The sequence below is a fragment of the Streptomyces sp. NPDC060184 genome (assembly GCF_042728795.1).
GTDB lineage: Bacteria > Actinomycetota > Actinomycetes > Streptomycetales > Streptomycetaceae > Streptomyces.
The window spans coordinates 1-45673 of record NZ_JBHWYX010000003.1 but is presented as its reverse complement, the minus strand read 5'-3'; the positions used below and the strand labels follow the sequence as shown (position 1 = coordinate 45673).

Here is a 45673-nt window from a genome sequence, read left to right as displayed (position 1 = left end):
CGCCGGGGGGGTGCGCTCGCTGGGGGGTGGGCCGCCCCTTTCTGGTTTGTTGGGGGTTGCCCCCCACCCCGCGGCGCGGGGGGGGGCGGGGGGGCCCACGGCCCGGCCGACGGAGGCAAGCGGCTGCCGCCCGTCACCCGGGCCCGGGCCCGGTCCGGCACCCGTACGCGGCGCGACCAGGGTGTCCCCGCTGCGCAGCACGCCCAGCATCTCGCGCAGCTCGGTCAGCGCCTGGCGCCCCATGTCGCCGACGAGCGCGGCGTTCCGTACCGCCTTCGCCGGGTCCTTCGGCGCGATGGCCTGGAGCGCCGCCGCGTGCACCACCATCAGGGACACCCGGTGCGCCACCACGTCGTGCATCTCGCGGGCGATCCGGGTCCGCTCCTCCGTACGCGCCCACTCCGCGCGCTCCTCGGCCCGGTCCGCGAGCAGCGACAGCTCCCGCTCCAGCGAGTCGGCCCGTTCGCGCAGGCTCTCCATCAGCCGGCGGCGCGCGCCGATGTAGAGGCCGAAGAGGAGCGGGGGCGCGGTCAGCCCCAGCGCCATGAAGAGGGAGACGACCGGGGCGTACCAGTCCCCCGGCACGGCGGCGGAGGTCGCCTGGTCGACGAGGTTCCGGCTCAGCCGCAGGTACGTGACGATGAAGCTGCCGACCAGCGACATCCCGGTCAGCACGACGGTGATCCTGCGCGGCACGTCGGAGGCGGCGAGCGAGTAGAGGCCGACGAGGCCCATCAGGAAGCCGACCTCGGCGGGCGTGGTCGCGATCGACACCAGGACCACGGCGATCGGCCACCGGCGCCGCAGCACCAGGACCGACCCGGCGAGCAGCCCGAAGAGCACGCCGACCGGCACCGGGAGCCGTGCCTCCTGGGCGAACTGGATCCCCTCCAGCCCGCACTCCAGCGCCGAGACCAGCGCCAGTCCCACGTCCAGGGCGACACCACGCCGCCGTTCCCACCACCAGTAGCCGCGGGTGGTCACTCCCGCCGCCTCCCGGTCTGCCCCCGTTGCGGTCATGCCATCCACCCTACGGGCGGGCGCATCCCATTTTCGGGTGACCGCAGCAGCACGACACGTGTTCGAGCGGGCCGCGAACCGCGGGTAATCCCTGGAAATGGCGATCCATCGGACACATGCCTGCACAGAGCACGCGATCGGGACGAGTATCGCCCTATGGCGGATACCACCCACGCCCGAGCGGACTTCGATGCTCTGCGCGCACAGGCGGTCGCCCTGCGCGGAGAGGGGCTGAGCCTCCGGCAGAGAGCTGCGCGATCCCGGCGTGATCACGTTCTGCTTGAGCCGGCTCAGGCTGCTCGGCGTCACGCCGGATCGCCTGCACCCCAGGGTCGGCGTCCACGCCTCGGCGGACGTATCCGGAGCCGAGCAGTTCTGGGCTCGCGCATCTACGTGATCAAGAGTGCGGAGCTCCGTCGTCGCGCGGAAGGGGCTTGGTACGGCATAGTGTTGGGTGCCGATCCGGCGAACTGACACGATGTCCGTTTAGCCGGAGTTATTCCCCCATGGTGTAATCAGGCAGCACTGCGGTTTTTGGTACCGTCTGTTCAGGTTCAAATCCTGATGGGGGAGCTCTTCGACGCGGGCCCCGACCTCACCGGTCGGGGCCCGCGCCCGTTTCCGGCAGGTGCACCCCCGGTATCCTGCGGGTGACCGCACCCGAAAGCCGAAGGGCACATCCGTGAGCGCCAGCAGCCCCGCAGCAGTCGTCGTCCTCGCAGCGGGTGGAGGCACCCGCATGAAGTCGAAGACGCCCAAGGTCCTCCACGAGGTCGCCGGGCGCTCGCTCGTCGGGCACGTCGTCGCCGCCGCCCGCGAACTCGGCCCCGAGCAGCTCGTCGTGGTGGTCGGGCACGCCGGTGAGCAGGTCGTCGCGCACCTCGAAGCGAGCGACGCCGGTGTACGCACCGCCTTCCAGGCCGAGCAGAACGGCACCGGCCACGCCACCCGCATCGGGCTCCAGGAGCTCGGCGGGGTCGAGGGCACCGTGATCGTCGTCTGCGGCGACACCCCGCTGCTCTCCGGCGAGACGCTCGGCGCACTCGCCGCCACCCACGCCGCGGACGGCAACGCCGTCACCGTGCTCACCGCCGAGGTGCCGGACTCCACCGGGTACGGCCGGATCGTGCGGGACCCGGTCAGCGGTGCGGTCACCGCGATCGTCGAGCACAAGGACGCGAGCCCGGCCCAGCACGCGATCCGGGAGATCAACTCCGGCGTCTTCGCCTTCGACGGGCGGCTGCTCGCGGACGCGCTCGGGAAGCTGCGCTCGGACAACAGCCAGGGCGAGGAGTACCTCACCGACGTGCTGTCGATCGTGCGCGAGGCGGGCCACCGGGTCGGCGCCTCGGTCGCGAAGGACCACCGGGAGATCCTCGGCATCAACAACCGGGTGCAGCTCGCCGAGGCCCGCCGGCTGCTGAACCAGCGGCTGCTGGAGCAGGCCATGCTGGCCGGTGTGACGATCGTGGACCCGGCGTCGACGCTGGTCGACGTGACGGTCACCTTCGGGCAGGACGCCGTGGTGCACCCCGGTACGCAGCTGCTCGGCGCCACCCATGTCGCGGAGGACGCCGAGGTCGGCCCGAACTCCCGGCTGAAGGACACCGTGGTCCACGAGGGCGCCCGGGTCGACAACACGGTCTCCGACGGCGCCGAGGTCGGCCCCGGTGCCACCGTGGGCCCGTACGCCTACCTGCGGCCGGGCACGAAGCTCGGCGCGAAGGCGAAGGCCGGTACGTACGTCGAGATGAAGAACGCCACGATCGGCGAGGGGACCAAGGTCCCCCACCTGAGTTACGTGGGCGACGCGACCATCGGCGACCACAGCAACATCGGCGCCGCCAGCGTCTTCGTGAACTACGACGGGGTGAACAAGCACCACACCACGATCGGCTCCCACTGCCGCACCGGCTCGGACAATATGTTTGTGGCACCGGTCACGGTCGGGGACGGGGTTTACACCGCCGCGGGCTCGGTCATCACCAAGGATGTACCGGCAGGCTCGTTGGCCGTGGCCCGGGGCCAGCAGCGGAATATCGAGGGTTGGGTCGCGCGCAAGCGGCCCGGAAGCGCCGCCGCTCAGGCCGCCTTGGCCGCCACGCAGGATTCCGAAGGCGAAAGCTGACCGGAAACACGCGCGCCGGAGTCGGCGTACCGTGATAGATGCTCACCCATTTCGGCTGGCACGTTGCACATCGGGACACATGCGTGCAACGGTCAGAAACACGTCTGAGGAGACTGTGCTGTGACCGGGATCAAGACGACCGGCGAGAAGAAACTGATGCTCTTCTCCGGCCGCGCCCACCCCGAGCTGGCCGAGGAGGTCGCACACCAGTTGGGTGTCGGCATCGTGCCGACGAAGGCCTTCGATTTCGCCAACGGTGAGATCTACGTCCGCTTCCAGGAGTCCGCGCGCGGAGCCGACTGCTTCCTGATCCAGAGCCACACGGCTCCGATCAACAAGTGGATCATGGAGCAGCTGATCATGCTGGACGCGCTGAAGCGCGCCTCGGCACGTTCGGTGACGGTGATCGTGCCGTTCTACGGCTACGCCCGCCAGGACAAGAAGCACCGCGGTCGCGAGCCGATCTCGGCGCGTCTGGTCGCGGACCTGATGAAGACGGCGGGTGCCGACCGCATCCTCACCGTCGACCTGCACACCGACCAGATCCAGGGCTTCTTCGACGGCCCGGTCGACCACCTCTTCGCGCTGCCGATCCTCGCCGACTACGTCGGTGCGAAGGTCGACCGCTCGAAGCTGACGATCGTCTCCCCGGACGCCGGCCGCGTGCGGGTCGCCGACCGCTGGTGCGACCGTCTGGACGCCCCGCTGGCGATCGTGCACAAGCGCCGCGACAAGGACGTTCCGAACCAGGTCAGCGTCCACGAGGTCGTCGGCAACGTCGAGGGCCGGGTCTGCGTCCTGGTCGACGACATGATCGACACCGGTGGCACGATCTGCGCCGCCGCCGACGCCCTGTTCGCGCACGGCGCCGAGGACGTCATAGTGACGGCCACCCACGGTGTCCTCTCCGGCCCGGCCGCGGACCGGCTGAAGAACTCCAAGGTCAGCGAGTTCGTCTTCACGGACACCCTGCCGACCCCGGGCGAGCTGGAGCTCGACAAGATCACGGTGCTCTCCATCGCCCCGACGATCGCGCGCGCGGTGCGCGAGGTCTTCGAGGACGGTTCGGTCACCAGCCTGTTCGAGAGCGACGAGCACTGACCGTCGCCACCCGTGCGAGCGGTCCGACCGCCGCACACCGTTCCGCCACGTTGCACGAGTAACCCGCAGGTCAGCGGGGTGCTGGCACGGGGCGGCACTGATCCACTTGGGGGACGGCCTCCCCGCCGGGTAGACTCACGGAGTTGCTCGGCGAGGGAGGCCGTACTCATGTACGGCGATCCGTTATCGACGCGCTCTTCGTAGCAGGCCGACAAGTCGTGGCCGGGTGACCAGTCCATTTTCGTCACCTCACGAGGAGTGCAGCCATGGCCGACCAGATCAAGCTCGCCGCCGAAGCCCGTACCGAGTTCGGCAAGGGTGCCGCCCGTCGCGCGCGTCGCGCCCACCAGGTTCCCGCGGTCGTCTACGGCCACGGTGCCGAGCCGGTCCACATCACCCTTCCGGGCCACGAGCTGCTGCTCGCGCTGCGTACCCCGAACGTCCTGATCGGTCTGGAGATCGACGGCAAGGACGCGCTGGTCATCCCGAAGGCCGTGCAGCGCAACCCGCTCAAGGGCGAGATCGAGCACGTCGACCTGCTGACCGTCAAGCGCGGCGAGAAGGTCAACGTCGAGATCGCCGTCGAGGCCGAGGGCGACCTGGCCCCGGGCGCGTTCCTGCTGGAGTTCGTCCAGAACACCCTGACCGTCGAGGCCGAGGCCACCCACATCCCCGAGTCCGTGTCGGTCTCCGTCGCCGGTCTGACCGCTGGTGACTCGATCCTCGCCAAGGACATCGCGCTGCCGAAGGGCTCCGTGCTCGCCGGTGACGAGGACGCCATCGTGCTCCAGGTCGTCGCCGCGCAGGCCGAGGAGCCGGCCGCCGACGCCGAGGAGACCGAGGGCGCCGAGGCCTGAGCCTCGACCTCGTTCGACCTGCTTGACTGACGGGGCGGCGGACTCCCTTACCGGGGGCCGCCGCCCCGTCGGGCTGTACGGGGGCACCCGCGGCCCGTACGCCCCGTCCACGCCCGCCCTCCGGCCCCCTCGCGGCCGGGGCCGCATCCGAGGAGACAGCGCGCAGATGTCCGACGTCACCGATCCCTGGCTCATCGTGGGCCTCGGCAACCCCGGCCCCGAGTACACCGCGAACCGGCACAACGTCGGCTTCATGGTCGCCGACCTGCTGGCGGAGCGGATCGGCGGGAAGTTCAAGCGGGCTCAGAAGGCGCAGGCGCAGGTGCTGGAGGGGCGCGTCGGCCCGCCCGGACCGGCGAACCGGCGCGTGGTCCTGGCGAAGCCGCAGTCGTACATGAACCTGTCGGGCGGCCCGGTGACGGCGCTGCGCGACTTCTACAAGGTGCCGACCGACCACGTCGTCGCGATCCACGACGAGCTGGACGTCGACTTCGGCGCACTGCGGCTGAAGCTGGGCGGCGGCGACAACGGGCACAACGGGCTGAAGTCGATGACCAAGTCGATGGGCCCGGAGTACCACCGGGTGCGCTTCGGCATCGGCCGCCCGCCGGGCCGGATGCAGGTCGCGGACTTCGTGCTGAAGGACTTCTCCTCCACCGAGCGCAAGGAGCTCGCCTACCTGGTGGACCGGGCGGCGGACGCGGTGGAGTCGCTGCTCGCGGACGGGCTGGAGCGGGCCCAGGGGACGTACAACTCCTGAGCGACCGGGGGGTGGTCGGGTCACGGGAGCGGCTGCTGCCCGGGTGCCCGGGTCAGGGCCAGAAGCAGACCGCCGCCGTCACGCACACCGGTATCACCCCCGTGAACCAGTACAGGGAGAAGGTGTTGAGCGGCACCTTGCGCCAGGGGTTCTGTTCCTGTTCCAGGATGTCGGCCCCGACCCGCTTCGCCACCGGGGCCAGCATGGCGACGACCATCAGCAGCAGCGAGCTGTAGATGTACAGGACGACCGGAACCGAGTAGCCCCTCACCGCGGCGTCGGGCAGCAGAACCACCCAGCAGACCACCGGAACCAGGAACATGCGCCGACGCGCCGTGCGTGTCGGCATGCACCGGTTCATCGCGGCCAGGTAGACGGCGGTCACACAGGCCGCGATGATCCACCAGGCACCGGTGGTCAGATGAGAAAGCATGATCGTGATTCCCCCCTGGGGTCGTTCACGATCGTAGGAAGCCGAACCTCCCGGGTGTACGGGAAGGTCCGGCAGCGGACCCCGGCCGGACCCTGCCGGTCTCCGGCAGCCCGCTCCCCCCGGCGCCCTCGGTCGGGGCAGCAGCGGCTCGACCCGGGCCGTGCGGACCGGGGCCGGGCGGCGGGCGCCCGGGGCGGGTTCACGCGGTGGGCACCTTGCGGACGGTGGTGTCGTCGGGGTCCAGCACCCGCCCGTCCGCCGCCCGGATCTCCAGGGGGCGCAGGCCCTGGCCGTGTTCGCGGTCGACGAGCCGCGAGTGGGGTTCGCCGGGGGCGAAGAAGTGCTGTTCCCCCCACTGCCGCAGGGCCACGACGACGGGGAAGAGGGCTCTGCCCTTCGGGGTCAGTACGTACTCGCGGTAGGCGCTGCCGTCCGAGGCGGGGACGGTTTCCAGGACCCCGCCCGCGACCAGGGCGCGCAGGCGCGCGGTGAGGATGTTCTTCGCCACCCCGAGGCTGCGCTGGAACTCCCCGAAGCGGCGGCTCCCGTCGAAGGCGTCGCGCACGATCAGCAGGGACCACCAGTCGCCGATGGCGTCCACGGACCGGGCGACGGGACAGTCGCTGTCGTCGAAGCGTGTTCTGGTCACCATGCCGTCCTCCACTCCCGACCGGTTGCATGATGCTACCAAACCCCGCTACGGTCGCCCCTGGTAGCAAGTTGAAACCAGATGTACGGGAAGCCACGTGCACGGAAGGGGTGCCGCGTGCTCGACGACAGGGAAGCCGCACCGCGGACCGCGGGCCGGAGCGGGGAAGGCGGCGCGCCCGCCCTGTCCCGGGGCGTCGTCGCCCTGTTCGCCGTCGCCTGCGGAGCCGCGGTCGCCAACGTCTACTTCGCCCAGCCGCTCCTGGTGACCATGGGCCACGACCTCTCCATGAGCCCCGCGCTGCTCGGCGCCGTCGTCACCCTCACCCAAGTCGGTTACGGTCTGGGCCTGTTCTTCCTCGTACCGCTGGGCGACATCACCGACCGCCGCCGACTCGTCGTGACCCAACTCCTCCTCATGGGCCTGGCGTTGGCCGCCGTCACCACCGCCCGCACGGCGGCGGCCCTCCTCGCGGGCATGGCCGGGGTGGGACTCCTCGCCGTCGTCACGCAGACGCTGGTGGCCTACGCGGCATCGCTCGCACCGCCCGACCGGCGCGGACGCGTCGTCGGTACGGTGACCAGCGGCGTAGTCCTCGGCATCCTGCTCGCCCGCACCGCCTCCGGTCTCCTGGCCGACCTCGCGGGCTGGCGCTCCGTCTACCTCGCCTCGGCCGCGCTCACCGCGCTGCTCGCCCTCGTCCTGTACCGCGTACTGCCGCGCCACACCAACACCCCGCCGGAGCGCCTGCGTTACGGACGGCTGCTGCGCTCCACGGTCACCCTGTTCGCCCGGGAGCGGCTGCTGCGCATCCGGGCCCTGCTGGGCCTGCTGATCTTCGCGGCCTTCAGCATCCTCTGGAGCAGCCTCGCGCTGCCGCTCAGCGAACCTCCGTACTCCCTCTCCCACACCGCGATCGGGGCCTGGGGGCTGGTCGGAGCCGCGGGCGCGCTGGCCGCGACGGCGGCGGGGCGCCTGAACGACCGCGGGCTCTCCGGGCGGACCACCGGCACCGCGCTGGCGCTGCTCGCCGTCTCGTGGGTGCCGTTGGCCTTCGCCCGCAGCTCCCTCTGGGCCCTGCTCGTCGGCGTGATCCTCCTCGACCTGGCCGTACAGGCCGTCCACGTCACCAACCAGACCCTGATCCACGCGCTGCACCCGGAAGCGGGCAGCAGGCTGATCGGCGGCTACATGGTCTTCTACTCGGCCGGCAGCGCCACCGGAGCCATCGCCGCGACCTCCCTCTACGCTGCGGCCGGCTGGGGGGCGGTCTGCGCACTGGGCGCCGCCGTCAGCGTCCTCGCGTTCGCACTCTGGGCCCTCACCCGGGGCAGCCTGCCGGACCACGCGACGAAGGTGGCGGCGGGGGCGGCGGGGGCGGCGGGGGCGGCGGACTGAGGCGTCACCTCTCGGGCCGAGCCCCAACCCCCCGATCCCCGACATTCCCACCGGTTCCCGACCGCTCATCCGTCCGTTTTCGGCCGCAAGTTGACCGAGAGCATCGTCCTGCCCAAAGATCTGCCCCCATGAAGCGGACCCCCTCCCAGCACGCGGCCCTGATCGGCCGTAACGGTGCGATGGCCCTGGTCACCCTGCTGCTGCTCGTCGCGGGTGCGTGGGCCTCGTGGGAGACCGCGCACCACATCATCCTGGCCAAGGGCCGCGAGCACGGCACGCTGACGGTGACCGGCTGCGGCGAGGAGACCTGCACCGGCACCTACACCCCCGACGCCCAGTCCCCGCCGCGCTCGGGCGTGATCGTCACGCGCTCCGTCGCCGCACAGCGCGGCGACGCGTTCCCGGTGGTCCTGAAGCCGGGCAGCGCCGAGGCCGTACGGACCGGGGTCCCCGGATTCCTGCACGCCTGGCTCCCGTTGGGCGGCTCACTGATCCTGGCCTCCCTGGTCCTGGGCGGCGGCCTGCGGCTGACCCGTACGGCATGGGCGGCGGGGGTCACGGGGGCGGCGCTGCTGGTGGCGACCTTCCTCGCGCTGTGAGGGGCTGATCGCGCGGGGGCGACTCGCCACCCGTCGCGGAGCGCCGTACGCCGTCAGGCGCATCCCCCTCTTCCCTTGTGCGCCAAGGGCGTTGGAGAATCCGTGCATGGATTCGCCTGCGCCCGACCCGACCGCCGACACGGCCACCACCTACCTCGCGGCACTCCAACGACGGCTCACGGCCGACGGCTGCACGGTGAGGTCGTCGGACTGGAACGGCCACCCCTCACTGACCGCCTACCGCGCCGATCGCAAGGCCCGCTGGTTCGGGACGAGGGTCGAGCTGTTCGTGTTCGCGGCAGCCGTCCCCGAGATCGACGTGGCCATCCTGAACGAGTTCACGGGGTGGGCCATGAGCTACGCGAAGGGCGCGCGCGGAGGCATACCCGGCGCCCGCAACGTGGCACAGGTACTCCCGGCCCTGGTGAGCGCCCGGGTGCGGCCCGAGGCGGCCCAGTGGGCCGCCCGGGACGCCCGCCTCCTCGGCACGACACTGATCAGCCGCCCCCTCACGGTCGAGGCTGCCCCCGGCGTCTCGCGAACCACGGCGTACCGGGGCGGGACCGGCTACGGCGGCTTGTTCACCCGCCACACACTGGACAAGCTCGCTCTCTACTTCCCGTGAGGGACGCCGCTCCGCACTCGGTCCGCCGTGCTTCTCCTCAGGAGCGAGTGAAGGCGCCACTCGCCGTGACGAACAATCGCAGCAGCCGGAGTGGTCCCGGCCGGACCTGGATGGCCGGCCCACGTGCGCGAACAGCGGATGCCCCCGCCCGGACGACGTGTCCGGACGGGGGCAGTCCGTTCAGCGAGCAGGTACCGCTGGGTCAGCCGGTGTTGCGCAGGCCCGCCGCCACACCGTTGACGGTGAGCAGGAGAGCGCGGGCGAGGAGCGGGTCGGCTTCCTCGCCGGCCGCGGCGGCGTCGCGCTGGCGCTTCAGCAGGGCGACCTGGAGGTAGGAGATCGGGTCCAGGTAGGCGTCGCGGATGGCGAAGGTCTGCTGGAGGACCGGGCTGGTGCCGAGGAGTTCGGTGTTGCCGGTGATCCGCAGGACTTCCTGGACGGTGAGCGCGTGCTCGGCCTCGATGACGTCGAAGACGTGCTTCAGCTCGTCGGGGACGAGGGTGTCGACGTAGTGACGGGCGATCCGCAGGTCCGTCTTGGCCAGCGTCATCTCGACGTTGGACAGGAAGTTCTGGAAGAAGTGCCACTGGTCGTGCATCTCGTCCAGGACGGTGTCGAGTCCCGCCTCGCGCAGGGCCTTGAGGCCGGAGCCGACGCCGAACCAGCCCGGGACGATCTGGCGGGACTGGGTCCAGCCGAACACCCACGGGATCGCCCGCAGCCCGTCCAGGCCGACGCCCGAGTCGGGACGCCGCGACGGCCGCGAGCCCAGGTGCAGCTCGGCGAGCTGGTCGACCGGGGTGGAGGAGAGGAAGTACGCGGGCAGGTCGGGGTCCTCGACCAGCTTGCGGTACGCGGCGTGGGCGGCGTCGGAGACGGTGTCCATCGCCGCGTCCCAGCGGGCCAGCGCCTCGTCGGACTGGCGCGGCGCGGTGTGCAGGGCGGAGGCCTGCAGGGTGGCCGCGACGGTCAGTTCCAGGTTCTCGCGGGCGAGCGCCGGGATGAGGTACTTGTCGGAGATGACCTCGCCCTGCTCGGTCACCTTGATCTCGCCCTCCAGGGTTCCCCAGGGCTGGGCGAGGATCGCGTCGTGCGAGGGGCCGCCACCGCGGCCGACGGTGCCGCCGCGGCCGTGGAAGAGGCGCAGCCGCACGCCGTAGCGGTGGGCGACGTCGCGCAGGCGGCGCTGGGCGCGGTGGATCTCCCACTGGGAGGTGGTGATGCCGCCGAACTTCGAGGAGTCCGAGTAGCCGAGCATGACCTCCTGGACGTCGCCGCGCAGCGAGACGAGGCGCCGGTAGGAGGGGTCGGCCAGCATCTCGTCGAGGATGACGTCGGCGGCGCGCAGCTCGTCGGTGGTCTCCAGGAGCGGCACGATGCCGATCTTCGCCCAGCCGGCGTGCAGGTCGAGGAGGCCCGCCTCGCGGGCGAGGACGGCGGCGGCGAACACGTCGTCGGCGCCCTGGCACATCGAGATGATGTAGGACTCGATGACCTCGGGGCCGAACCGCTCGAACGCTTCCTGGATGGTGTGGAAGACGCCGAGGGTCTTGGCGCCCGCCGCGTCCAGCGGAGCGGGGGTCGGGGCGAGCGGGCGGCGGGAGCGGAGCTCCTTGGCGAGGAGCTTCTGCCGGTAGTCGCGCGGCATGTCGGTGTAGCGCCAGGACTCCTCGCCGAGCCGGTCGAAGAGCTGACCGAGGGCGTGGTGGTGGGCGTCGGCGTGCTCGCGCACGTCCATGGTGGCGAGCTGGAGGCCGAAGGCGCCCAGCGTACGGATGGTGCGGTCCATCCGGCCGTCGGCGAAGAGGCCGCCGCGGTGCTCGCGCAGCGAGGTCTGGATGAGGGTGAGGTCCGCGAGGAGCTCGGAGGTGCCGAGGTAGTCGCAGCCGGGGCGGTGCGGGGTGCCCTTGGCGAGGCGCTCGCGGGTGTTGACGAGCTTCTGGCGGATGCAGGTGGCCTTGAGCCGGTACGGCTCCTCGGCGTTCAGCCGCTTGTAGCGCGGGCTGATCTCCGGGAGGCGTTCCAGGTCGGCCTGGAGGGATTCGAGCAGCTCTTCGGTGGCACCCGTGTAGCGGATGGAGTTGGAGAGCAGTCCGCGCAGGTGGTCGACGAGTTCGAGGGCGTCGGTGATGCCGTGCTCGTGCTGGAGGATCAGCACCTCCCAGGTGACGGCGGGCGTCACGTTGGGGTTGCCGTCGCGGTCGCCGCCGATCCAGGTGCCGAAGGTCAGCGGGCGGGTGCCCGCGGGCAGCGGGACGCCGACGCGCTCCAGTTCGGCGGAGAGGTCTTCGAGGACGTCGCCGACCGCTCCGGCGTGCAGCTCGTCCAGGTAGTAGATGGCGTTGCGGGCCTCGTCGGCCGGCTCCGGGCGGACGACGCGCAGCTCGTCGGTCTGCCAGATGAGGTCGATGTTCTCCGCGAGCCGCAGGTCGACGCGGCGGCGGTCGGCCTCGATGACCGGGGTCTCCAGCAGGGCCGCGATGCGGCGGAGCTTGTTGAGCACCGAGCGGCGGGCGGCCTCGGTGGGGTGGGCCGTGAAGACGGGCCGCACGTTGAGGTTCTTGACCGTCTCGCGCAGGTGCTCGGGGTCGGCGTCCTTGAGTCGGTCGGCGGTACGGGCGAGGAGCCCGCCCTCCGCGGCGCGCCGGTCGCGCATCTCGTGGGCGCGGTGCACCTGCTCGGTGACGTTGGCCAGGTGGAAGTAGGTGGAGAAGGCGCGAACGAGCTGCGCCGCGGTCTCCAGGTCCGTGTCGCCGAGGAGTTCGGCCGCCGCTTCGCCGTCCGTACGGGTGAGGGCGCGAACGCGTTCGACGAGTTCGAGGAGTTCCGGGCCCTCCTGGCGTACCAGGGTCTCGCCCAGCAGGTCGCCGAGGCGGCGGATGTCGGCCCGCAGTTCCGGGCTGCTGGCGGCAGGGGTCAGGTCGGCACTGCTCACAGTGTGCGGCTCCTTGCAGTGGTAGAGCACGAATCCGGGGCCAACGGCCGCAGCGTGCTGTTGCCGCCCCCGGGACGAGCGGGGTGCGGACCGCGCTGTCCGACCCTTCCAGGATATGTGGCACCGGCGTCGGCGCGTCCGGTGGCCTCACAGGGTGGGACGGGGCGGGGCATCCGACGGCGGGAGCCGTACAGGCTTTACCCGTACGGGGGCATGAGATACCACGAACGGCGGCCGGAACGTGGTCTGGTGGTGTGGGCCGCGTCACTACGGCACTTACGATCCCGTAGGTTACGGTCCCGTAACCACGGCCGATTCCGATTTGTTCTGTTCTCCTCACCCCCCGGGGGATCACATGACCATCAGCCCCGACCTGACCGACCAGCCGGACCCGCCGACGGGGACGGCTCCCGCTTCTCTCCCCTCCGCCACGCTGGGCGGCGACAACAAGCGGTCGATCGAGCAGATCGCGCTGCTGCTCTTCATCGTGGTGCCGTTCGCGGCCCTGGTGGCGGCGGTGCCGCTGACCTGGGGCCACGGCGTCAGCTGGCTCGATCTGGGGCTGCTGGTGGCGATGTACTACATCGGCTGCCACGGCGTCACGATCGGCTTCCACCGCTACTTCACGCACGGCTCCTTCAAGGCGAAGCGCCCGCTGCGCATCGCGCTCGCCGTCGCCGGCTCCCTGGCGGTGGAGGGCCCGCTGGTGCGGTGGGTCGCCGACCACCGCAAGCACCACCGGTTCTCCGACGCGGAGGGCGACCCCCACTCGCCGTGGCGCTTCGGCGAGACGCTGCCGGCCCTGGTCAAGGGGCTGTGGTGGGCGCACATCGGCTGGATGTTCAACGAGGAGCAGACCCCGCAGCAGAAGTACGCCCCCGACCTGGTCAAGGATCCGGCGATGCGGGCGGTCTCCCGCCACTTCCTCACCTTCACGATCATCTCGCTGGGTATCCCGCCGCTGGTCGGCGGCTTGGTGACCATGTCGTGGTGGGGTGCGGCGACGGCGTTCTTCTGGGGTTCGCTGGTCCGGGTGGCGCTGCTGCACCACGTCACCTGGGCGATCAACTCGATCTGCCACGCGGTGGGCAAGCGTCCCTTCAAGTCCCGCGACAGGTCGGGGAACGTGTGGTGGCTGGCCGTGCTCTCCTGCGGCGAGTCCTGGCACAACCTGCACCACGCCGACCCGACGAGCGCCCGGCACGGCGTGATGCGCGGCCAGATCGACTCCAGCGCCCGGCTGATCCGCTGGTTCGAACAGCTCGGCTGGGCGTACGACGTCCGCTGGCCGGACGCCGACCGCATCGAGTCGCGACGCAAGGAGTCCCGGCGCAAGGCCGTGTCCGCCGACGCGGCATGATGGGCACCGTGGCGACCGACGGCAGCACGAGCAGCAAGAGAAGCAGCCCTCCCCCCGCACGCCGGACCAGGCGGGTCCGGATGACCGGGAAGGAGCGGCGCGAACAGCTGCTGGACATCGGTCGCACCCTCTTCGCCGACAAGGGGTTCGAAGGGACCTCGGTCGAGGAGATCGCGGCACGCGCCGGGGTCTCCAAGCCGGTGGTGTACGAGCACTTCGGCGGCAAGGAGGGCCTGTACGCGGTCGTGGTCGACCGGGAGATGCGCCGGCTGCTGGACATGGTGACGGGCGCCCTCACCGCGGGGCACCCCCGTGAGCTGCTGGAACAGGCGGCGTTCGCCCTGCTCGACTACATCGAGACGTACACGGACGGCTTCCGCATCCTGGTCCGGGACTCCCCGGTCGCCCAGTCGACGGGCACCTTCGCCTCGCTGATCAGCGACATCGCCACGCAGGTGGAGGACATCCTGGGCATGGAGTTCAAGGCCAGGGGCTTCGAGCCGAAGCTGGCCCCCCTCTACGCGCAGGCCCTCGTCGGCATGGTGGCCCTCACCGGCCAGTGGTGGCTCGACGTCCGCAAGCCCCGCAAGGCGGAGGTGGCGGCGCACCTGGTGAACCTGGCCTGGCACGGCCTGGAGAACCTGGAGCCGAAGCCCCGGCTGATAGGGCACCGCAAGAGCTGACGGGCGGCACGGTGGGCGCACGTACGCGAAGGGGTCCCGCCACTCGGGTGGCGGGACCCCTTTCGCCGTACGGGAAGGCGTCACGGAAGCACGTACGGGGCGGCCGGCCGTGACACCCCCGTCGGGCGGTCGGCCGTGACACCCCCCGTCGGGCGGTCGGCCGTGACGTCCCCGGCTGAAGCGGCACGCGCGCTTCGGGGCCGGGACGGCCGCACGCGGGCCCCGCGCCGAAGCCCCCGTCAGCCGTGGTGCAGCCAGACGCGCAGCGGGCCCGTCGCGGTGAAGCCGTGGCGCAGGGCGGTGTCCAGGTCCTCGCCGTGTTCGTAGCCGACCACGGGCAGCGCGGGGAAGAGCCGGTGCGCCGCGTCGAGGGCCCCGGGCCAGGCGGCGCCGGCGCCGCCGTCCCGGGCGAAGACGTTGGAGAGGCCGAGCACGCCGCCGACACCGCTCCCGCCGGGGACGCCGTCACCGGGAGCGTCCCCGCTGCGGCTCGCCACCGCCCCCGCGGTGACCGCCCCGTCCCGCTCGCGGGCCGCGAGCAGGAAGGTGTCCGGGTCGTCGAGGAGGGCGGGCCGGAAGAGGTCCGCGTCGCCGTCGCCGCCGTCCCAGGCGTGTGCCCAGGCGCGCACCGCGTCCGGGTCCTCGACCACCTCCCAGGGGGTGCCGGAGAAGGCGGCGGGCGGACCGGCCGGGCGGTGGATCCACGCGGCCTCGAACAGCACCCGGAATCCGCGGGCCGTCAGGTCGAGGTCGGCGAAGCTGTCCTTGACGGTGGCGCCGGGCGCGGTGAGGTCGATGCCCCCGGCGACGCCGGCCGGATCGGCGCCGGGGACCAGCGTCACCGCGTCGGGGTAGTAGGGCGGCGTGCGGGCCGGTGCCGTCCAGGCCTGGGCCCCGAACCGGCCGGGGACCCCGTGGGTGCGGCTCATCACCGCGCACCATTCGGCGTTGTTCCGGGCGGATCCGCGGACCAGTCGGAGCTGATCGTGCTGCGTCGTCGTCACGCGTGCGGATCCTGCCCCGGGGAGCGCGGTCCGTCCAGGGGTTTTCGGGCGCGTGTCGAAAGTGGCGCCTGTCCGGCGACGCCCGGCACGCGGCTCGCCGCTCAGGCATCCCTCTTCCGGGCGACGGCGAAGATCCGGCGGAAGGGGAAGACCGTGCCGTGCGGGCCCTGCGGGTAGGCGGTGCGCAGCAGGTCGCGGTACTCGGCGAGGAAGGCGTCGAGAGCTTCGGGGTCATCGGCGAGGGCGGCGAGGACGGGGCGCAGGCCGGTGCCCTTGACCCAGTCGAGCACCGGGTCGTCGCCGTGCAGGACCTGGAGGTAGGTGGTCTCCCAGACGTCGGCCGTCGCGCATCCGGCCGCGAGGAGCCGGTCGTAGTAGGCGGCGGGCTCCAGGACGGCGTCCTCGTGGCGGAGGAGTCCGCCGAGGCGGACCCGCCAGCGGGGGGACTCGGCGAGCTCGCGCATCAGGACGTGGCTGGGGGCGCCGAAGTTGCTGGGCACCTGGAAGGCGAGGGTGCCGCCGGGGGCGAGGCCGTCCAGCCAGGCGGGGAAGCGGTCGGCGTGGCCGGGGACCCACTGGAGCAGGGCGTTGGAGGCGATCAGGCCGTACGGCTCCGCGGGGACCCACTCCGAGACGTCGGCCTCGGCGAAGTCGAGTGTGGCGGTGGCGTGGGTACGGGCCCGCTCCAGCATCTCCGGGGAGTTGTCGTAGCCGGTGATCCGGGCCCCCGGCCACCGGTCGGCGAGGAGGAGCGTGACGTTCCCCGGGCCGCAGCCGAGGTCGGCGACGCGGGGGCGGGCGCCGCCGGGGAGGTCGCCCACCCGGGCGAGGAGGTCGAGGAAGGGGCGCGTGCGGTGTTCCGCGTGGCGGAGATACTGGCCGGGGTCCCAGACGGATTCGCTCATGGCTCCACCATCCCCCCGACTTATCTTGACGTCAAGACACTTGAAACCAAGAGACTTCACATCGAGGGACCCTCTACACTGATCGACATGGAGGACGAGGTCGACCGTCTGGTCGCAGCATGGCGCCGCGAGCGCCCCGACCTCGACGTGGAACCACTAGAGGTCCTCAGCCGGGTGTCGCGCCTCGCGCGCCACCTCGACCGGGCCCGCCGCATCGCCTTCTCCGAGCACAACCTGGAGCCGTGGGAGTTCGACGTCCTCACGTCGCTGCGCCGGGCCGGCGCCCCCTACCAGCTCTCGCCCGGCCAGCTGCTGACGCAGACCCTGGTCACCTCGGGCACGATGACCAACCGCATCGACCGGCTGACCAAGAAGAACCTGGTGGAACGCCTCCCCGACCCCAACGACCGGCGCGGGGTACTGGTCCGGCTGACCGCCGAGGGACGCGACAAGGCCGACCAGTCGCTCGCCGGACTGCTCGACCAGGAACGCGCCATCCTCGGCGAGCTCTCCGCCCACCAGCGCGGCGAACTCGCCGACCTGCTCCGCCAGTTGACCGCCCCGTTCGACAACGTCCCTGGTTGAGCCGTGTCGTGCGGGCCCCGCCCGCCGGGCGGGCTGCGCGCACGGTCAGACACTCCCCAGCGGCACCGCTTCGACCGTCAGGTCGACCGGCCCCACGCCCGCCCTGCGGGCCAGCGCCACCGCCGCCAGCGTCGAGTGCACCCCGAGCTTGCCCAGGACGTTCTGCATGTGGGTACGGACCGTGTGCGGCGAGAGGTAGAGCCGCTCCGCCACCGCCTTGCGCCCCAGCCCCGCCACCATGCAGCGCAGCACCTCCCGCTCGCGCGGGGTGAGCGACTCCACCAGCAGCTCGCTCTCGGTGCGGTGCTTGCGCGCGGCCGTCAACTCCCGCAGGACGCCGGTGAGCAGGGCCGGCGGCAGATGCGTCTCGCCGCGCAGCACCCCCCGGATGACCGCCAGCAGGCGTTGCAGGGAACAGTCCTTGGCGACCCAGCCGGAGGCACCCGCCTGGAGCGCCGCCGCCGCCCGGCGGGGGTCGTCCCGCTCGGCGAGGACCACCGTGCGGACGCCCGGCCGCGCCTCGCGGACCCCCGCGACGAGGGAGATCCCGTCGACCGGGCCCCCCTGCTGCGGGACCCCGCCCGCCGCCGGGGCACCGCCCAGCTCCGCGTCGACCAGCATGACGTCGTAGGCGCGGCCCTCGGCGGCGGCACGGTCGAGGCAGCGCAGTGCGGCCGGGCCGCTGCCCGCGGCGGCCACGTCCACGTCCGGCTCGGCGGCGAGCGCCGCGGCGAGCGATTCGGCAAAAATACGATGGTCGTCGACCACGAGAACCCGGATACGGGCCACGTCTACCCCCCACTGGGACGGTCCCGGTCCGCCGTCCTGAGGCCGGACCCGGGTGGGAACACGTCGGGGCGGTCGTGGCGCCCGAGCTCCGCGACGGGAGAACCGTCCGCGCGGCCCCGCCGCGCGCACCGAGCCGCCACCGTCTGCGCCCGGGGTGCCGCACCGCCCGTCTCGGCCCCTGAACGGCACCGGCCCCCACCGGTGCTGCCCATCAGCGTACGGGCGTACGGGTGCCCGGGAAGCCGATTCGCGGAAGTGACCGTCCCCGGCGTTCAAGGGGTGCTTCCTGTCCCGTTCCGGGACGGAAGTGGACGAACGAGGCCACATTCTGTGCCCCCGCACCGGGACGGCCGCCGGCCGCCGGACACGGCAGAGCGCCGGGACCGGGCCGTGGGGCCCGGTCCCGGCGCTCGTGCACGCGGGTGTGGTGCGGGGCGGTCGTCAGACCAGGCGGCGCGCGCCCGCCGAGGGGACGGCGGCGAAGACGCCCGGGGTGGCGTGGCCGGCCGCCGCGAAGGCGTCGAGCACCGACTTGGTGACCGCCTCGGCGTCGGACTCCTCGACCAGCACGATCGCCGAGCCGCCGAAGCCGCCGCCGGTCATACGGGCGCCGAGCGCCCCGGCCGCGTTCGCGGTCGCCACGGCGAGGTCCAGCTCGTCGCAGGAGACCCGCAGGTCGTCGCGGAGCGAGGTGTGGCCCTGGGTGAGCACCGGGCCCGCCGCGCGGACGTCCCCGGCGTCGAGCAGCGCGATGACCTGCTCCACCCGGGCGTTGTCGCTGACCACGTGGCGTACGTAGCGGACGACGGACTCGTCCGCACCGGCCGCCTCCAGGCGGGCGAGGGCGTCGGGCAGGTCCTCGTGACCCAGCTCGCGCAGCTTGCCCAGCCCGAGCAGACGGGCGCCCTCCTCGCAGCCGGCCCGGCGCTCGGCGTAGGCACCGTCGCCCAGCGCGTGCTTGACGCGGGTGTCCACGACCAGCAGCCGCAGCCCGTGCGCCGCCAGGTCGAAGGGGACCTGGCGCACCGCGAGGTCGCGGGTGTCCAGGTGGAGGGCGTGGCCGTCGGTGCAGCAGGCGGACGCCATCTGGTCCATGACACCGCAGGGCACGCCGACGAAGTCGTTCTCGGCGGCCTGGCCGAGGACGGCCAGTTCGGCGGCGGTCAGGCCGAGGCCGAAGAGGTCGTTGAGCGCGAGCGCGACGACCACTTCGAGGGCGGCGGACGAGGAGAGCCCGGCGCCGGTCGGCACGGTGGAGGTGACCTGGATGTCCGCACCGGTGATCTCGTGCCCGGCGCGGCGCAGCGCCCAGACGACACCCGCCGGGTACGCGGCCCAGCCGTGGCCCTCGTTGGGGGTCAGGCCGTCGATCGCGAGCTGCACGATGCCGCCGGGCACGTCGGTGGAGTGCAGCCGCAGCTGGCCGTCGGTGCGCCGGGCGACGGCGGCACGGGCGGTGTGCGGCAGGGCGAGCGGCATGACGAAGCCGTCATTGAAGTCGGTGTACTCGCCTATGAGGTTGACGCGCCCGGGGGCGGCCCAGACCCCTTCGGGCTCGGTGCCGTAGAGCGCGCGGAAGGAGGCGGTGAACTCGTCCTGGCCCAGCGGTCCGGTGGTCGCGACGGCCTCGGCGGCGGTGTTCTCGGGTGTCTCGGTCATGATGCGGTGGTCTCCTCTCGGCGGGCGAACGCCCAGGCGTCCGCGACGATACCCGCCAGGTCGGGACGGCTCGGCGTCCAGCCCAGGCGCTCGCGGGCGGTGGCCGCGGAGGCGACGAGGACGGCCGGGTCGCCGGCGCGGCGCGGGGCGGCGGTCTCCGGGATCGGGTGGCCGGTGACCTCGCGGACCGTCTCGATGACCTGGCGGACCGAGAAGCCGTTGCCGTTGCCCAGGTTGCAGATGAGGTGCTCGCCGGAGGTGGCGGCGCCCAGCGCGAGGAGGTGCGCCTCGGCGAGGTCGGCGACGTGGATGTAGTCGCGGACGCAGGTGCCGTCGGGGGTGGCGTAGTCGTCGCCGTAGACGTTGATCGACTCGCGCTCGCCGGCGGCGACCTGGAGGACCAGCGGGATGAGGTGGGACTCGGGGTCGTGGCGCTCCCCGGCGTTCTTGTACGCGCCGGCCACGTTGAAGTAGCGGAGCGACACGGCGGCCAGCCCGTGGGCGGCGGCCTCACCGGTGATCATGTGGTCGACGGCGAGCTTGGTCGCGCCGTACGGGTTGGTGGGGGCGGTCGGGTCGGTCTCCGTGATGGGGCTGGAGACCGGCTCGCCGTAGGTGGCGGCGGTGGAGGAGAAGACGAGGGTGCGCACCCCGGCGTCACGCATCGCGGCGAGCAGCGCGGTGGTGCCGCCGACGTTGTTGAGCCAGTACTTCTCCGGGTTCACGACGGACTCGCCGACCTGGGAGAACGCGGCGAAGTGCAGGACGGCGTCGTAGGAGGGGTCGAGCCACTTCGCGGCGTCCTGGATGCGGCCCTCGATGAACTCGGCGCCCGCGGGGACGCCCTCGCGGAAGCCGGTGGAGAGGTCGTCGAGCACGGTGACGGCGTGCCCGGCCTCCAGCAGGTGGGTGGCGACGACGCTGCCCACATAACCCGCGCCGCCGGTGACCAGGTACTTCTTCGGGGTGGTGGTGCTCACTTGCTCGCTACCTCTCGCAGTCGCTCGGCCGCGGTCTCCGGCGGCACGTCGTTGATGAACGCTCCCATGCCGGACTCCGATCCGGCGAGGAACTTCAGCTTGCCGGGGGTGCGACGGATGGTGAAGAGCTCCAGGTGGAGGGCGAGCTCCTCACGCCCGGGGGCACGGAACGGCGCCTGGTGCCAGGCGGCGATGTAGGGGGTGGGGGGCGCGTCGGGGCCGAAGATCCGGTCGAAGCGCCGCAGGAGCTCCAGGTAGATCTGCGGGAACTCCGCGCGGGCGGCGTCGTCCAGCTCGCGGAAGTCGGCGACGCGGGTGCGCGGGTAGAGGTGGACCTCGTACGGCCAGTGCGCTGCGTACGGGACGAACGCCACCCAGTGCTCGCCGGTGAGGACGATCCGGTCGCCGTCGGCGATCTCGCGGGCGACGACGTCCTCGAAGAGGTTCCGTCCGGTCTCCGCGCGGTGGGCGACGGCCGACCGCACCATCAGTTCGGTTCGGGGCGTCACGAAGGGGTAGCCGTAGATCTGGCCATGGGGGTGACCGAGTGTCACACCGATCTCGGCACCGCGGTTCTCGAAGGGGAAGACCTGGGCGACCTGGTCGAGCTCGGAGAGGGCGGCCGTGCGGTCGGTCCAGGCGGCCAGGACCAGCGCGGCCTGGTCCTCGGTGAGGTCGGCGAAGGAGGAGTCGTGGTCGGAGGCGAAGCAGACGACCTCGCAGCGGCCGGAGTCCCCGGCGAGCGAGGGGAAGCGGTTCTCGAAGACGACGACGTCGTAGCCGTCGTCGGGGATCTCGCTGAGCCGTTCGCCCCGCGAGGGGCAGAGCGGGCACTCGTCGGCCGGCGGGTGGTAGGTGCGGCCCTGGCGGTGGGAGGCGATGGCGACGGAGTCGCCCAGGACCGGGTCGCGCCGGATCTCGGACGAGGTGGCTACGGAGTCGAGCGGCCTGCGGTCCACCGCGTCGCGTACGACGTCGTCGGCGGAGTCGTAATAGATCAGTTCCCGACCGTCGGCGAGGGTCGTAGCCGTCTTCTTCACCAGGTTCCTCCAAACATAACTAAACACAATTAATCACAACCGAACAGAGGCGTCAATGATGTAACTCTTTGTAGACAAGCTGTGCCCCTGTGTGCGATTTAGTGGAGACCTGGTTCTTTACATCGGGTCAATTCGCCCCCCTGCATCACGATCAAACAAAGAACACCAGCAACTTTGTTCAGTTATTGAATGCATGGGCGTAAGTTTCATCAGGTTCAGTTCGCGCAACGAAGCGAGTACCCCCCATGAACTATCTGGCTGAAGGGCTCCGGCTCCCCACGAACGGCCTCGATTACACAATCCTGGCCATCTACTTCGTCGTGGTCCTCGGCATCGGCTTCGCGGCCCGCGCCAGTGTGAAGACCAGCCTCGACTTCTTCCTCTCCGGCCGCTCCCTGCCCGCCTGGGTCACCGGTCTGGCCTTCGTGGCCGCCAACCTCGGCGCCACGGAGATCCTCGGCATGGCCGCGACCGGCGCGCAGTACGGCGTCTCGGTCGTCCACTGGTACTGGATCGGCGCCATCCCCGCCATGGTCTTCCTCGGCCTGGTGATGATGCCGTTCTACTACCGCTCGAAGGTCCGGTCCGTCCCGGAGTTCCTGCTCCAGCGGTTCGACAAGTCGGCCCACCTGCTGAGTTCCGCGCTGTTCGCGTTCGCCGCCATCCTGATAGCCGGCGTCAACCTCTACGCGCTCTCGATCGTCGTGGAGGCGCTGCTGGGGTGGCCGCAGTGGGTCGCGATCACCGTCGCGGGCATCTTCGTCCTGCTGTACATCACCATCGGCGGACTCTCCTCGGCGATCTACAACGAGGTGCTCCAGTTCTTCGTCATCCTCGCCGCGCTCATACCCCTGACCATCCTGGGTCTCAAGCGCGTCGGCGGCTGGGACGGCCTGTCCGACTCCCTGACGAAGAGCCACGGGTCGAAGTTCATGTCCGCCTGGAGCGGCACGGGCATCGGTGACAGCAACGCGCTCGGCGCCAACTGGCTGACGATCATCCTCGGCCTCGGCTTCGTCCTCTCCTTCGGCTACTGGACGACCAACTTCGCCGAGGTGCAGCGCGCCCTGTCCGCGAAGAACCTCTCGGCCGCGCAGCGCACCCCGCTCATCGCCGCGTTCCCGAAGATCTTCATCGTCTTCCTGGTGATGATCCCGGGCATGGTCGCCGCCGTCGTCGTCCCGAACATCGGCACCGACCGCTCGGACCTGACGTACAACGACGCGATCCCGCTGCTCATGCGCGACCTGCTCCCGAACGGTGTCCTCGGCATCGCGGTGACCGGTCTGCTCGCCGCGTTCATGGCCGGTATGGCCGCCAACGTCTCCTCGTTCAACACGGTGTTCACCACGGACATCTACGCGCGCTACATCCGCAAGGACGCGCCGGACGCGCACTACCTGCGCTTCGGCCGCGGCGTCACCGCCGTCGGCGTGCTCGCCTCGATCGGCACGGCGTTCATCGCGTCGAGCTTCTCGAACATCATGAGCTACCTGCAGACGCTCTTCTCGTTCTTCAACGTCCCGATGTTCGTCGTCTTCATCATCGGCATGTTCTGGAAGCGCGCGTCGATGAAGTCCGGCGTCTGGGGCCTGGTCGCGGGCACCACCGCCGCGATGGTCAACTACTTCGTCTTCTACAAGCAGGGGATCATCGACATCCCGACCGACCAGGGCGCGAACTTCGTCTCCGCCATCGTCGGCTTCGTCGCCGGTGCGGTCGTCATGGTCCTGGTCACCCTCTTCACGGCCCCCAAGCCGGAAGCCGAACTGGCCGGCCTGGTCTACGGCACCGAGTCCCCGGACGCCCCCGAGGTGCCCGAGGAGTCGGACTCCGCGTGGTACCGCAAGCCGGCCCTGCTGGGCTGGGGCGCCATCGTGATCGCCGCCGCCTGCTACGTCCCCTACTCGTTCTGATCGGAGGAACCACCATGTCCGAGCTGCACAAGGAAGTCTCCGACCTGGAGAGCAAGTCCGCCACGGCGGCACGCCTCTTCGACATCAGGCGGATCATCGGCGGTCTCTTCGTGGTCTACGGAGTCATCGTCACCATCGCGGGCATCAGCCCGTCCGACGCCGACCTCGACAAGGCCCAGGGCGTCAACATCAACCTGTGGACCGGCCTCGCGATGCTCGTCCTCGGGCTGCTGTTCCTGCTCTGGATGTGGCTGCGCCCGACGCAGGCCCCGGTCGAACCGATCGAGCCGGGCGGCCCCGCCGGTCACTGACCGGCCGCACCGCACCTTTCCCACGGCCACCGCAGGGGCCGGACCCACCCGCAGCTCAGGGTGCGTCCGGCCCCTGCGGCGTGTCGTACGCGGGCGCGCGCGGCGCGCCCGTCGCCGTGTGGACGACCGCCCGGTCCAGCAGCCCCGTACGGGCCGCGAGCGCCGCGGCCTCCAGCCGGGATCCGACGCCGAGCTTCATCAGGACCCGCTGGACGTGGGTACGGGCGGTGCTCGGCGCGATCCGCATACCGGCGGCGATCAGTCGGGTGCCCTCGCCCTCGGCGACGCGGACCAGCACCTCGGCCTCGCGGGGCGTCAGCAGCCGCAGCAGGCGCTGGCCCTCGTCGTCAGGCTTCTCCACGGGGTGCAGCAGCTCGGTGAAGGCGCCCCTGAGCAGGGCGGGCGCCACGGACGCCTCGCCGGCCCTGGCCTTCATCATGGCCCGCTCCACGCCCTCGATGCGTTCGTCGTGCCGGACGTATCCGGCCGCTCCGGCGGCGAAGGCCGCCGCGATCCCCCGGGGGCTGGGCACCGGGCCCAGCACCACCACCGCCACCTGCGGGCGCTCCCGGCCGATCCGCGTGATCGGGTCGAAGGCGCCCGGCGCGGCGGGCGAGGCCGTCCCGAAGAGGCAGACCTCCGGTGCCCTGGCTATGACCAGGTCCGCGGCGCCCGAGGTCGGCGCCGTGGCCGCGAGCACGCGGTGCCCACGGAGCTTGAGTGCCGAGGCGAGCGCCTCGGCCAGCAGGCGGTGGTCGTCGACCACCATGAGCCGCACGCTCATCGCGCAGATACCCCCAGTACCGCCGTGAACCGCCGTGCGCATGTGTGCCACGACCGTCGGCCCCCCGGCCTAGACCCGGCAAGCTACACGCTTGTTCGACGCCGTGGCGCCCATACGTGGCAGAAGCCCCCCAGAAGGCCGATTTCTTCTGCTTCGGACGTCACAGAGTTGACGGAAAACGATCGGCCCCGCCGGTCTTTCTTCCGACCGGCGGGGCCGTCCTGCGGGGTGCCCCGGGCGTGGGGCGGGCGGTGTCCGGCCGACCGGTGGAGGTCGGCCGGTGGAGGTCGGCCGGTGGAGGTCGGCCGGTGGCGGTCAGCCGGTGGTGAACGCCATCGCGAGGAGCCGGTCGTCGTCGTCCGCCCCGCTCGATTCGCTGAGCATGTTCGGGGACAGGAAGAGGCGGCCCTTCTCGTACAGGAACTCGCCCCGGTCGTAACCGAAGTACGTCTCGGCGTCCCGGGTCTTCTCGGTGCTGGGGTTCTCCATCAGCACCGTCTCCTTCAGGGTCGCGCCGTCGAGCGAGACGACCTGGCCGCCCTTGTCGTACGGGGGCACCTTGTACGCGATGACGTTGGTGCCGTCCATCCGGAGCGGGATCATGCTGTACCGCTCACCCGCGTCGGCGCGGGCGCCGAGCAGCTTGCCGGTGGTGAGGTCGAACGCGACGACCTCGTTGGTGTCGCCGTACTCGGACGTGCCCTCGTGGGACTCGGTGGGCACGTACAGGCGGTTGTTGCCGACCGTCATGCCGACGCACCGCTCCACCTCGGTGGAGCCGCACTCCCCCGCGTACCGCTCGGCGTCGGCGGAGATCCGGACGATCAGCTTGCCGGTCCCGGAGTCGATGGAGAAGTAGTCCGAGATGCTGGAGCCGTCACCGGCCGTGTCGCCGATGTCGGCCGCGACGACGAGCGGCTTGGTGGAGACGACCGCCGCGTACTCGACGCCGGGCGGCATGTCGTACGAGGAGACGGGGGCGCCGGTCTTCGCGTCCAGCGTCTGGATGGAGAGCTTCGGGTCGTCGTACGAACCGCACTTGCGGACGGTGACGAGCGCCTCGCCGCCGCCGTACCCGGTGTCGTAGCAGTCGTCGCTGGAGATCTTCGGAGCCCAGAGCTGGGCCCCGTTCGTGATGTCGAAGGCGGCGCCGCCCTCGGTGCCCGCCGCGGCGACCGTCGTCCCGCTGACCGTCACCTCGCTGAACCGCACCGGCTCGTCGCCGTTGGAGGCGGCGGTGACCGACTTCGACCAGATCATCTTGCCGGTGTTCAGGTCGAGCGCCCCGAGCTTGTTGCAGGAGGGGTACTTGTCCGCCGCGGTCGGCTTGGACTCCTCGAAGACGATCGCCGTCTTGTAGTCCTTCGTCATGTGCCGGGAGGCCGCGCAGAGCTGCCCGGCCGTCGGGATCGACCAGAGCTTGGTGCCCTTCTCCAGGTCGTAACCGGCGACCTCGTACACCCCGGTCTTCACGTACACCTTGTCGGTGACCCAGGAGCCGTAGACGGTGGTGACGTCGGAGACCTTCGGCTTCGGGATCTCGAAGGCGACGTGCGACTTGGTGGAGGCCGGCACCTTCTCGGTGCCTCCGCCGAGACCGCCGCCGTCCCCCTTGTCGCCGTCACCGCCGTCACCGGCGGTGGGCCCCGCGGTGGAGACCTCCGGGGCCCCGTCGTCACCGGACGACGAGTAGACGATCCCGGCGCCGACGATCAGCACGATGGCGAGCGCCGCCCCGATGATGATCTTCATCTGGGCGTTGAGCTTCCCGCCGCCGGAGCCCTGGGGCGGCTGCGGCTGCGCGTACTGCGGCTGCGTCGGGTAGCCGTATCCCGGCTGCCCGGGACCGGGCTGGCCGAAGTAGCCGGGCTGGCCGGGCTGCGAGGAGGTCGGCGTCTGCGGATAGCCGTATCCGGGCTGCGGCTGCGGCGGCCCCTGCGGATAGCCGTATCCGGGCTGCGGCTGCGGGTACCCGTACGCGGGCCCGGCCGGACCCTGCGGCGGCTGGGGCTGCGGCGGCTGGGGTGCCTGGGGCGGCTGGGCGTCCTGGGGCCGGGGAGCCTGCGGCGGCTCGGGGGCCTGCGGCTGCGGGGGCGGCGGGGGCTTTCCGTACGGGGAGGGCGGCGACGCGCCGAATCCGCCGGGCGGCGGGTCCTGCGGGGCGCCGAACCCGCCCTTCGGCGGTTCGCCGGGCTGCTGCGGGGGCGGGGGCGGCTGGGTCATCTCGTACGTACCTCGGGGGAAGGGTGGGCGGAAGGGGGGAGTCGTGGACGCGGCCCGGGGGCGGCGGTGTCACTTGCCGAACGCGATCATCGCCGTCTCGCGGTCGTCGCCCCGGTTGTTGGCCTCGGTGAGACGGTCGGTGACGATGATGGAACGGCCGTCCAGCCAGAGGAACGTGCCGTCGAAGATGTTCTCCTCGATGGGCGCCGTGGACGCCGGGTGCTGGAGCAGGATCTTGGGAGCTCCGCCGGTCGGCGCGAGGGAGGCGATGGCGCCGCCGTGGTCGTAGGTGACCTCCAGACGGACGATCAGGTCGGCGCCGTCCATCCGCATCGGCTCCATCACCCGCCCGGCCGGGGCTGCCGACTTCCACTTGGTCTTGCCGGAGTCGAGGTCGAAGGCGACCACCGCGTTGGTGCCGTCGGCGGACGTGGGTGCCTCGGTCGCCATGTAGAAGGTCTTCGCGTCCGCCACGACACCCGTGCAGTTGTCCAGGGACTTGCCGAAGATCTCCAGCGAACTGCCGCAGTCCGGGGCGAACTTGTCCGCCGCGTCACCCGTCAGCTGGGACCGCAGCGTGCCGTTGTCCTTGAGCGCGATGATGCCCCACGACTTCTTCTTCTCGTTGGTCAGCGCCACGACGAGCGGGTCGACCGAGTACACCCGGTCGACCTCCCAGCCGCGTTCCGGCTGGTACGTCCAACGGGCCTTGCCGGTGTCGGGGTCGAGCTGCTGGATCTGCTGCTGCGGGTTGTCCAGGTCGCCCGTGCTGCAGTCCAGCGCGGCTATGAGCTTCGGGCCGCCCGCGTAGGCGACGGGCCGGCAGTTGCCGGACGGCTCGCCGAACAGTTCCTTGCCGTCGCTGACCCGGAACGCGTCGGTGCCGCCGGAACGGCCGACCGTCACGGTGTCACCGCTGATCGCCAGGCCGATGTCGGACAGCAGGTCCCAGACGCCGTTCTGCTTGATCGTCGTCTTCCAAGCCGCCTTGCCGGTGGCGAGGTCGATCTGCTGCAGCTGGGCGCAGTTCGCCTGGTCACCGGTGCCGTCCATCAGCCCGAGGACGATCTTGCCGTTCGTGGTGGCGTTGACGGGAGCGGCGCAGACGTCGGTGGAGAACGTCACCGTCCACTTCTCCTCGCCGGTGGCGAGCGAGTAGCCGGAGACGCTCCGGTAGGCGGCCTTGGCCAGGATGTCGCCGACGACCCAGGGACCGTAGACCCGGGCACCGTTGCGCGGCAGCTTCAGGTCGTTGTCCTGCTTCCAGAGGACCTTCGCCTCGCCCTTCTGCCGTCCGGCGTTCAGGTCGTCGTCCGTGGCGCGGCCCTCGTCGTTCCCGTCGGCCGAACCCGACGCGCTGGGACCGGCGCCGCCCTTGTCGTCCGAGCTCTTCCCGGCGACCGGCTTCCCGCCGCCCTCGTCCCCGCCGACGGCCACGCCCACGCCGACCGCCGCCACGACGACCACCGCGACGGCCGCCGCGACGATCGCCCCGGTCCGGCCGCGGAGCCCGCGCCCGGAGGAGGGGGGCGGCGCGACGGGCGGGGGACCGGGCGGCGCGGGATGACCCGGGTAGCCCTGCGCCCCGTACGGACCCGGCTGCGGCGCACCGTAGGGACCCGGCGCCTGCTGGCCGTACGGACCGGACTGCGGCGCACCATAGGGACCCGGCACCTGCTGGCCGTACGGGCCAGGGGCCTGCCGGCCGTACGGACCGGGCGACTGCTGACCGTACGGGCCCGGCTGCTGGGCGCCGTAGGGTCCGGGGGCCTGCGGGTAGCCGTACCCGGGCGTGCCGGGGCCCGGGGGCTGCTGACCGTACGGTCCGGGCGCCTGCGGGTAGCCGTACGACGGGGCGCCGGGGGCCGGGGGCTGCGCGGGGGAGGCCGGCGGCGGGGGCGGCGACCCGGCGGGCGGGCGGGGAGACCCCTGCGGGGGCTCCGGCGGAGTCTCCGAGCCCCCCTGCGGCGGTTGCTGGCTGGGCGGCTGGGTCATCAGCACGTCCCCCTTCGTGCGGTTCCGGTGCCCGTACCGGCCTCCCCCGCGATCCCTCGGGGCACCGGACGCGTCGTGCGACGTACGTCCGGAACTCCTCCGGAATGGAGCGGAACGGGCATGGCTACCGCGGCGTCGCGACAGTCTGGCGGGGCTTCTTTGTACCACCCGCACCAGCGCGCACACCGATTCGGTCCGCCCCCTGTTCCCAAGGGAGAACCGGTCCGTGATGCCGCCGTTACGCGCCCGCGGAGAGCCGGTCCGCCCCTCCTGTCGACATCCCCGTCAATTCCGGGCACGCGGCGCCGCGTTCACCGGCAGCTCGGCCCTCCGGCCCGAATCCCCCGCTTCGCGCGGCTGGTTGCCCCGTACAGAACCGAACGGACCCGGGCGGACCGGCCGGTGTGCGGCCGGGCCCGCCCGGGTCCGTTCGGGGGCTGTACGGGCAGCGCCTACGCGTCCTCGGCCAGCTCCAGCCAGCGCATCTCCAACTCGTCGCGCTCGGTGACCAGTTCGCGCAGTTCGGCGTCGAGCTTGGCGACCTTCCCGAAGTCCGTGGCGTGCTCCGCGATCTGGGCGTGCAGCTTGGTCTCGCGGTCGGAGAGCTTGCCGAGCTGCCGCTCGACCTTCTGCAGCTCCTTCTTCGCCGCCCGCGACTCCTGCGCCGAGAGGGCGTTGGTCGCGGGCGCGGACTCCTTGGCCCCGGCGGCGGGGGCGGCGGACGGGGTGGCCGCCTCCTCCATCCGCTGACGGCGCTCGATGTACTCGTCGATGCCGCGCGGCAGCATCCGCAGCGCCCGGTCGCCGAGCAGCGCCATCACCTTGTCGGTGGTGCGCTCGATGAAGAACCGGTCGTGCGAGATCACGATCATGGAGCCGGGCCAGCCGTCGAGAAGGTCCTCCAGCTGCGTCAGGGTCTCGATGTCGAGGTCGTTGGTGGGCTCGTCGAGGAAGAGGACGTTCGGCTCGTCCATCAGCAGGCGCAGGATCTGGAGGCGGCGCCGCTCCCCACCGGAGAGGTCGCCGACCGGCGTCCACTGCTTCTCCTTGGTGAAGCCGAACTGCTCGCAGAGCTGCCCCGCCGTCATCTCGCGGCCCTTGCCGAGGTCCACCCGGTCGCGGACCTGCTGCACGGCCTCCAGCACCCGGAGGGTGGGCTTGAGCTCGTGCACCTCCTGGGAGAGGTAGGCGAGCCGGACGGTCTTGCCGACGACGATCTTCCCGCCGGCCGGCTGGACGTCGCCCTGGCTGCGGGCCGCCTCGGCGAGCGAGCGCAGCAGCGAGGTCTTGCCCGCGCCGTTCACGCCGACGAGGCCGACGCGGTCGCCGGGGCCGAGCTGCCAGGTGAGGTGCTCCAGCAGCGTCTTGGGACCGGCCTGGACGGTCACGTCCTCCAGGTCGAAGACGGTCTTGCCCAGGCGCGCGTTGGCGAACTTCATCAGCTCGCTGGTGTCGCGCGGCGGCGGCACGTCGGCGATCAGCTCGTTGGCCGCCTCGATGCGGTAGCGCGGCTTGGAGGTACGGGCGGGGGCGCCGCGCCGCAGCCAGGCCAGCTCCTTGCGCATGAGGTTCTGCCGCTTGGACTCCTCGGTCGCGGCGATCCGCTCACGCTCGGCGCGGGCGAAGACGTAGTCGCTGTAGCCGCCCTCGTACTCGTGGACGGTGCCGCGCTGGACGTCCCACATGCGGGTGCAGACCTGGTCGAGGAACCACCGGTCGTGGGTCACGCAGACGAGCGCCGAGCGGCGGGCCCGCAGGTGACCGGCGAGCCAGGAGATGCCCTCGACGTCGAGGTGGTTGGTGGGCTCGTCGAGGACGATCAGGTCCTGGTCCGCGATGAGCAGCTTGGCGAGCGCGATACGGCGGCGCTCACCACCGGAGAGCGGGGCGATGACGGTGTCCAGCCCGTGCTCGAAGCCCGGCAGCGCGAGACCGCCGAAGAGCCCGGTCAGCACGTCGCGGATCTTGGCGCTGCCCGCCCACTCGTGGTCGGCGAGGTCGCCGATGACCTCGTGCCGGATCGTCGCCTTCGGGTCGAGGGAGTCGTGCTGGGTGAGGACGCCCAGGCGCAGCCCGCCGTTGTGGGTGACGCGGCCGGTGTCCGCCTCCTCCAGCTTGGCGAGCATCCGGATGAGGGTCGTCTTGCCGTCGCCGTTGCGGCCGACGACACCGATCCGGTCCCCCTCCGAGACTCCGAGAGACACACCGTCGAGCAGCGCACGGGTGCCGTACACCTTGCTGACCTGCTCGACATTGACCAGATTGACGGCCATTTCACTCCTGCCCAGGGGATGGATCGGCTTCCCAGGGTAGTCGCCGCGCGGATGCGGTAGCGTGCGGCGATCTTCCGGGGTGACCTCCCGGGCAGGAACGTCTCCGGGGTGGGAACTTCATGGCAGGCATATCGGTACGGCGCGGACTGTCGGCGGCGGCAGCGGTGACCGCGGCGCTCTGCGCGCTGGCGGGCTGCGGCACCGGGGACGACGGCGGGGACACCGCCGCCGCCTCCTCGTCCACGACGTCCGGGTCTCCCTCGGCGACGGCGTCGGACACGGCGGTGGAGCCCGCCGCCAAGGGCGGCAGCGTCGGCGCTTCCGGCTCCGACTGCGAGCTCCCGGTCACCTTCGACCTGCCCGCGAAGTGGGAGCCCGACGCCGTGGACGTCGATCCCGACTCCGAGTTCGCCGCCCTCGCCCAGCAGGGCCCGCTGACTCTGGTCTGCGAGATCGACGCCAAACCGGCCGGGAGCATCGGCTTCCTGCGGGTCTGGCGGGGCGAGAAGTCCGCCGCCTCCCCGCGCGAGCTGCTGGAGGCCTTCGTGACGGCCGAGACGGGCGCCGCCGACGCCACCTACACGGACATCAAGGCCGGCACGGTCGCCGGAGCCGAGGCCGCCTACACCGTGACCAGCGAACTCCTGGACGGGCCGAACAAGGAGAGCGCCTTCCTCGTCCCCACCGCGCAGGGCCCCGTCCTCGTCCACCTCGGCGGCATGGACTCCGACGAGCACGACCAGATGCTCCCCGCGTACGAGCTGGCGAAGTCGAGCCTGCGGACCGGCTGAGTTCGTCGGCCGCCCTTCGGCCAGGCCTGTCGGCCTCGCCCTTCGACCAGGAGGAACCGCCATGCATGTCCTGTCGGCCATGACCGAGTCCCCTCCGACACCTGCCGCCGCGAAGGTGCTGTTGCTCGTCGTCGGCGCGGCGTTCACGGTGAACGGACTCTGTCTGACCTTCCGCACCGACCGGACCGTCGCCGCCTGGGCGAGGAGCTTCGTCCTCACATCGGGCGGGAAACGGAGCCTGAGCCGGGGGATGGCCAGGCTGCTGGGCATCGGCCACCTCCTGGGGGGCCTCGGCTGCCTGGTGGGCGGCGTCCTTCAGCTCTTCGGCACGCGTTGACCGCGACCGCGCGGTTCCCGGAGCGATCCGGCGCCCGGCGGGCTCACTTCTCCCGGGCCGACGCCCGGGAGAACAGCGACAGCGCGACGAACAGGGCCACGGGGTAGGTCGCCGCACTCCACGGCTGCGACAGGACCTTCGAAGCGGCGACCGCCGAAACCGCGAGCAGAACCCAGCTCGCTACGAGCCCGGGGTGCCTGCCCAGCGTCTCGGCCGTGCGAGCCCAGCGACTCCGGGAGCCGTGCCTCGTCGGTCCCGTGGTCAGACCCTGGAGCCGGTCCCCGGGGCTCTGGTCGGGCACCCCTCAGACCACCGTCGCGCCCGGCGCCGGGGAGACCGCGACCCGTGCCGTGCGGCAGGTGCCGGAGGCGGTGAGGGCGGCGGCCACCCGGTGGGCGGTGTCCGGGTCGGGGACCAGGAACGCGGTGGTCGGGCCGGAGCCGGAGACGAGTGCGGCGAGGGCCCCGGCGTCGGTGCCGGCGGCCAGGGTCGCGGCGAGCGAGGGGCGCAGCGAGAGGGCGGCGGCCTGGAGGTCGTTGCCCAGGGTCTTGGCCAGGGCGACCGGGTCGCCGGAGGCGAGGGCGTCGAGCAGGGCCGGGGCCGCGGTGGGCTCGGGGACGTCCGTACCGGCGGTGAGCCGGTCGAACTCGCCGAACACGACCGGGGTGGAGAGTCCGCCGTCGGCGACGGCGAAGACCCAGTGGAAGATGCCGCCGGTGGCGACCGGGGTGAGGAGTTCGCCGCGTCCGGTGCCGAGTGCGGCGCCGCCGATCAGGCTGAAGGGGACGTCGCTGCCGAGCTCGGCGCAGATCTCCAGGAGCTCGTCGCGGGAGGCGCCGGTGGCCCAGAGCGCGTCGCAGGCGAGGAGGGCGGCGGCGCCGTCGGCGCTGCCTCCGGCCATGCCGCCGGCGACGGGGATGTCCTTGGCGATGTGGAGGTGGACGGCGGGCTCGATGCCGTACCGCTCCGCGAGGGCGAGGGCGGCGCGGGCGGCGAGGTTGCCGCGGTCCAGCGGCACCTGGGCGGCGTCCGGGCCGGAGCAGGTGATCGTCAGCTCGTCGGCCGGGGTCGCGGTGACCTCGTCGTAGAGGCCGACGGCGAGGAAGACGTTGGCGAGGTCGTGGAAGCCGTCGGGGCGGGCGGCGCCCACGGCGAGCTGGACGTTGACCTTGGCCGGTACGCGGACGGTGACGGTGCCGGTCGTGCTCGGGCTCCCGGTCGCGGTGGTGCTGTGGGTCATGCGGGCAGCTCCGGCTTGTTCTCGGCGATGGCGGCGAACTCCTCGACCGTCAGCGACTCGCCCCGGGCCTGCGGGGAGACCCCGGCGGCGACCAGCGCGGCCTCGGCGGCCGGTGCGGAGCCCGCCCAGCCGGACAGTGCGGCGCGCAGCGTCTTGCGGCGCTGGGCGAAGGCGGCGTCGACGACGGCGAAGACCTCGGTGCGGCTCGCCGAGGTCTCGACCGGCTTCTCCCGCCGGACCAGGGAGACCAGGCCGGAGTCGACGTTGGGGGCGGGCCAGAAGACGGTGCGGCCGATGGCTCCGGCGCGCTTCACGTCGGCGTACCAGTTGGCCTTCACGGACGGCACGCCGTAGACCTTGTTGCCGGGGCGGGCGGCGAGCCGGTCGGCGACCTCGGACTGCACCATGACGAGGGTCCGCTCGATGCTCGGGAAGCGCTCCAGCATGGTGAGCAGTACGGGCACGGCGACGTTGTACGGGAGGTTGGCGACGAGCGCCGTGGGCGCGGGGCCCGGCAGCTCGGTGACCAGCATGGCGTCGGAGTGGACGAGGGCGAACCGGTCGGCGCGGCCGGGCATCCGGGCGGCGACGGTCGCGGGCAGGGCGGCGGCGAGGACGTCGTCGATCTCCACGGCCACGACCCGGTCGGCCGCCTCCAGCAGCGCGAGGGTCAGCGAGCCGAGCCCCGGCCCGACCTCGACGACGACGTCGTCGGGCCGCACCTCGGCGGTGCGCACGATCCTGCGGACCGTGTTGGCGTCGATGACGAAGTTCTGGCCGCGCTGCTTGGTGGGGCGTACGCCCAGCGTCGCCGCCAGTTCGCGGATGTCTGCGGGGCCCAGGAGGGCGTCGGACTCTGTGCTGCTCACCCACTAAGCGTACGGGCCCGGATCGCGATCGCAGGTGCGACCGCGGCCCCACCCCCGCTCAGTAGTCGAAGGCCCGTGCCGTATTGGCGTCGACGGTCGCGGCGAGGGTGTCCTCGTCGACGCCCTTGACCTCGGCCATCGCCCGGAGGGTGACGGGGATGAGGTAGGGGGCGTTGGGGCGGCCCCGGTAGGGCGCCGGGGTGAGGAAGGGGGCGTCGGTCTCGACCAGCACCAGTTCGGCGGGGGCGACGGCGAGGGCGTCCCGCAGCGGCTGGGCGTTCTTGAAGGTGACGTTCCCGGCGAAGGACATGAAGTAGCCGGCCCGCGCGCAGATCCGGGCCATCTCGGCGTCGCCGGAGTAGCAGTGGAAGACGGTGCGGTCCGGGGCGCCGGCCTCGGCGAGGATGCGCAGCACGTCGGCGTGGGCCTCGCGGTCGTGGATGACGAGGGCCTTGCCGTGCCGCTTGGCGATCTCGATGTGCGCCCGGAACGACTCCTCCTGGGCGGCGCGGCCCTCGGGCTCGGTACGGAAGTGGTCGAGGCCGGTCTCACCGACGCCGCGCACGTGGGCGAGGGCGGCGAGCGCGTCGATCTCGGCGAGCGCGTCGTCCAGCGCGGCCTTGCCGCCCGGCGCGCGGACCCCTTCGCGGGTGCGGCCCTCGGGGTCGCCGTGGACGATGCGCGGTGCCTCGTTGGGGTGGAGGGCGACCGAGGCGTGCACCTGGGGGTGGGCGGCGGCGGTGTCGGCGGCCCAGCGCGACCCGGCGAGGTCGCAGCCGACCTGGACGACGGTGGTGACGTTGACGGCGGCGGCCCGTGCGAGGGCCTCCTCCACGGTGCCGTCCTGCATGTCCAGGTGGGTGTGCGAATCGGCGACCGGAACCCGCAGGGGTTCGGGCAGCGGCGGCGCTTCGGTACGGCTCATGCCCTTGATCGTACGAGGAGTGCCGGGCGGGAGGAGCGCCCGCCCGGGGTCCGGGGACACGGGCGGGCGCTCTCGGCCGGGGGCCGGGTCAGCGGCGCTGGAAGGGATGGAACAGGTCCGACAGGTGCCAGTGGCGGGCGGCTCCGGCTCCCGCCGGTACGGCCACGGCGGCCACCCGTTCGTCGTCGTCCTCTCCGGAGGCGGTGCCCGCGAGGGCGCCCGGCTTCCGGCGCGGGGTGCCCTGGAGCAGCTGCTGCACGAGGGAGACCCGTCCCGAACGCATGATGCGGACCACGTGGCCGCCGCAGTTCGTGCAGGTCGGGGTCGACAGAGGAGAGGGGACGCGCTCTCCGTCGGCCTTGTAGACCACGAAGGCGTTGCCGTCCCGGTCGACGTGGTGCTCTATTGCGTAGGCCTGTTCCCAGCCGTGTCCACATCGCATGCAGGCGAAGGCATAGGCCTCATGGACCGTGGTCACCGCGATCTCACTCATACTTGCTCCTCTTGTCCGCAGGACAAGCCGCTCCCGAGTGTTTCCACCTCCCAGTGCACACCCGCCGAATGTGAATCGCACCGGCTCAGGGCCAGTGTTGATGCGTTCTTGGACTCCTTGGTGAGCCCTTGGCCCGCGCATGGTGCGAGGGCGCCCCGTACGAAACCAGCCGTTGGCGGCGCGCGGGCGTGCACCGCCTGTTCACACCCTCGGGGGGCGCGTTTTCCGGGGTCCGCACCTCCGAGCGCCGGGTGTCCTGACCGGGGCGAGGGGGCGGGAAGCCCCGAGAACAAAGGGCTGCACAGGGGCGCACAGGGGGCGCATTCATGAGGGGCGGAATGAATTGAGCATTCAATTGAATTCCGCACCTCACGAAAACAGCATGTCCGGTTTGCGCGGTTCGCTTATCTGGTTTTCACTCGACTCGTACGCAAGTACACGCAACCCCCGGCTTTTCCACAGAACAGAACGGGAACGCTCATGCACACCGAAATCACCCCCACCACCACGACCGACCTGGACAAGGACCTGGAGGCCGCGCTCAACCCGGGCGAGGTCGAGGGTCTCTACCGCGACTCGCGCGAGTGCGCGTTCCTCGCGCTGATCGCCGGCGGTGGGGCGCTCCTCCTTTCGCCGCCCACCCCGCGGCCGAAGAAGGGCTGACTTCCGGCCCATGAACCAGTCAAGCGCTTCGTCCCGGCTCTCGGACGCGGTGCACGACCTGGCGAACGAGGTGGTCCTCGCTCTTAGGAGCGGGGGCCACCTCGCCACGGTGTGCGGCGCGGCCGGAATCCACGAGGACGACAGAACGGGCATCGCCGCGGTACGGGTCATCGGAGCCGACCTGCTGCTGCCGAGCGTGCTGTACGGACAGAGCCCGCACCCCGGCGACGTGGCGGTCTTCCACCGCGCGGTACGGGAGTTCCCGCCGCGCCCCGACGCCTCCCCCTCCACCGCCTGGAGCCACTGGGCGATGCTCTCCACCCTGCACCGGGTGGCCCCCTCCCTCCCCACCGGGCTTCCGACGGGCCGCCCGCCCGCCCTGGACGAACCGGGCATCACCGGTCTGGACGAGGCGCCGTGGCAGGCGTTCTCGCACCAGGTCTCCCTCCTCGCGCCGCTCGCCGTCCCGGCAGCGGCGTCTTCCGTGGCGCGGGTGGCCCGGGGCCGGGTGACCGACCTCGCGCGCGGCTTCGTCCGCGCGGTGCGCCGCCGCGACTGGCTCCAGGCCTCGGGCACCGGCCGCTGGCTGGCCGCCCTCGGCGGGGAACCGCCGACCCTCGGCCTCGACCGGGGCCTCGACTTCGTCGAGCTGATGGGCGGCCAGGACCCCCGGGTGACGCTGAACGTCCGCGCGGCCCGGCTGATGATCGAGGAGCGCGGCAGGTGACCGCGGACCAGGCGACGGCGGACCAGGCGACGGCGGACCGGCCCGGAGCCGGGAGCGCGGCGGCGGAGCACCAGGCCACCGCCGCGCTCACCGGCCTCGTCCGCGAGGTGCGCGACCGCGCGCTGGCCTGGACCGAGGAGAATCTGGCCGGTTTCGTCCTCCCCGAGGACGTGCTGGAGCCGCACACCAAGGTCGACCACACCCTCAAGCCGCTCGGCGAGCTGGCCCAGCTGTGCAGCACGGCCCAGCGGGTCACCGCCCCCGGCGACCCGGCCCGCGCCACCGCCGACCGGCTGGTCGCCTTCGCCTGGGAGCAGACCCGCTCCGGCGATCTGATGCTGGAGCTGCTGCGCTCCGAGCCCTTCGCCGCGTACCCCTTCGAGATCTACGCGGCCTTCGCGGGTCACGGGCTGCGCCACGAGGGGTTCGAGCGGCTCGCCCGCCGGATCGCCGCCACCCGGGGCTGGGCCTTCACCGAACAGCACGCCAACCGGCAGCTGGGGCTGATCAACTCCGAGCGCCGCGTCGGCATCGCCCCGCACGCCGATGCCGAGGCGGTGCTGCGCCGCACCTGGCTGGGCGGGCTCTCCGAGCCCTGGATGCTGGAGCGCGCCTCCGGCTACTCGCTGACCCACGCGGCGTACCACGTCACCGACTGGGGCGTCGCCCCCGAGCGGATGCCCGCCGACCTGGACCGCTATCTGCGGGACTGGCTGCCGCCCTGGGTGGACGGCTGTCTGGAGAGCGACCAGTGGGACCTGACCGCCGAGCTGCTGGCGGTCGGCGCGGGCCTGCCTGGCGTCCCGCCGGTGGAGCTGTTCGCCGCCGCCTGGCCGGTGCTCGCCCGGGTGCAGCACCCGAGCGGTTGCCTGCCGGAGACCGGTCCGCCGGTCGGGCCCGGCGCCTCGGGAACGAGCGACGACGAGGAGCCGTACCCCTTCCTGGCCTGCTACCACTCCACGCTGGTGACGATCTTCGCCGCCTCGCTCACGGTCGCCCGGCTGGAGGGCCCCCGCACACCCACGACATCCGGAAGGAAACATTCCGCATGAGCGGTATCCAGCAGATCCACGAGGTGGGCGCGAAGGCCCTGAAGTGGCTGCACGCCCATCGGGAGGGCTTCCGGCTGGAGGACGACCCGTCGCCCGAGGCCGGGATGCTGGACCGGTTCAAGCCACTGGGCGAACTGGCACTCATCGGCAAGGTGATCTTCCGCGAGGGCGTCGCCGGATCCCAGCAGGCGTCCCTGGCCCGCTCCCTCCTGGACCACGCCTGGCACGAGCTGCTGGACTCCGGCCACCGCCTCCTGGAGGGCCAGCGCCGCGAACCGCTCTCGCCGGTGCCGATGGAGGTGTACGTACCGTTCAAGGAGCTCGGGTACCGGCACCAGGGCCTGGAAGCGGCCGTCCGCCTCAACCACCGCCTGGCCAGCTCGGGCCGGCTGGAGGTGCTGCCGGTCCGCCGCCTGGGCCTCTCCACCATCGAACGCCGCTTCGGACTGCCCGCGAGCCTCCCCGAGGACGAGGCGTTCCGGCGCACCTGGCTCGCCGCGCGGCCCGAGCCGTGGACCGTCGAGGGCCACATCGGCTACGACATCACCCACACCGTCTTCCACCTCACCGACTGGGGCGAGTCCCCCCGGGGGCTGCCGCCGGAGATCGCCGGGTACCTCGCGCTCTGGCTGCCCGTCTGGCTCGACGACTGGCTCGACCTGAAGCGCTGGGACCTCCTCGGCGAACTGCTGGTGGTCGACGCCTGCCTGCCCGAGCCGACGCTCGACCCGGCCGCCTGGCGCGGATTCGCCGCCGCGCAGGAGCCGGACGGGGCGATGCCGGTGTTCGAGGGGATGCCGGAGGGCGACGCGGAGTCGGTCTTCGACCTCGTCTACCACTCGACGCTGGTGGCGGCGTTCGCCTCGGCGCTCGCGGTCTCCCGCTCGCTGTCGGACCTCTCCTCGACGGCCTCCGCGTGAGTACGGGCCCCGCCGTCGCCCGTACCGCGCCCGCCGGCCCCGACGCCCACGACCGGGACGCCGGGGCCGACGCGCGCCTGCTGGCCAGGGCGGCCGAGGCGATCGGCCCGGTGCCCGGCCTGGTCCTCGCGCTCAGCCGCCACGGACACCGCACCCTGCACCTCACCGGCACCGCCCCGGAGCCGGAGGACCGGCCGCGCGACCGGCTCCGCTACGAGCTCGGCTCGGCGTCCAAGACCTTCACCGGGCTGCTGCTCGCCCGGCTGGTCGCCGCGGGCCGCCTCTCGTACGACGCCCCGGCCGCGGAGCTCCTGGCGCCCGGCCACCCGGTGCACCCGTCCGTGCGGGCGATCACCCTGCGCCATCTGATCACCCACACCTCGGGGCTGCCCGGTCTGCCCGCCGACTTCTACCCGCAGGCGGTACCGCGCTGGACCACCGCCCCGTACGCCGGCTACCCCGCCGACCGGGTCGTCCGCGCCTTCCTGCGGGCCCGCCCCCGGCACGCGCCCGGGACCCGCTGGCACTACTCGAACTTCGCCGTCGCGGTCCTGGCCCACACCCTCGCCGCCGCGACCGGCACCCCCTGGGACGTCCTGCTCCGCCGGGAGGTGCTCGCCCCGCTGCACCTGGACGCCACCGCACTCGGCCCGGGACGCCCGGGCGCCGACGCGACGGGCCACGGGCGCCGCGGGGCCCCGGTGCCGGTGCTCGACATCGGCGGGTTCGCCGGGGCGGGGGCCGTCCGGTCCACCCCGCACGACCTGCTCACCTTCCTGGAGGCGCACCTCGCGGCGAGCGGCGCGTACGCCGGGACCGGGGCGGCCGGGGTCACCCCGTTCGTACCGCCGCCGGACGCCTCCCTGGCCGCCGCGCTGGCGGGGATGCGGCGGCCGGTGCTGCGCCGGGGGCCCCGGCACAACCACACCCACACGCTGACGTGGTTCCAGCACGCGTCGCCGCACGGCCCGGTGAACTTCCACGCCGGGGCGACCCCCGGGCAGCAGGCGTACCTCGGTTACCGCCCGGACACCGGGACCGCGCTGGCCGCCGTCTGCACCCGGCGGGTGTCGCTCGGGGACCCGTTCGTGGCGACGGTCCACGGGGTGCTGACGGAGTAAGGGGCCGACGGAGCGAGGGGGCCGGCCGAGCAGGTGCTCAGACGGTGGGCGTGCCCGGGGTGCGGGCCGCGTTCTTCGCGGCGACCACCGCGTCGAACACCTCGCGCTTGGGCAGCCCGGCGTCGGCCGCGACGGCGGCGATGGCCTCCTTGCGGCGCTCCCCCGCCTCCTCGCGGACCTGGACCCGGCGCACCAGCTCCGCCGCGTCCAGCTCCTCGGCGCCGGTGTCGCCCGCGCCCTCCACGACGACGGTGATCTCCCCGCGTACGCCCTCGGCCGCCCACACCGCCAGCTCACCGAGCGGGCCGCGCTTCACTTCCTCGTACGTCTTCGTCAGCTCGCGGCAGACGGCGGCCCGGCGGTCCGCGCCGAAGACCTCGGCCATCGCGGCGAGGGTGTCGTCCAGGCGGTGCGGGGCCTCGAAGAAGACCATGGTGCGGCGCTCGCCGCCGACCTCGCGGAGGCGGCCGAGGCGCTCGCCCGCCTTGCGGGGCAGGAAGCCCTCGAAGCAGAACCGGTCCACCGGCAGACCGGAGAGCGCCAGCGCGGTGAGGACCGCCGAAGGGCCGGGCACGGCGGTGACCCTGATGTCCTTCTCCACGGCGGCGGCGACCAGGCGGTAGCCGGGGTCGGAGACCGACGGCATTCCCGCGTCGGTCACCAGCAGCACCCGCGCACCGCCGGTCAGCGCCTCGACCAGCTCCGGGGTGCGGGCGGACTCGTTCCCCTCGAAGTACGAGACGACCCGCCCCGTGGTGTGGATGCCGAGCGCCTGGGTGAGGCGCTTCAGCCGGCGGGTGTCCTCGGCCGCTACGACGTCGGCCGTCTCCAGCTCGGCGGCGAGACGCGGCGGGGCGTCCGCCACATCGCCGATGGGGGTCCCCGCGAGAACCAGCGTTCCGGTCGTCGGCTTTCCAGGCGTTCCAGGCGTTTCAGTCACAGGAACCATCCTCCCAGCCCCGGCGGCCCCCTTCGCACAGCTGCTTTCCCTACGATGGCGCGGTGACGAGTACTGCGCCCGACGCCCGGCAGGGCCACGACGCCGGGGACGAACTCCGCGGCGAGCAGCCTTCTCCCTGGGAGCGGCGGCTGCACCGCTTCGGCCACGTGCCCCGGAAGGACATCGGGCTGCGCGAACGCCTCATCCCTCCCTACAACCGGCCGAGCCCCCGCACCTGGGGAGTGCTCGGGGTGCCACCGGTCCTCGCGGACCGGCTGGAACGGTGGGCGGGGTGGGGCGGCCCGCTGCTGGTGACCCTGATCGCCGGGGTGCTGCGCTTCTGGCGGCTGGGGCGGCCCGACGCGGTGATATTCGACGAGACGTACTACGCCAAGGACGCCTGGGCCCTGATCAACCAGGGGTACGAAGGTGCCTGGCCCAAGGACGTCGACAAGCTCATCCTGAGCGACCCGTCCCAGGTGAAGGTCCCCGTCGACCCCGGATACGTGGTGCACCCGCCGGTCGGCAAGTGGGTCATCGGGCTCGGCGAGCAGCTGTTCGGCTTCACGCCGTTCGGCTGGCGGTTCATGGTGGCGCTGCTCGGCACCGTGTCGGTGCTGCTGCTCTGCCGGATCGGGCGGCGGATGTTCCGCTCGACGTTCCTGGGGTGCCTGGCGGGCCTGCTGCTCGCGGTGGACGGGCTGCACTTCGTGATGAGCCGCACCGCCCTGCTCGACCTGGTGCTGATGTTCTTCGTGGTCGCGGCGTTCGGCTGTCTGGTGAACGACCGCGACTGGGCCCGCCGCAGACTCGCCGAGGCCCTCCCGGTGGACGAGGAGGGGGTGCTCCGCCCGGACGCCCACATCGCACAGACCCTGCGCCTCGGGTGGCGGCCCTGGCGCCTCGCGGCCGGGCTGATGCTGGGCCTCGCCTTCGGCACCAAGTGGAACGGCCTCTACATCCTGGCCGCGTTCGCCGTCATGTCCGTCCTCTGGGACGTGGGCGCCCGCCGCACCGCCGGCGCGTTCCACCCGTACGCGGCGGTCCTCCGCCGCGACCTGCTGCCCGCCTTCGTCTCCACGGTCCCGGTCGCCCTGGCCACCTACCTCGTCTCCTGGACGGGCTGGCTGATCACGGACAAGGGGTACGACCGCCACTGGGCGGACACGGCGGAGGGCCGCAGCGGCGGCTGGACCTGGCTCCCCGACTGGCTGCGCAGCCTCTGGCACTACGAGCGCCAGGTCTACGACTTCCACGTGGGCCTGACCTCCGGCCACACGTACCAGTCGAACCCCTGGAGCTGGATCGTCCTCGGCCGCCCCGTCTCGTACTTCTACGAGGAGCCCAGCTGCCCCGAGTCCGCGACCGGCAAGTGCGCCCGGGAGGTCCTGGCGCTCGGCACCCCGCTGCTCTGGTGGGCGGCCTGCTTCGCCCTGGTGTACGTGGTGTGGCGCTGGCTCTTCCGCCGCGACTGGCGGGCGGGCGCCATCGCCTGCGGGGTCGCGGCGGGCTGGGTGCCGTGGTTCTTCTACCAGGAACGCACGATCTTCTTCTTCTACGCGGTCGTCTTCGTGCCGTTCCTCTGTCTCGCCGTGGCGATGATGATCGGCGCGCTGATCGGCCCCGCGGCCGGTACCGGCACCCGCGCGGAGCTGGGCCTGACCACCTCCGACCCCACCGGCGAACGCCGCCGCGCGATCGGCGCGGTGGCGGCGGGGCTGCTGGTGCTGCTGATCGTCTGGAACTTCATCTACTTCTGGCCGCTCTACACGGGGACGCCGATCCCGGAGCCGGACTGGCGGAACCGGATGTGGCTGGACTCGTGGGTGTAGCGGGGGCCACGGCGGGCCCGCCACCAACGGGTGCGGCCAGCCGTGGTCGCTACCGATGGATGTCTGCTGCGCACCTGGTAGAGCTCTCGTTATTCACAGGGCGACAGACCATCTCGGAGTAGCCCGTTCGTCCTGCCAGTCGCGGGTTTTCTCCGGGTCTCGCATCTCCGACCACTCAGAGCGCATCGGCAGCCACCTCCGAGCCACCGCGCCAGTTTGACGTCGACGTCACAGGTCAATCGACTTGCTGCTCTGCGGTTGGTCCCGGAAGAACGCAGGCGGCCGTTCTTCACGCTTCGAGAATTCGAGTGACGAATCGGGCGAAAACGGCCGCTGCTCGTGAGTACCCCGTTGAGCTGTCCGCAAGCGGGGCGCTGGGCAACGCGGGCACGACCACCTGTGCTCAGCCCCGGTCCGGGGCTGGACAGAGCCCGGCACGGTCCGCCGCACGCTGACCTCTGCGCCAGTGCCCCAGCCGCCGAGGGCAAAGCATGCTGGCCGTGGACGTGTCCTACTGGCTGCATCCCGAATCCCCTCTCCCCCAGCGGCGCGAGACTGTATTGCGACGCCCACGGACACGACGGCTCGCGAAGATCTTCTCCAACAGCAGCAGACCGCAATCGATCAGCCACCCATCGCTTTCTCAGCGGCGAAGGTATTCGTCAACGCGACCGCCCGCCAACAATTGAATCAGCCAGATCTTATGACAATTGTCGAGTAAGTCCCTCCGTTCGCCCTTTCATCAGAATGAACGGGGGGAGCAGCGGGTCATTGAATCGGTAGCGGAACCTCCTCAAGACTCCACGCTTTGCAAGAATTCCCCCACGCGCCCCATCGGGAGAAGAGAAATCCTTGAGGTGGGTCGCGAACGCAGGCGTATCGTACGGGCGCTCAGATATTTCGCACAGCTTTTCTCGTACATCAGGCGCACTAAACGTCCCCATCTCATCTTTCTCCGCCATGGCACACGCCAAAAGAACTTGCCGGTGCAACGTTTCCCGATTACTGAACGTTGCGCGATGGTACTTATCTCGGACCGTCTGCGAAACGTTATTTATTGCTTTGGAGATGGCAGGATCAACGTCCAGGGTTCGAACTTTCACACGCCCATTTTCCACCACATACACCCCCGCGTTCTGACAGAGCAAGTGAGTGTAGTGCGGAAGCCCCTGGGAAATCGACACGACCTGCCGGGCGAATCCCGGTTCAAACTCAAGGGTGGCAGAACGCATCCCTTGGGAAACAATCTCCATCAATTCCCGGCCGGCCATTCGCGGCATCTGGACCTGAACAATAGCCCTTTGGATGGAGACGTGTTCCGAAATAAGTTCATCAATGTTATCAGCAACACCTACCAGAACGAGCGTAACCGGCACAGCCTGGTCCGACAGAATTTTAATCGTATCGGCAAACCTGGAGCGCGTCTTCGGATCTTCAGGCCGGTCGAATTCATCAATAAAAATTACTGCATTTCCATCAGCCTCCCCCACGATCTCCAAAACTGCCCGAATCTCGTTTGGCGTGGGCTCTGAAGTCTTCAGCAAATCCGCCAGAGTGCTACTCTCAACCACCTTCTGTATCGAGAAACCTGGCGCGTCACGCTCCTCCGTCATGGGAAAATTCTCTAGGATCCCACGCCAGATAGACCCAAAGGTGTCGCCACTGGAACACGTGTAGTAACTGGTCCACATACTTTCATTAAAAGCTTCCCTCAGCACACGCGCCAAGGACGTTTTACCGACACCTCGCTCTCCATAGATGACGGCATGCTGGCCACTCTGGAAGACAATGGAAATCAACGTGCTCATCTGTTCGGTTCGACCAGCAAAGAGCGTTCTGCTCGCAATAGGCGCCGAAGGGCTGAACGAACGCATAACCAGCTTGCGTCGAGTAATACTCTCATCACCCAAGGATGTCATCCCGGGACCCTCCCACGCTTGACGAACACAACGCAAGCGTCATACAATGCCAGTGTTGTAGTGACTGCCGGGCTGGGGTGCAGGTGAGCTGGAACATCGTCATCGTGGACGAGGTGCGCGACTGGCTGCGCGCCTTGCGAAGGCAAGATCAAGAGACGGTTCGGCTGATCGCTGCCGCGATTGATGTACTGGAGTCACAGGGCCCAACACTCGGGAGGCCACTGGTCGACTCCATCACTGGCTCCTCCCTCAAAAACCTCAAGGAATTGCGCCCCGGCTCAACGGGCGGATCTGAGGTGCGAATTCTGTTCGCATTCGATCCTCGCCGGCAGGCGGTTCTACTGGTCGGTGGAGACAAGTCCAACGATTGGCAAGGCTGGTACGACAAGGCGATTCCAATCGCCGAGCAGCGATTTCGGGATCACTCTAACGAGTTGAGCTGAATGTTTTCGGGTGCGTGGGGGGTTAGGGAGGCGCGATGAGTTCCAATTGGCGGGATCTCAGGAGCGAGCTGATCGATGACGACGAAGAGGACGCCGTCGACACGCATCGTGGACGCATGCTGGCAGAGGTTCGAGCGCATCGTTTGGCAGAGGCCCGTAAGCGCCGCCAGATGACCCAGAAGAACATGGCCAGCACCATGGGGATCACTCAATCACGGGTCAGCGCTATCGAGCGGGGAGAGCTCAGCCGGTCCGAGTTGAGCACGCTTGAGGCTTACGTAGCCGCCCTCGGAGGCAAGCTGGAAATCGTTGCCGATTTCGGTGACGAAAGAATTATCCTCGGGTAGCAAAGCTGCCTGACGGTGCGGGCCGACCGCCTTGGCGGTCGG

General features: G+C 71.4%; 43 protein-coding genes and 1 tRNA gene. 23 read left to right on the top strand and 21 right to left on the bottom strand.

Annotated features, from left to right (window positions below; translation table 11 throughout):
- Positions 1-1020, bottom strand: a 1020-nt coding sequence (locus tag ACFWEE_RS03200) for a sensor histidine kinase (protein WP_386885903.1), incomplete at its 3' end; no start/stop codon positions are given.
- 500 nt (positions 1021-1520) lie between these two features.
- On the opposite strand from ACFWEE_RS03200, the gene ACFWEE_RS03195 reads away from it, so the two are divergent.
- From ACFWEE_RS03195 to pth, 5 genes are all read left to right on the top strand, one after another.
- A tRNA-Gln gene (locus ACFWEE_RS03195) sits at positions 1521-1593 on the top strand.
- Positions 1594-1702: 109 nt separating this feature from the next.
- On the top strand, positions 1703-3148 hold the full coding sequence (gene glmU, locus ACFWEE_RS03190) for a bifunctional UDP-N-acetylglucosamine diphosphorylase/glucosamine-1-phosphate N-acetyltransferase GlmU (protein WP_386885901.1): 1446 nt from the start codon (positions 1703-1705) through the stop codon (positions 3146-3148).
- A gap of 120 nt (positions 3149-3268) precedes the next feature.
- A complete protein-coding gene (locus tag ACFWEE_RS03185) occupies positions 3269-4249 on the top strand; it encodes a ribose-phosphate diphosphokinase (RefSeq protein ID WP_386885899.1) in 981 nt (326 codons plus the stop codon).
- A 266-nt stretch (positions 4250-4515) separates the two neighbouring features.
- The gene (locus ACFWEE_RS03180; RefSeq protein WP_386885897.1) at positions 4516-5106 is read left to right on the top strand and encodes a 50S ribosomal protein L25/general stress protein Ctc; all 591 of its coding nucleotides are present in this window, start codon (positions 4516-4518) and stop codon (positions 5104-5106) included.
- Between the two features lie 166 nt (positions 5107-5272).
- Positions 5273-5866, top strand: coding sequence for an aminoacyl-tRNA hydrolase (gene pth, locus ACFWEE_RS03175; RefSeq protein ID WP_386885895.1), 594 nt, complete (start codon positions 5273-5275; stop codon positions 5864-5866).
- A 52-nt stretch (positions 5867-5918) separates the two neighbouring features.
- Here pth and ACFWEE_RS03170 read toward each other — a convergent pair whose 3' ends face one another.
- Positions 5919-6299, bottom strand: coding sequence for a hypothetical protein (locus tag ACFWEE_RS03170; protein WP_386885893.1), 381 nt, complete (start codon positions 6297-6299; stop codon positions 5919-5921).
- 199 nt (positions 6300-6498) lie between these two features.
- Positions 6499-6951: a winged helix-turn-helix transcriptional regulator gene (locus ACFWEE_RS03165; RefSeq protein WP_386885891.1), complete on the bottom strand. Its 453-nt coding sequence runs from the start codon at positions 6949-6951 to the stop codon at positions 6499-6501.
- Between the two features lie 78 nt (positions 6952-7029).
- On the opposite strand from ACFWEE_RS03165, the gene ACFWEE_RS03160 reads away from it, so the two are divergent.
- The 3 genes from ACFWEE_RS03160 to ACFWEE_RS03150 all read left to right on the top strand — a co-directional run bounded on the left by ACFWEE_RS03160 (position 7030) and on the right by ACFWEE_RS03150 (position 9570).
- The gene (locus ACFWEE_RS03160) at positions 7030-8346 is read left to right on the top strand and encodes an MFS transporter (RefSeq protein ID WP_386885889.1); all 1317 of its coding nucleotides are present in this window, start codon (positions 7030-7032) and stop codon (positions 8344-8346) included.
- Between the two features lie 128 nt (positions 8347-8474).
- On the top strand, positions 8475-8945 hold the full coding sequence (locus ACFWEE_RS03155) for a hypothetical protein (protein ID WP_386885887.1): 471 nt from the start codon (positions 8475-8477) through the stop codon (positions 8943-8945).
- Between the two features lie 106 nt (positions 8946-9051).
- Positions 9052-9570, top strand: a complete 519-nt coding sequence (locus tag ACFWEE_RS03150; RefSeq protein ID WP_386885886.1) for a hypothetical protein — start codon at positions 9052-9054, stop codon at positions 9568-9570.
- Positions 9571-9772: 202 nt separating this feature from the next.
- Here the strand turns inward: ACFWEE_RS03150 and ppc are convergent, their stop codons facing one another.
- A complete protein-coding gene (gene ppc, locus ACFWEE_RS03145; protein ID WP_386885884.1) occupies positions 9773-12505 on the bottom strand; it encodes a phosphoenolpyruvate carboxylase in 2733 nt (910 codons plus the stop codon).
- Between the two features lie 355 nt (positions 12506-12860).
- Here ppc and ACFWEE_RS03140 point away from each other — a divergent pair, with 355 nt between their 5' ends.
- Both ACFWEE_RS03140 and ACFWEE_RS03135 read left to right on the top strand, forming a co-directional pair.
- Positions 12861-13865, top strand: coding sequence for an acyl-CoA desaturase (locus ACFWEE_RS03140; RefSeq protein ID WP_386885883.1), 1005 nt, complete (start codon positions 12861-12863; stop codon positions 13863-13865).
- Complete coding sequence (locus ACFWEE_RS03135) at positions 13862-14548, top strand: TetR family transcriptional regulator (protein WP_386885882.1); 687 nt, start codon at positions 13862-13864, stop codon at positions 14546-14548. The genes ACFWEE_RS03140 and ACFWEE_RS03135 overlap by 4 nt, the downstream gene beginning before the upstream one ends.
- Before the next feature lie 239 nt (positions 14549-14787).
- Here ACFWEE_RS03135 and ACFWEE_RS03130 read toward each other — a convergent pair whose 3' ends face one another.
- Both ACFWEE_RS03130 and ACFWEE_RS03125 read right to left on the bottom strand, forming a co-directional pair.
- Positions 14788-15552: a hypothetical protein gene (locus tag ACFWEE_RS03130; protein ID WP_386885881.1), complete on the bottom strand. Its 765-nt coding sequence runs from the start codon at positions 15550-15552 to the stop codon at positions 14788-14790.
- 101 nt (positions 15553-15653) lie between these two features.
- Positions 15654-16457, bottom strand: a complete 804-nt coding sequence (locus ACFWEE_RS03125) for a trans-aconitate 2-methyltransferase (RefSeq protein WP_386885880.1) — start codon at positions 16455-16457, stop codon at positions 15654-15656.
- A gap of 87 nt (positions 16458-16544) precedes the next feature.
- On the opposite strand from ACFWEE_RS03125, the gene ACFWEE_RS03120 reads away from it, so the two are divergent.
- Positions 16545-17042, top strand: coding sequence for a MarR family winged helix-turn-helix transcriptional regulator (locus ACFWEE_RS03120; protein WP_386885879.1), 498 nt, complete (start codon positions 16545-16547; stop codon positions 17040-17042).
- Between the two features lie 45 nt (positions 17043-17087).
- Here ACFWEE_RS03120 and ACFWEE_RS03115 read toward each other — a convergent pair whose 3' ends face one another.
- The 4 genes from ACFWEE_RS03115 to galT all read right to left on the bottom strand — a co-directional run bounded on the left by ACFWEE_RS03115 (position 17088) and on the right by galT (position 21510).
- Complete coding sequence (locus tag ACFWEE_RS03115) at positions 17088-17831, bottom strand: LuxR C-terminal-related transcriptional regulator (RefSeq protein ID WP_386885878.1); 744 nt, start codon at positions 17829-17831, stop codon at positions 17088-17090.
- A gap of 441 nt (positions 17832-18272) precedes the next feature.
- On the bottom strand, positions 18273-19490 hold the full coding sequence (galK, locus tag ACFWEE_RS03110) for a galactokinase (RefSeq protein WP_386885877.1): 1218 nt from the start codon (positions 19488-19490) through the stop codon (positions 18273-18275).
- Positions 19487-20470 carry a UDP-glucose 4-epimerase GalE gene (gene galE, locus ACFWEE_RS03105; protein WP_386885876.1) on the bottom strand — a complete coding sequence of 328 codons (984 nt, stop codon included), beginning with the start codon at positions 20468-20470 and terminating at the stop codon, positions 19487-19489. Before galE ends, galK begins: the two co-directional genes overlap by 4 nt.
- Complete coding sequence (gene galT, locus ACFWEE_RS03100) at positions 20467-21510, bottom strand: galactose-1-phosphate uridylyltransferase (RefSeq protein WP_386885875.1); 1044 nt, start codon at positions 21508-21510, stop codon at positions 20467-20469. The genes galE and galT overlap by 4 nt, the downstream gene beginning before the upstream one ends.
- Before the next feature lie 245 nt (positions 21511-21755).
- On the opposite strand from galT, the gene ACFWEE_RS03095 reads away from it, so the two are divergent.
- On the top strand, positions 21756-23426 hold the full coding sequence (locus tag ACFWEE_RS03095; protein ID WP_386885873.1) for a sodium:solute symporter family protein: 1671 nt from the start codon (positions 21756-21758) through the stop codon (positions 23424-23426).
- Between the two features lie 14 nt (positions 23427-23440).
- The gene (locus tag ACFWEE_RS03090) at positions 23441-23737 is read left to right on the top strand and encodes a hypothetical protein (protein WP_386885871.1); all 297 of its coding nucleotides are present in this window, start codon (positions 23441-23443) and stop codon (positions 23735-23737) included.
- A 55-nt stretch (positions 23738-23792) separates the two neighbouring features.
- Here the strand turns inward: ACFWEE_RS03090 and ACFWEE_RS03085 are convergent, their stop codons facing one another.
- The 4 genes from ACFWEE_RS03085 to ACFWEE_RS03070 form a co-directional block, all read right to left on the bottom strand.
- Positions 23793-24521 carry a response regulator transcription factor gene (locus ACFWEE_RS03085; protein ID WP_386885870.1) on the bottom strand — a complete coding sequence of 243 codons (729 nt, stop codon included), beginning with the start codon at positions 24519-24521 and terminating at the stop codon, positions 23793-23795.
- A gap of 315 nt (positions 24522-24836) precedes the next feature.
- Positions 24837-26744, bottom strand: coding sequence for a PQQ-binding-like beta-propeller repeat protein (locus ACFWEE_RS03080; protein ID WP_386885868.1), 1908 nt, complete (start codon positions 26742-26744; stop codon positions 24837-24839).
- A 69-nt stretch (positions 26745-26813) separates the two neighbouring features.
- Positions 26814-28739 carry a PQQ-binding-like beta-propeller repeat protein gene (locus ACFWEE_RS03075; RefSeq protein WP_386885867.1) on the bottom strand — a complete coding sequence of 642 codons (1926 nt, stop codon included), beginning with the start codon at positions 28737-28739 and terminating at the stop codon, positions 26814-26816.
- Between the two features lie 452 nt (positions 28740-29191).
- Entirely contained in the window at positions 29192-31012 is a 1821-nt protein-coding gene (locus tag ACFWEE_RS03070; protein WP_386885865.1) for an ABC-F family ATP-binding cassette domain-containing protein, read from the bottom strand.
- 119 nt (positions 31013-31131) lie between these two features.
- Here ACFWEE_RS03070 and ACFWEE_RS03065 point away from each other — a divergent pair, with 119 nt between their 5' ends.
- Both ACFWEE_RS03065 and ACFWEE_RS03060 read left to right on the top strand, forming a co-directional pair.
- Positions 31132-31803, top strand: coding sequence for a lipoprotein (locus tag ACFWEE_RS03065; protein ID WP_386885863.1), 672 nt, complete (start codon positions 31132-31134; stop codon positions 31801-31803).
- Positions 31804-31864: 61 nt separating this feature from the next.
- Entirely contained in the window at positions 31865-32140 is a 276-nt protein-coding gene (locus ACFWEE_RS03060) for a hypothetical protein (RefSeq protein WP_386885862.1), read from the top strand.
- Positions 32141-32183: 43 nt separating this feature from the next.
- Here the strand turns inward: ACFWEE_RS03060 and ACFWEE_RS03055 are convergent, their stop codons facing one another.
- The 5 genes from ACFWEE_RS03055 to ACFWEE_RS03035 all read right to left on the bottom strand — a co-directional run bounded on the left by ACFWEE_RS03055 (position 32184) and on the right by ACFWEE_RS03035 (position 35667).
- Positions 32184-32441, bottom strand: a complete 258-nt coding sequence (locus ACFWEE_RS03055; protein ID WP_386885860.1) for a hypothetical protein — start codon at positions 32439-32441, stop codon at positions 32184-32186.
- Between the two features lie 3 nt (positions 32442-32444).
- Positions 32445-33380, bottom strand: coding sequence for a 4-(cytidine 5'-diphospho)-2-C-methyl-D-erythritol kinase (locus ACFWEE_RS03050; protein WP_386885859.1), 936 nt, complete (start codon positions 33378-33380; stop codon positions 32445-32447).
- Complete coding sequence (gene rsmA, locus ACFWEE_RS03045; RefSeq protein ID WP_386885857.1) at positions 33377-34249, bottom strand: 16S rRNA (adenine(1518)-N(6)/adenine(1519)-N(6))-dimethyltransferase RsmA; 873 nt, start codon at positions 34247-34249, stop codon at positions 33377-33379. The genes ACFWEE_RS03050 and rsmA overlap by 4 nt, the downstream gene beginning before the upstream one ends.
- 58 nt (positions 34250-34307) lie before the next feature.
- Positions 34308-35174: a TatD family hydrolase gene (locus ACFWEE_RS03040; protein ID WP_386885855.1), complete on the bottom strand. Its 867-nt coding sequence runs from the start codon at positions 35172-35174 to the stop codon at positions 34308-34310.
- A gap of 88 nt (positions 35175-35262) precedes the next feature.
- The gene (locus ACFWEE_RS03035) at positions 35263-35667 is read right to left on the bottom strand and encodes a hypothetical protein (RefSeq protein ID WP_386885853.1); all 405 of its coding nucleotides are present in this window, start codon (positions 35665-35667) and stop codon (positions 35263-35265) included.
- Positions 35668-36147: 480 nt separating this feature from the next.
- Here ACFWEE_RS03035 and ACFWEE_RS03030 point away from each other — a divergent pair, with 480 nt between their 5' ends.
- Genes ACFWEE_RS03030 through ACFWEE_RS03010 form a run of 5 tightly spaced genes read left to right on the top strand, consistent with a single transcriptional unit; the run spans position 36148 to position 40150 of the window.
- The gene (locus ACFWEE_RS03030; RefSeq protein WP_266707906.1) at positions 36148-36330 is read left to right on the top strand and encodes a hypothetical protein; all 183 of its coding nucleotides are present in this window, start codon (positions 36148-36150) and stop codon (positions 36328-36330) included.
- A gap of 10 nt (positions 36331-36340) precedes the next feature.
- The gene (locus ACFWEE_RS03025; protein WP_386885851.1) at positions 36341-37057 is read left to right on the top strand and encodes a hypothetical protein; all 717 of its coding nucleotides are present in this window, start codon (positions 36341-36343) and stop codon (positions 37055-37057) included.
- Positions 37054-38109, top strand: coding sequence for a DUF6895 family protein (locus ACFWEE_RS03020; RefSeq protein ID WP_386885849.1), 1056 nt, complete (start codon positions 37054-37056; stop codon positions 38107-38109). The genes ACFWEE_RS03025 and ACFWEE_RS03020 overlap by 4 nt, the downstream gene beginning before the upstream one ends.
- Positions 38106-39029, top strand: a complete 924-nt coding sequence (locus ACFWEE_RS03015) for a DUF6895 family protein (RefSeq protein WP_386885847.1) — start codon at positions 38106-38108, stop codon at positions 39027-39029. Before ACFWEE_RS03020 ends, ACFWEE_RS03015 begins: the two co-directional genes overlap by 4 nt.
- Complete coding sequence (locus ACFWEE_RS03010) at positions 39026-40150, top strand: serine hydrolase domain-containing protein (protein WP_386885845.1); 1125 nt, start codon at positions 39026-39028, stop codon at positions 40148-40150. Before ACFWEE_RS03015 ends, ACFWEE_RS03010 begins: the two co-directional genes overlap by 4 nt.
- Before the next feature lie 37 nt (positions 40151-40187).
- Here ACFWEE_RS03010 and rsmI read toward each other — a convergent pair whose 3' ends face one another.
- Complete coding sequence (gene rsmI, locus ACFWEE_RS03005) at positions 40188-41090, bottom strand: 16S rRNA (cytidine(1402)-2'-O)-methyltransferase (protein ID WP_386885844.1); 903 nt, start codon at positions 41088-41090, stop codon at positions 40188-40190.
- A 62-nt stretch (positions 41091-41152) separates the two neighbouring features.
- On the opposite strand from rsmI, the gene ACFWEE_RS03000 reads away from it, so the two are divergent.
- Positions 41153-42922, top strand: a complete 1770-nt coding sequence (locus ACFWEE_RS03000; RefSeq protein ID WP_386885842.1) for a dolichyl-phosphate-mannose--protein mannosyltransferase — start codon at positions 41153-41155, stop codon at positions 42920-42922.
- Between the two features lie 701 nt (positions 42923-43623).
- On the opposite strand, the gene ACFWEE_RS02995 is transcribed toward ACFWEE_RS03000, so the two are convergent.
- The gene (locus ACFWEE_RS02995; protein ID WP_386886147.1) at positions 43624-44796 is read right to left on the bottom strand and encodes an AAA family ATPase; all 1173 of its coding nucleotides are present in this window, start codon (positions 44794-44796) and stop codon (positions 43624-43626) included.
- Between the two features lie 128 nt (positions 44797-44924).
- Between ACFWEE_RS02995 and ACFWEE_RS02990 the strand changes: the two genes are divergently transcribed.
- Both ACFWEE_RS02990 and ACFWEE_RS02985 read left to right on the top strand, forming a co-directional pair.
- Positions 44925-45284, top strand: a complete 360-nt coding sequence (locus tag ACFWEE_RS02990; protein WP_386885840.1) for a type II toxin-antitoxin system RelE/ParE family toxin — start codon at positions 44925-44927, stop codon at positions 45282-45284.
- 35 nt (positions 45285-45319) lie between these two features.
- Positions 45320-45631: an XRE family transcriptional regulator gene (locus ACFWEE_RS02985; RefSeq protein WP_386885838.1), complete on the top strand. Its 312-nt coding sequence runs from the start codon at positions 45320-45322 to the stop codon at positions 45629-45631.
- The last annotated feature ends 42 nt before the right edge of the window (positions 45632-45673 follow it).

What these genes read in the sequence shown, in the direction of transcription:
- ACFWEE_RS03035 (WP_386885853.1), bottom strand. Translation starts at nt 35,667, where the DNA reads ATGAGTGAGATCGCGGTGACCACGGTCCATGAGGCCTATGCCTTCGCC.
- ACFWEE_RS03070 (WP_386885865.1), bottom strand. Translation starts at nt 31,012, where the DNA reads ATGGCCGTCAATCTGGTCAATGTCGAGCAGGTCAGCAAGGTGTACGGC.
- ACFWEE_RS03165 (WP_386885891.1), bottom strand. Translation starts at nt 6,951, where the DNA reads ATGGTGACCAGAACACGCTTCGACGACAGCGACTGTCCCGTCGCCCGG.
- ACFWEE_RS03065 (WP_386885863.1), top strand. Translation starts at nt 31,132, where the DNA reads ATGGCAGGCATATCGGTACGGCGCGGACTGTCGGCGGCGGCAGCGGTG.
- ACFWEE_RS03125 (WP_386885880.1), bottom strand. Translation starts at nt 16,457, where the DNA reads ATGAGCGAATCCGTCTGGGACCCCGGCCAGTATCTCCGCCACGCGGAA.
- ACFWEE_RS03155 (WP_386885887.1), top strand. Translation starts at nt 8,475, where the DNA reads ATGAAGCGGACCCCCTCCCAGCACGCGGCCCTGATCGGCCGTAACGGT.
- ACFWEE_RS03095 (WP_386885873.1), top strand. Translation starts at nt 21,756, where the DNA reads ATGAACTATCTGGCTGAAGGGCTCCGGCTCCCCACGAACGGCCTCGAT.
- ACFWEE_RS02995 (WP_386886147.1), bottom strand. Translation starts at nt 44,796, where the DNA reads ATGCGTTCGTTCAGCCCTTCGGCGCCTATTGCGAGCAGAACGCTCTTT.
- ACFWEE_RS03060 (WP_386885862.1), top strand. Translation starts at nt 31,865, where the DNA reads ATGCATGTCCTGTCGGCCATGACCGAGTCCCCTCCGACACCTGCCGCC.
- pth (WP_386885895.1), top strand. Translation starts at nt 5,273, where the DNA reads ATGTCCGACGTCACCGATCCCTGGCTCATCGTGGGCCTCGGCAACCCC.
- ACFWEE_RS03120 (WP_386885879.1), top strand. Translation starts at nt 16,545, where the DNA reads ATGGAGGACGAGGTCGACCGTCTGGTCGCAGCATGGCGCCGCGAGCGC.
- ACFWEE_RS03140 (WP_386885883.1), top strand. Translation starts at nt 12,861, where the DNA reads ATGACCATCAGCCCCGACCTGACCGACCAGCCGGACCCGCCGACGGGG.
- galK (WP_386885877.1), bottom strand. Translation starts at nt 19,490, where the DNA reads ATGACCGAGACACCCGAGAACACCGCCGCCGAGGCCGTCGCGACCACC.
- ACFWEE_RS03040 (WP_386885855.1), bottom strand. Translation starts at nt 35,174, where the DNA reads ATGAGCCGTACCGAAGCGCCGCCGCTGCCCGAACCCCTGCGGGTTCCG.
- ACFWEE_RS03170 (WP_386885893.1), bottom strand. Translation starts at nt 6,299, where the DNA reads ATGCTTTCTCATCTGACCACCGGTGCCTGGTGGATCATCGCGGCCTGT.
- ACFWEE_RS03015 (WP_386885847.1), top strand. Translation starts at nt 38,106, where the DNA reads ATGAGCGGTATCCAGCAGATCCACGAGGTGGGCGCGAAGGCCCTGAAG.
- ACFWEE_RS03080 (WP_386885868.1), bottom strand. Translation starts at nt 26,744, where the DNA reads ATGACCCAGCCGCCCCCGCCCCCGCAGCAGCCCGGCGAACCGCCGAAG.
- ACFWEE_RS03085 (WP_386885870.1), bottom strand. Translation starts at nt 24,521, where the DNA reads ATGAGCGTGCGGCTCATGGTGGTCGACGACCACCGCCTGCTGGCCGAG.
- ACFWEE_RS03090 (WP_386885871.1), top strand. Translation starts at nt 23,441, where the DNA reads ATGTCCGAGCTGCACAAGGAAGTCTCCGACCTGGAGAGCAAGTCCGCC.
- ACFWEE_RS03025 (WP_386885851.1), top strand. Translation starts at nt 36,341, where the DNA reads ATGAACCAGTCAAGCGCTTCGTCCCGGCTCTCGGACGCGGTGCACGAC.
- ACFWEE_RS03150 (WP_386885886.1), top strand. Translation starts at nt 9,052, where the DNA reads ATGGATTCGCCTGCGCCCGACCCGACCGCCGACACGGCCACCACCTAC.
- ACFWEE_RS03160 (WP_386885889.1), top strand. Translation starts at nt 7,030, where the DNA reads ATGTACGGGAAGCCACGTGCACGGAAGGGGTGCCGCGTGCTCGACGAC.
- ACFWEE_RS03030 (WP_266707906.1), top strand. Translation starts at nt 36,148, where the DNA reads ATGCACACCGAAATCACCCCCACCACCACGACCGACCTGGACAAGGAC.
- ACFWEE_RS03050 (WP_386885859.1), bottom strand. Translation starts at nt 33,380, where the DNA reads ATGACCCACAGCACCACCGCGACCGGGAGCCCGAGCACGACCGGCACC.
- ACFWEE_RS03180 (WP_386885897.1), top strand. Translation starts at nt 4,516, where the DNA reads ATGGCCGACCAGATCAAGCTCGCCGCCGAAGCCCGTACCGAGTTCGGC.
- ACFWEE_RS03135 (WP_386885882.1), top strand. Translation starts at nt 13,862, where the DNA reads ATGATGGGCACCGTGGCGACCGACGGCAGCACGAGCAGCAAGAGAAGC.
- ACFWEE_RS02985 (WP_386885838.1), top strand. Translation starts at nt 45,320, where the DNA reads ATGAGTTCCAATTGGCGGGATCTCAGGAGCGAGCTGATCGATGACGAC.
- ACFWEE_RS03075 (WP_386885867.1), bottom strand. Translation starts at nt 28,739, where the DNA reads ATGACCCAGCCGCCCAGCCAGCAACCGCCGCAGGGGGGCTCGGAGACT.